Genomic DNA, 55,348 nt, shown 5'->3' with positions numbered 1-55,348 from the left:
CGGAGGTCGCCGTCACCAACTTCGTCTCCAGCATGGACGTCGGCGCGCAGGCGTCGAAGTTGTTGGACTGCGTGGCCAACGGACCGGGCTACGCGAACGCCACGCCCACCCTGGGCCCGACGAAGACGTCGTCGCTCACGGTCGACGGCGTGAAGGCCGCCCGCGTGGACGCCGACATCGCGATCGCCGACCCCGCACGCAACGTCAAGGGCGACTCCGTGGTCATCATCGCGGTCGACACGAAGCCGGTCACCATCTTCATGGGCGCGACACCCATCGGCGACGCGGCCTCGGCGGGCATCATCAACAAAGTCGTTGGGGCGCTGAAGGTAAAGAAGTAGGTCAGGAACTAACGGGCCCCGCCGGCGCCGACACGTGGGTGGCCTCGGAGCGCCCGCGTAACACGGTGGAATAGCACTCGGCCCAGTGCGCGCGCTCGGCGTCGTCGGCCCGGTCGATGGCCGCCGCCGAACACAGGATTCGCCGCTCGGCGGTTTTGGCAAGGTCGGCCAGCCGCGCCGCCTCATTGACCGCGTCGCCGATCACCGTGTATTCGTAACGGTTTTCGGCGCCGACGTTGCCGGCGAAGACGCGGCCCGCCGAAACGCCGATGCCGAAATCGACGACGGGTAGCCGGCGCAGCTGGCTGGCCAACGCGCGCGCCGTCGCCAGTGCCGCCGACGCAGGTTGCGCCGTGCGCAACGGGGCACCGAAGACGGCCAATGCGGCGTCGCCGGCAAATTTGTTGATCAACCCGTTGTGTTCGTCGACCGCGTCGACCACGATCTGGAAGAAGTCGTTGAGCACCTCGGCGACCTCTTGCGGGGGGCGGCTTTCCGCGAGCTGCGTGGAGCCGACCAGGTCGATGAAGAGGACCCCCGCCTCGACCACGTTGCCGGACAGCGACGCACCCTCTTGAATGGCGCGATGTGCGACGTCGGTTCCGACGTGGCGCCCGAACAGGTCCCGCAGCCGATCCCGCTCGGCCAGCCCGGCGACCATTCGGTTGAATCCCGTTTGCAGGCGCCCGATTTGGGATCGCTCGTAGGCGCCCACCTTGGTTTCCATGCGGCCGTGTTCGACCTCCGCCATCGCGTCGACGACCTCGCTGAGGGGATCGGAAATGGAGCGCGACGTCAGAATCATCGTCGGCAAACCGAGCAGCACCGCCGCCAGTGACACCACCAGGACGGGCACGTCCAGCGAGGCGGACTTCTGGATCAGCCACCCGTACGAGCGAAGGACGACCAGGGCCGCGATCACCCCGATCGGCAGCGCGCTGCACAAGAACCACAGCAACACCAGGCGCGCGAACACGCTTGGCACCACCATCCGCGGCTCGCGGCCGAGCGTGGCGGCACCCATGATGGGTCGCAAAGTGCGTTGCGCGAACAGCATCCCCATGCCGGCGGCCGCCGGCGCACCCAGCAGCACACCGAGAACGATGGGCAGCATCACCTCGGGCCCCCCGGCCAGATTCATCGCCGCGAAGATCACCCCCGCCCCGGCCCAGGCGAGCAGGAGGATCGCCGACTGGCGGCCGGGGATCCTCATCGCCGCTTCCCGTTGCGCGTCGGTCGGTTCGTCCCCGGCGGCATACCACCGCAGCGTGGGAGCCAGGTTGCGGACACCGGCCACCACGACGCCGACGACGCCCACCGCGATCAGCGCCAGCACCAGCGCCGTGTTCCGCTGCGCGATGTCGACGTCGGCCGCCGCGGACGTGTGTCCGCGCAGCGGGATCAGGATGGCGGCGGCATCGACGACGGCCACGACGTACGCGAGCATGAGGTCGATCGCGTACTGGATCGCCAACCTGCGAGCGGATTTTCGCTGCCCCGCCGCTGGAGCCCGAAGCCAGCCCAGCCTGAACACCCTATAAAAATAGCCGCGCGCCCACCCAAACCCTGCTAGGCGCCGTTGTTCGGCCCGCCCGAGTTCTGGTCCGGGATGTCGGTGATCGGGAAGTTCGGCATCGGCTTGGGTGAGGACGTGTTGGGCAGGGCCGGGATCTCGCCGGGCGGAATGTCGCGCAATTGGTTGGCCGGTGGCCCGTTTTCGCGGCCGCCGTACGTGCTGCCCGGCGCCCGCGGCCCCAGCAGTTCGCTGACCGTCACCAAGCGGTAGCCGTTGGCCTTGAGCACCGGGATGAACTGGTACACCAGGTCGACGGTGCTCGAGTAGGTGTCATGGAATAACACCACCGAGCCGGGCTTGATGTACGTCATCAGCATGTACCGCGTCGCGGCCGTGTTGGAGTCGTTGATCCAGTCGAAAGGGATGACGTCCCAGAGTATTTCGGCCAGCCCGAACTTTCCCGCGGTCGCCCGCACCGCGTCGTTGGACAGCCCGCCGGCCGGACGCCACAGCGACGGGGCCCGGCCCGTCGCGGCGGTGATCGCGTCGTTGCTGCGGGAGAACTGGCCCGCGATGTCCGCGGGCGGGATGGTGGTCATGTTGGGGTGTTCCCAGGTGTGGTTGCCGAACTCCATGCCGGCGTCGGCGACGCGCTTGGCGCCCGCCGGGTTGGCGGCGACCTTGTTGCCGATCAGGAAGAACGTGGCCTTGGCGTCGGCGTCCTTCAGGATTTGCAGCAGCCGGTCGGTGTATGGCCCCGGCCCGTCGTCGAACGTGAACGCGACGCACTTGACGACCGAACAGCTGAGGTTGTCGGCCCGCGTCACGTGACCGGTGAGGGAGCCGATCACCAGCACCGCGGCGGCCGCCACGACGCCCAAAACGGTCCGCCAATAGCGCCAGGCCTGGCTGTCGGGTCGTTTCGGCACGTGGAAAGCCTACCCGGGGTCGGGTGTGCGGCCGCCGCGTTGACCGTGTAACCAGGGCTTTCAGTGTCGCACCAGGGCGAGATTTGCGCGGATTTCCCGCCCTGAAGTGACAGCGAAAGCCAAGGATTCACACTCAGTGCGGTCCGGCGATCTCCTCGAGCATCTCGGTGACCAGCGCGGCGATCGGCGAGCGCTCGCTGCGCAGCAGCGTGATGTGGGCGAACAGGGGATGCCCCTTGAGCTTCTCGATCACCGCCGCGACCCCGTCGTGGCGGCCGACGCGCAGGTTGTCGCGCTGGGCGATGTCGTGGGTCAGCACCACCCGCGATCCCGTGCCCAACCGGGACAGCACGGTCAGCAGCACGTTGCGCTCCAGCGACTGCGCCTCGTCGACGATCACGAACGAGTCGTGCAACGAGCGGCCCCGGATGTGGGTCAGCGGCAGCACCTCGAGCATGCCCCGGGACAGCACCTCCTCGAGCACCGCCGGGCTGGCCAGGCCCTCGAGGGTGTCGAAGACGGCCTGCGCCCACGGGCCCATCTTTTCGCTCTCGCTGCCGGGCAGGTAACCCAGCTCCTGGCCGCCGACCGCATACAGCGGACGGAACACCACCACCTTGCGGTGGGTGCGCCGTTCGAGCACCGCCTCGAGGCCCGCGCACAGCGCCAGCGCCGATTTGCCGGTGCCGGCCTTGCCCCCCAGCGACACGATGCCCACCGACTCGTCCAGCAGCAGGTCCAGCGCCACGCGCTGCTCGGCGGAACGCCCGCGCAGCCCGAACACCTCGCGGTCGCCGCGAACCAACTGGACGCGTTTTGCCGCGTTGACCCGCCCGAGCGCGTGAGAGCTGCCGCCCAACAGCCGAATCCCGGTGTGGCAGGGCAGGTCTCTGGCTTCGACCAGATCGATCTCACCGTCGGCGTAGAGCGCGTCGATGTCGTCGGTGCCGGTCTCGATCTCCTGCATCCCTGACCAACCGGAGACGATGACGTCCTGCGCGTGGTACTCGTCGGCGGCCAGGCCTACCGCGGCGGCCTTCACCCGCAGCGGAATGTCCTTGCTGACCAACGTAACTCGCTTGCCCTCGGCGGCGAGGTTGGCGGCGCAGCTCAGGATCCGCGAGTCGTTGCTGTCGGTGCGAAAGCCGGCGGGCAGCACCGACGGGTCGGTGTGATTCAGTTCGACGTGAAGCGTGCCGCCTTGTGTCCCAACGGAAATCGGCTGATCCAGCCGTCCGTGCTCGAGCCGAAGATCATCGAACAGGCGCAACGCCTGACGGGCGAACCAGCCCAGTTCGTGGTGGTGGCGTTTGGCCTCCAACTCGCTGATCACCACCAGCGGCACCACCACCTCGTGTTCGGCGAACCGGCTGCACGCCCACGGGTCGGACAGCAGCACGGAGGTGTCGAGCACATAGGTCCGGAGATCGGTCACGAAGCGCTCCTCGAGCGGGTAAGCCCGCGCGGACCCGCACAGGCATGTCGGCGGGAGCCGCAGCACCAGGACCGGGGCCGGTCCTGCCCTTCTCGTGACGGGAGGTGCCGCCCTGGCAGCAGATCTTGTCGCTGGCCATCGGGAACGACGCTACTCTCGTGGCCGCTTCGGCGCCGCGCAGGCGCGCCGAGACCGACACGGGGACACCAAAAACCGGCCGCGGGCCGCGGCCGGTTCGGGTGAAGTTTGGGCCTACCTGACCTTAACCAACGCAGAACTGCTTCAGCGCGGGTTCGCCCGCCACGCCCCATTCGGTGATGCGGTCGGAGATCGCCTGCCGTAGGTCCTGCGGGGTGAAGATGCCCGCGTCCGCGACGTTGCGCACCTTGTCCGCGTAGGCGTCGATGTCGGCGCCCACCGTCTGCAGGTCGGCCGCCCGCGCGGCGATCGCGGCGATGGTCTCGTCGCGGGTGTAGGAGAGGCAGTGCGCGACGAGGCTGGCGAACATGTGCTCGTGGCGCTCTTCGTCCCTGCGGATCCGGTCGATGAGGCCGGCCAGGACGGGCTCCTCGATCGCGGCCGCCAGGTTGCGGCAGTAGACCGCGTGCGTGCGCTCGGTGAGCGCCATGTAGACGAGGGTTTCGACCTGCGAGTAGGTGTCGCCGCGGTAGCCCTTCATCACGTACTGGACGCGGGCCTCCTCGTTGGCGGTCGGGTCGACCTCCCGGGTCACCACCAGGTATTCGCGCAGCGCGATGGCGTGCAGGTGCTCCTCGGCGGTCCACCGGCCCAGCCAGCGGCCCCACCACTCCTCGAGGATGAAGTGCTCGACGAGCTCGCGGTGGTGTGCGGCGAGGTTGTCCTTGAGCAGCAGCAGGATCTCGCAGGCGTCGGTGATGGTCCTCGGCAGGGTGGTCTGAGACGGATCCCAGTCGCGTCCGCCCAGGAACGCGAAGTTCTCGCCCTGCTCGAAGGGCACGTAGTCGTGGGCGAACCAGAGGTCCTCGGTGTTGAGGTGGTGGTCCATGAGCCGCTCGACCACGGGCTCGAGTTCGAGGGTCAGCGTGTTAGGAACAGGTTTCTGTGCCATGCGGTTACTGTAACTTCTAGGAACAGGTTCTGTGAAATTGTTGGGGCGTGTCGCGGCCGAATGGTGACTTTGGTCCCTAACCCGCTCAGCGGTCGACGAGCGTCCAGTTCTCCAGGCCCTCGTAGAGGGGGAAATCCCTGGCCAGGCGCGTCACCCGTTGCCGCAGCGCCGAGACGTCCGCGGCAGTCCCGGCCGCCAGCGCGGTGGCGATGATGTCGGCGACCTCGGTGAATTCGGCGTCCCCGAAACCGCGGGTGGCCAGCGCCGGCGTGCCCACCCGCAGCCCCGACGTCACCATCGGGGGCCGCGGGTCGTTCGGGACCGCGTTGCGGTTGACGGTGATGCCGATCTCGTGCAGCAGGTCCTCGGCGGCCTTGCCGTCGAGCGGCGAGTCGCGCAGGTCGACCAGCACCAGGTGCACGTCGGTGCCGCCGCTGACCACCGAGACGCCGGCCTTGGCGACGTCGGCCGCCAGCAGCCGGTCGGCGACGATGCGCGCCCCGGACAGCGTGCGCTGCTGGCGGTCGGCGAACTCGGGCGTGGTGGCGATCTTGAGCGCGACCGCCTTGCCCGCGACGACGTGCATCAGCGGCCCGCCCTGCTGGCCGGGGAACACCGCCGAGTTGATCGCCTTGGCGTACTCCTGCTTGCCCAGGATCATGCCGGAACGGGCACCGCCCAGCGTCTTGTGCACGGTCGTGGACACCACGTCCGCATGCGGCACCGGCGTCGGGTGCAGGCCCGCGGCGACGAGCCCGGCGAAGTGCGCCATGTCCACCCACAGCTTGGCGTCGACCTCGTCGGCGACCGACCGGAACGCGGCGAAGTCGAGGATCCGCGGGTACGCCGACCAGCCGGCGATGATGACCTTGGGGCGGAACTCGAGCGCCCGGGCCCGCACGACGTCCATGTCGACCAGATGCGTCTTCGGGTCCACGCCGTAGAAGCCGGCCTCGTACAGCTTTCCGGAGAAGTTCAGCTTCATCCCGTGGGTGAGGTGGCCGCCGTTGGCGAGGTCCAGCCCGAGCAGGTGTTCCCCGGGTGACATCAGGGCGTGCAGCACGGCGGCGTTGGCCTGCGCGCCGGAATGCGGCTGGACGTTGGCGAACTCGGCGCCGAACAACGCCTTGGCCCGGTCGCGGGCGATGTTCTCCACGACATCGACGTGCTCGCATCCGCCGTAGTAGCGCCGACCGGGCAGTCCCTCGGCGTACTTGTTGGTCAGGACGCTGCCCTGGGCCTGCAGCACCGAGCGGGGCACGAAGTTCTCGGAGGCGATCATCTCCAGCGTGTCGCGTTGCCGGTGCAGTTCCTTGTCCAGCAACTCGGCGATGTCGGGGTCGACCTCGGCGAGCGGGGCCGACATCACAGAAGAGGCGGTACGGGCGTCGGGTGCGGCAGTCACGGCCGCCAGTCTATCCGCGGCGCTTTTCGCCAGCCCAGCCGTCGGGCGCGCGTTTGCCCCTGCCACACTTGAGCACTATGCCGCGGCCTAGCGAGCCGAGCCCTTATGTGGAGTTCGACCGAAAACAGTGGCGTGCGCTTCGCATGTCGACGCCGCTGGCCCTCACCGAAGAGGAACTGGTCGGGCTGCGCGGTCTCGGTGAGCAGATCGACCTGCTGGAGGTCGAAGAGGTCTACCTGCCGCTGGCCCGGTTGATCCACCTTCAGGTCGCCGCGCGCCAGCGGCTGTTCGCCGCCACCGCGGAGTTCCTCGGGGAACCGCAACAGAATCCGGACCGGCCGGTGCCGTTCGTCATCGGCGTGGCGGGCAGCGTGGCCGTCGGCAAATCGACGACGGCCCGCGTGCTGCAGGCGCTGCTGGCCCGCTGGGATCCCCACCCCCGGGTGGACCTGGTGACCACCGACGGCTTCCTATACCCGAATGCCGAGCTTGATCGGCGAAACCTGATGCACCGCAAGGGCTTTCCGGAAAGCTACAACCGCCGGGCGCTGATGCGATTCGTGACGTCGGTCAAATCCGGCGCGGACTACGCGTGCGCGCCGGTGTATTCGCACCTGAAGTACGACATCATCCCGGGGGCCAAGCACGTCGTCCGCCACCCCGACATCCTGATCCTCGAGGGCCTCAACGTGCTGCAGACCGGTCCGACCCTGATGGTGTCGGACCTGTTCGACTTCTCGCTCTACGTGGATGCCCGGATCGAGGACATCGAGCAGTGGTACGTGTCGCGGTTCCTGTCGCTGCGCACCACGGCGTTCGCCGACCCGGAGTCACACTTCCACCACTATTCGGCGCTGAACGACACCAAGGCGGTCGCCGCCGCCCGCGAGATCTGGCGGTCGATCAACCGGCCGAACCTGGTCGAGAACATCCTGCCGACCCGGCCCCGCGCCACCCTGGTGCTGCGCAAGGACGCCGACCACTCCATCAATCGGCTGCGCCTGCGCAAGCTGTAGCGCGGGTGCCGGGCCGGAGGCGCGGACAAGTTAGGCCGCGAGGCGACGCACTCCCAGGTACTGCAGACCGGCGAACGCCGCGGTGTAGACGCCGGTGGCCAGCGTCGCGGCCACCCCGGTTGCGGTCAACATGGGCACTGCCTCGGCGGCCACGATCGCGGCCAGCGTGAAGACGACGTTGGCCACGATGATGCCGTTCCCGACGCGGCGCAGGTCCGGCGCCGCGGCGAGGCTGAACACGACGAGGCCGGCGAGCACGAAGAACGCGCCCATTGCGTACTCCTGGCCGGACGTGAGCCCGGTCAGCGACGAGATCGGGTCGGCGAAGAACGCGACGGCCAAGCCGCACAGCCCCGTCAACGTGGCGTCGGCGCGCATGGCGAAACGCAGCAGCGAGTCGGTCGAGTCGTACAGGGGGCGGGTTGGGAGACCAGAAACGGCGGTCATGTGATTACTCCTAGCGATGGCGGAGGGGGTCGATCTGGTTTGAGCGTGCCGCCAGAGCACTGCCATATCGATGCGTGGCGCTGCCAACTGCTGCCACGGATACAAAGACCAGGTGTTTCTTCGGGCTATTCCCGGTTGTCCTAAATTGCCCGGCCTTCGACAACGCTGAACGGCGATGCCGTTTCGACCACCCGCGTCATTTCGAAGCCGGCCCGGCTCAGCAGTTGGCCGTATTCGGCGGCGGTGCGCTCCCGGGCGTCGAGCGCCATCAGCATTTCCAGGTCCAGCCAGTTGCCCAGGTATTCACGATTGTGCTTGGGAATGATGAGCTCGACGAGCAGGACGTTCTTGCCGGCGCCCGCCGCGGCGCGCACGTTGCGAAGGATGTGCACGGCGTCCTCGTCGGGCCAGTCGTGAATCACGTTCTTGAGGATGTAGGCGTCGCCGCCGTCGGGTACCGAGTCGAAAAACGATCCTTCGACAATCCGGACGCGGTCGTCGACGCCATGCTCGGAGAGGGTGGCCGGGGCCCCCGCCACGACCTCGGGCCGGTCGAAGAGGATCCCGCGGGCCCGTGGAGCGGCGCCGAGGATGGCGGCCAGTAGCCGGCCGTGCCCACCGCCGACGTCGGCGATGGTGGCGAAGCGGCCGAAGTCGTAGCCGGCGATCAACGGTGCGATGGCAAGTTCGGATCCACTGGTCATCGCCTGATTGAAAATTTCGCCGAGTTCGGGCTCGCCGGCCAGGTATTCGAACGTGGGCTTGCCGCGCAGGTCGGGGATGACGGCCCGGCCGGTGCGGATCGCGTCGGTGAAGTGGCTCCAGTGCTCGCGGTGCTGGGGCGAACCCAGCCAGCGGGCCCACCCGGCGACCGATACCTCCGCATCCCGGCGAAGCGCGTCGGCGAGCGGGGTGAGGTCGTAGCGGCCGTCGCGACGTTGCCGAAAGATGCCGCGCGCGATGAGCGCCCGCAGCAGTCGGCGCAGGGCGTCGGCGTCGGCGCCGACGGCTGTGGCGAGATCGTCGGCCGACAAGGGTCCTTTGGCGAGCGCGTCGGCGATGCCGAGATCGGCGGCCGCGGTGATGGCCTGGGCGGCCCACCCGTCGACGACCATCTCCATCACCGAGATCGGCGCCGGGACCAGGCGTCGATGCAGTTGAGCGATTCGATGTCGGACGAGCTCTATGGCCCGCACGACCCTGACAGGCGGAACCTTCGACGCCATCTGACTTCCTCCCTGGCTTTCAGACCTCTGTCCGCCTATTCGACGCCGCGGGCGGTAAGGACGGATTTTCGTGCCCCCGGCGCCGCGACACACAAGCGGCTGGGGCCGCGACTAGTCGCTGGGGACCGGCACCCGCCCGCGCAGATCCGCGGCGATGAGCCGGGCGGCGGCGTTTTGCCAGTTGTGCAGAGAACGCTGCGGTACCTCGGTGACCAGCCACTGCCAGGCCTGCCGGGCGGTGGGATCCAGGCCGGCCGCGGTGGCGTTCTGCGCGTATGCGCGCACCCCGACGACGTACGGGAAGTAGAGCGAGTTGTAGTAGCGCCACTCCTCGGTGGTTCCGAAATCGCCCGCGTCGCGGGGTTTGAGCCGGGCGATGCCGTCGGCCAGAACGGCCTTGAGCTCGTTGGCCCGCTCCACCGGGTGATCGGGGGCACCGCGTGCGGCCAGTCGCTCGTCGATCACGGGCAGCGCGGTCAGCGGGCTGGCGACGAGCTTGGTCAGGTCGGCGTAGTGGCCCAGCGCGCGGCGGGTGAGCCGGGCGAAGGTGTCGTCATCGATGTGCTGGAGCTCCTTGCGGGGATCGGCCGAACGCAGCGGCAGCGCCGCCCCGGTGTGGCGCAACGCTGCCCGGTCGGCGCGCAGCGTGGGTGACCTGGAGAACGCAAGCCGGTCCAGCATGCCGGCCAGCGGGTCGGCCAGCACCTGCACCGCGATCGCGATCGCGAGCGTGGTGAACAGCAGCACCGTCAGCACGGTCTGCGCGGTGGCCTCCCCGCGGGTCAGCGCCAAGCCGATCAGCGCCTGGCCGCCGAACAGCACCGCGACCGCCATCGAACCGGCGAACGAGCGCAGCATGTCGGCGCGCAGCGCCTGGCCCTCGTCGAAGGCGTCCCACAGCGCCACCGCCACCCCGAGCGTCAGGACGTCGCACCCCGTCGACGCCAGGGCCAGCCAGCTCGGCACGATGCCCAGCGGGATGATCAGGATGGCGTTGGCCAGCGCGAAAAACAGCGTCGCGACCACGACGACGCCGACGACCGAGGTGGGCTGGGCGGGCCGCCGAACCGCGACGATCATCGCCCCCAGCGTGGACGTCGAGATCACCGCCATCATCAGCAGGTGCCCCGGCCGCAGCGGCCCTTCGACGCTGCCGGCCAGCGCCGCGCCGAGCAGGTTCAGCGCGCCCACACCGCCGACGAGCAGGATCTCCCCGGTGCGCGCCCGCCAGCGGTCGCCCGGCCGGGACAGCTCGACGAGCACCGCGAACCACGCCACGCTGGGCACGGCGGCCAGATAGATCTCGAGCCGGCTGAGCAGCGCGAGGTGGCCCACGCCGGCCGTGCGCACCGCGTCCAGCGCGACCACCAGCGCGAAACCGCACAGCCCGATCGCCGCCAGCGCGAGCACCGGCTTGCGCGGATCGCGGGCCAGCAGATACAACCCCAGCCACCCGCTCAGCGTGAACACCACCGCCGACAGCGCAGCCATGCATCCAGTGTGGCACGGGTTACTTCCCGTACCTCCGATGCCGTTGGCTGTAGTCACGCAGCGCGCGCAGGAAATCGACGCGGCGGAACGCGGGCCAGTGCGCCTCGGTGAACCACATCTCCGAATAGGCGCTCTGCCAGAGCAAAAACCCCGACAGCCGCTGTTCCCCCGAGGTGCGGATCACCAGGTCGGGGTCGGGTTGCCCTGAGGTGTAAAGGTTTTCGGAGATGCCATCAACGGTCACCGCGTCGATAAGCTCCTCGGCGGTGGCTCCGTTGGCGAGCTCCTTGTTCAGCAGCGCCCGCACCGCGTCGACGATCTCCCGGCGCCCGCCGTAGCCGACGGCGACGTTGACGTGGAACGGCGCGACGGCCGGCGTCGACTCCACCGCGTCGCGCAGCCGGCGGGCCTGGTCCTCGCCGATCAGCCCGAGGTCCCCGACCGTGCGCACGCTCCAGTGATTGGCCGGGGCGCAGATCTCCTCGACCACGTCGGTGATGATCTCGATGAGGCCGGCCAGCTCGTCGGGATCGCGTTGCAGGTTTTCGGTGGACAGCAGGTACACGGTCGTCATCTCGATGCCGGCCTCTTGGCACCAGCGCAGCATCTCGGCGATCTTGGCCGCACCCATCCGGTAGCCGTAGCTGACATCGTCGTAACCGGCGTTGCGCGCCCAGCGCCGGTTCCCGTCGCACAGCACCGCGATGTGGCGGGGAAGTTCGGATTTGGTGGCCGCCAGACCCTGCCTCAGCCGCAGCTCGTAGACGCGGTACAACGGCTCCTTGAGCCGCGGCGGGATGATCTCCACGAAGCTCCACCCTACTGTGAGCGACACCAAATTCCGGTTTGGATTTGCGCAAGCCCACCGCACGTCCAACACCGGGTCGTGATCATTCGCGGTTACTGTTGGTCCTAATGAGCAGCAAAACCAGCACGCCCACCAACCCGGAGCCCGAGGCGATCGCGCCTGGCAATCCCGTCGAACAGCTCGTCGAGGGTGCCGCCGGGGCCGTTTCCAAGCCCCGCATGCGCGGCTGGATTCACTTCTACTCCGCATGGCTGGCGGTCGTCTGCGGCGCGAGCCTGGTGTCGGTGTCGTGGGCGGTGGCATCCACCCGGGCCGGGCTGACGACGTTCGCCTACGCCCTGGCCACCGTGGCCATGTTCGCGGTCAGCGCCACCTACCACCGCGTCAACTGGAAATCCGGCAAGAGCCGCAACCTGATGAAGCGGCTCGACCATTCGATGATCTTCCTGTTCATCGCCGGCAGCTACACACCGTTCGCGATGCTGGCGATGCCGCCCGCCGACGGGCGAACCGTGTTGTGGATCGTGTGGGGCGGGGCGCTGGCCGGCATCGTGCTGAAGGTGTGCTGGCCGACGGCGCCGCGCTGGGTGGGCGTGCCGCTGTACCTGCTGCTGGGCTGGGTGGCGGTCTGGTACGCGCCGACGATCATCCACGTCGCCGGGGTGGCCGCGATGGTGCTCCTCGCCGTCGGTGGCGCGTTCTACAGCATCGGCGGCCTGCTCTACGGGCTGCGCTGGCCCGACCCGTGGCCGAAGACGTTCGGCTACCACGAGTTCTTCCACGCCTTCACCGCGATCGCGGCGATCCTGCACTACATCGCCATGTGGTTCGCGGTCTTCTACGTCGGCAACCCGGCCTGACGGCCCGCGCTAAAGCTGCGTGACGTCGGCAGCCGACCAGTAGGCCTTCATCGCGGTGACCTTGCCGCGGTCGTCGAACACCATGACGTCGATCGGCTCGATCACCATCCGGTGCTCCCCCGCGGTGACGGTCAGGCGGAACTGGAACGCCGCCTCGTTGCCGGCCACCCGCAGTGACACCAACTCGCATTCGCGCTGCACGTCGTTGACCGCGGAGTAGAAGCCGTGGATCGCCTGGCGGCCGATGTGCACCTCGCCCCCGACCGGATCTTCGACGGTCGCGTCGTCGGCGTACAACTCCACCAGGTCGTCGGCGCTGCCCTTGGCGACGAGCTCGATGTAACGGTTGACGGTGTCCGCGATCGCGTGGACCCGGTCCGAGGCGTTTGGCATGGGACGCAGGGTAGCCTCCCGGCTACCCTGCCGAAACATCCAGGGCCGCCGCCAGTTCGGCCGCCCCGGTCACCGGCAGGTCGCAGAGCCGGCCACGGCACACGTACGCCGCGTCGGCGCCGCCGACCCGGTCCCGGCCGACCAGCAGCGGCGACGTATCCCGCTCGCCGCCCACCACGATCGCCCCGCCGGGCGCCAGCCGGCGCGCCTCGGCCAGCAGCGGGGACCGCGACGGGTCGCAGGCGACCGCGATCTGCAGCGGCCCGCGGACCGCGGCTTCGGCAACGGCCAGCCAGTGCCCGGCCGACCGCGGCGCGCGCTCCAGCAGCAGCGAATGCGCGGCGAGGGCGTCACCCGCGGCCCGCAGGTACCGGTCCGCACGTTCGCCGTCGACGAGGTGCGCCGCGGTCAGCAACGCTTCGGTGATCGACGACGCGCCCGACGGCGTGGCGCCGTCCAGCGGATCGGCCGGCCGCAGCACCAACCGCTCGGCGTCGTCGGCGGTGTCGAACCAGCGGCCCGGCTGCCCAGGGTCGGCGAAGTGGCGCAGCGCCGTGTCAAGCAGGTCGCTCGCCGTCGTCAGCCACGACTCCTCGGCCGTCAGCTGGTACAGCGCGAGCAGGCCGGTGGCCAGCATCGCGTGATCCTCCAGGATGCCGGGGCTGTCGCCGACCACCCCGCCCAGGCTGGCGCGCCGCAACCGACCGTCGACGACGTGCAGGCCCAGCAACGAAAGCGCGCAACGCCGTGCGGCAGCGGCCAATTCGGGTTCGTCCAGCGCCACGCTTGCCTCGGCCAGCGCGGTGATCGCCAGGCCGTTCCACGACGTGACGACCTTGTCGTCGCGACCGGGCTGCGCCCGGGTGAGCCGCGCGGCCAGCAGCGCGGCGCGGACCCGTTCGGCCCGCCGCGGGTCGTCCGGGTCCGCGGGCAACTGCAGCACCGAGCTGCCGTGTTCGAAGGTGCCGGACGGGGTGACCGCGAAAACCTCTGCCGCCCAAGGGCCGTCGTCGGCGCCGAGAGCCTCGGTCAGCTGCGCCGGCGTCCATACATACGTGGAACCCTCGCGGCCGTCGGCGTCGGCGTCCAGCGACGAGACGAACATGTCACCGTCGGTCAGCTCGCCGAGCAGGAACCCCGCGGTCTGGGCGGCGACCCGGCGCGCCAGCGGGTCGCCGGTGCGCCGCGCCCAATGCGCGTACGCGCGCAGCAGCAACGCGTTGTCGTACAGCATCTTCTCGAAATGCGGTACCACCCAGGCGTTGTCGACGCTGTAGCGGGCGAAGCCGCCGGCGAGTTGGTCGTAGATGCCGCCGCGGGCCATCGCGTTGGCCGTGCGCGCGACCGCCTCCAACGCCGCCGGCGACGCGGTGCGTTCGTGATTGCGCAGCAGCGCCTCGAGAATCGCCGACGGCGGGAACTTGGGGGCGCCCCCGAACCCGCCATGGACCAAATCCTGGTCGCCGAGCACGGAGGCGACGGCGTGGTCGCACAGCTGCGGCGCGACGTCCGGGCCACCACCGGGCAGGCCGCCGGCCATCTTGCGCAACTCATCGGCGATGTGGTCCGAGGCCTCCTCGACCTCGCCGCGACGGTCCCGCCAGGTGGCCGATACGGCCGAAAGAAGTTGCAGGAAACCGTCTTTGGGGTAGTACGTGCCGCAGAAGAAGGGTCGGCCGTCCGGCGTCAGGAAACACGTCATCGGCCATCCGCCGTGCCCGGTGAGCGCGACGGTGGCGTTCATGTACACCGCGTCGATGTCGGGCCGCTCCTCGCGATCGACCTTGATGCAGACGAATCCCGCGTTCATCACCGCGGCCACCTCGTCGTCCTCGAACGATTCGTGGGCCATGACATGACACCAGTGGCAGGCGGCGTAGCCGATGGAGAGCAGAATCGGCACGTCGCGCGCCGCCGCGTCCGCCAGCGCCTGCGGCGTCCACTGCTGCCAATGCACCGGGTTGTCGGCGTGCTGGCGCAGATACGGGCTGGTGGCCAGGCCGAGGGTGTTGGTTGCGGCGGATTCAGCCGGGCTCATCACCGGGTCCTGGGGCCCGTGTCGGCCCGTTCGCCGGGCCGGACTCCTCGCCGACCGTGTCGGTGCCCTCGTCGGCGGCCTGATCGGGCTCGGGGTGCTCCGGGTCGAATGTCTTCGGAACCTTTTTCAGCTGCCGGCTCATCGACCGCAACAGGAACAGCGTCGAGATCACCAGCAGCACGACCACGAGCAGCCCGACCGGGCTGGCCTTGCCGAAGTCAGGCCCATGGTTGTGCGGGCCGTCGGCGATCACCCGGAGGAGATGGTGCGTCACCCGTCGTCCTCGATTCCGGCGAACAGGTGGTCCTCGGGCAGCTTGACCGGCACACGCGAGCGGGCCAGCTCGAATTCCTCGGTCGGCCAGAGCCGCTGCTGCCATTCGATGGGAGCGGCGAAGAATTCGGCGTTCGGGTCGATCTGGGTGGCGTGCGCGCGCAGGGCGTCGTCGCGCTGGCTGAAATACGCCGAGCACTCGACCCGCGTCGTCACCCGGGACTCGAACGGGTCGTGCTCGGGATCCCAGTGCTTGAGCCACTTTTGGAACGGGCCCTCCTGGCCGCGCTTGACGAATTCGTCGTGCAGCAGCTGCATCCGTGCCCGCAGGAAGCCGTGGTTGTAATACAGCTTGGACACCGCCCACGGCTCGCCCGCGTCCGGGAAGCGGGCGTAGTCGGCGGCGGCCTCGAACGCGCCGACCGAAACCTGGTGGCAGCGAATGTGGTCGGGGTGCGGGTAGCCGCCGTTCTCGTCGTAGGTGGTCATCACGTGGGGGCGGAACTCGCGGACCACGCGCACCAGCGCTTCGACGGATTCCTCCAGCGGCGCCAGCGCGAAGCAGCCCTCGGGCAGCGGGGGCGCCGGATCGCCCTGGGGCAGGCCGGAGTCGACGAAGCCCAGCCAGGTGTGCTCCACGCCGAGGATCTCCGCCGCCTTCGCCATCTCGTCACGGCGGATTTCGGCCATGTGCTCCAGCACGTCGGGCAGGTCCATCGCCGGGTTGAGAATCTCGCCGCGCTCGCCCCCGGTCAGCGTGACCACCAAAACCCGGTGACCCTCGTCGGCGTAGCGGGCCAGGGTGGCCGCACCCTTGCTCGACTCGTCGTCGGGGTGGGCGTGCACCGCCATCAACCGCAGTTCGCTCACGTGCCCCCTTCTCCGAGTCGGTTCGCAGGTCGCCCCTGAAGGGCTAGAAGTGCTAGAAGCGACCTTATAATTCCAGTTCCGATCGTTGCATCCCGCCGGCCGGCGGCCGGCAGCCCAACAACCCAGGCATACCCAGGCATGACCGAAACCTCCCTTCCGCGCCCCGAGGCCCGCTACGGCCGGTCGCGACTGTCGCGCGTGTCCCGCCGCCGGGTGGCCATCGGTCTGGCCGTGCTGGTCGTCGCCGTGGGCGTCGTCGTCGCCGTCGTCGGCTACCAGCGGCTGGGGACCAGCGACGTCGCGGGCTCGCTGGCCGGCTACCAGGTGATCGACGACGAGACGGCGTCGGTAACGATCAGCGTGACGCGATCCGACCCGTCGCGCCCGGTTGATTGCATCGTGCGGGTCCGGGCCAAGGACGGCAGCGAGACCGGCAGACGCGAGGTGCTGGTGCCGCCGTCCGACCAGGCCACCGTTCAGGTGACGACGACGCTGAAATCGGTCCGGCCGCCGGTGATGGCCGACATCTACGGCTGCGGGGCCGATGTGCCCGGCTACCTGCGTCCGGCCTGACCGCGCGATCAAGACCAGCGGAGAATATTGAGTCATCATCTGTTTGCGCGGTGGTAACATGGATGAATGCACGGTTCCCGTAGGGACCGTGTATTGCTGCATTAAAGGCCGTCGGAAGAACGGAGCGGCGGTAGGCGGGGCGGGACCCGGATACCCCCGGCAGCGGGGTGCAAAAACTTGCGCGAATACGCGAAACGAGAAAGAAATACGAGGACGACGAGATGACGGATACTCAGGTGACCTGGTTGACCCAGGAGTCACATGACCGACTCAAGGCCGAGCTCGACCAGTTGATCGCGAATCGTCCGGTCATCGCCGCGGAAATCAACGACCGCCGCGAAGAGGGTGACCTGCGCGAGAACGGCGGCTACCACGCCGCCCGCGAAGAGCAGGGTCAGCAGGAGGCCCGCATCCGCCAATTGCAGGATCTGCTCAACAACGCCAAGGTCGGCGAGGCGCCCAAGCAGTCCGGCGTCGCGCTGCCCGGCTCGGTGGTCAAGGTCTACTACAACGGCGACAAGTCCGACAGCGAGACGTTCTTGATCGCCACCCGCCAGGAGGGCGTCAACGACGGCAAGCTCGAGGTGTACTCGCCCAACTCACCGCTGGGCGGCGCCCTGATCGACGCCAAGGTCGGCGAGACCCGCAGCTACACGGTGCCCAACGGCAACACCGTCGAGGTCACCCTGGTCAGCGCGGAGCCCTACCACTCCTGATTTCCTCTGACGGTGTTCGCCGGGCCCTGCCCGGCCACCAGACACAGAATCGCGTCCAGCGCGCCTTGCACGTGCGATTCTGTGTCTGGTGGCGGTAGCTAAGCCAGCGCCTGCTCGAGGTCGGCCAGCAGGTCGGCGACGTCCTCGATGCCGACCGAAAGCCGCACCAGGTCGTCGGGCACTTCCAGTTGCGAACCGGCGGTCGACGCGTGCGTCATCGCGCTGGGCAGCTCGATCAGCGACTCCACCCCACCCAGCGACTCGGCCAGGATGAACACCTCGGTTCGCGCACAGAGCTCCTCGGCGGCCCGCCGGCCCCCGCGCATGCGCACCGAGACCATGCCGCCGAAGCCGCGCATCTGGCGCGCGGCGATTTCGTGGCCGGCGTGGCTGGGCAGGCCCGGATACAGCACCGCACTCACGGCAGGATGTCCGGCGAGGAATTCCGCTACCGCGCAAGCGTTTTCGCTGTGCCGCTGCATCCGCAGCACCAGGGTCTTCAGGCCGCGCATCGTCAGGTAGGCGTCGAACGGGCCGGGCACCGCGCCGGCCCCGTTCTGCAGGAATGCGAACGCGTCGTCCAGCTCCTGATCGTTGGTGATCAGCGCGCCGCCCACCACGTCGGAGTGCCCGCCGATGTATTTCGTCGTCGAGTGCAACACCACGTCGGCGCCCAACGTCAACGGCTGCTGCAGCGCCGGCGACGCGAAGGTGTTGTCCACCAACACCTTTGCCGAGTGTTGCCGGCCCAGTTCCGCGATCCCGGCGATGTCGGCGATGGTCAGCAACGGGTTGGTTGGCGTTTCGACCCAGATCAGCCGGGTCCGCGCGGTGATCGCGCCCGCGACGGCGTCCAGGTCGGACAGCGCCACCGGCGTGTACTGGACGTTCCACTTGGTGAACACCTTGTCGATCAGCCGGAAGGTGCCGCCGTAGGCGTCGTTGGGGATGACGACGTGGTCGCCCGGCCGCAGCGTCGCGCGCAGGGCGCAGTCGGTGGCGGCCATCCCGGAGGCGAACGCGCGCGCGAAGGCGGCCTCCTCGACCGCCGCCAGCGAGGCCTCGAGCGCCGCCCGGGTCGGGTTGCCGGTGCGCGCGTACTCGAATCCGCCGCGCAGGCCGCCGACACCGTCCTGGGCGAACGTGCTGCTGGCGTAGATCGGGGCGTTCACCGCCCCGGTTGCCGGATCGGGGCGGTAGCCGGCGTGGATCGCCTTGGTGGCCAATCCGTTGAACTTGTGGTCTCCGCTACGGTCCTCGCTCATCGCCGATCAGCCTAGTGACGCCACCGCGCCATCGTCCCGCCGACCGAAGGCCGCCCGGATTCAGGCCGCGGCGCCCTCTTCGATCGGCAGGCACACCGTCGTCATGATCTTGTCCGCCAACGTTTGCCGCTTGGCGTCCCACAGCGGGAAGAGGTAGCCGATGTAGCAGATGATCTGGTCGACGAAGTGCGCGATCTGGCGCACCACCGACATCCCGAACCCGATCGGCTGGCCGGTGACCTCGCTGACCACCTTGAACTTCATCACCGACTTGCCAATGCTCGAGCCCGTGGTGCCCTGGCGGTAGCCGTAGTTCCAGACCAGGTAGGCCACCGCGGCCAGCCACGCCAACCAGAACGCCATCGTGCCGATGGCGCTGGGCTGGTTCACGCAGTACTGGTTGACGCTGTACTGGGTGATGTCGCTGACGCACGACTGTTGCGTGGTGAGCGCCTGAATGATCGCGCCGATGCCCACCAGGACGCCGGCCGGGATGTTGTCGATGAGGAACGCCAGCACCCGGGTGACCCACGGCGTGTAGGACTCCGTCGGCAGCGCGCGGATCGCCGGTCCGGGCGGGGGCGGCGCGTATCCGCCCGACGATGGGGGCGGCGGCGGGTAGGAACCGCCCGGCGGGGGCGGCGGAGGGGGTTCTTGGCCGCCGGCCCCAGGGGGCGGCTGATAGGACTCGCCGGGCGACGGTTGATCGGACATGGGCAACCCTCCACTGCGTTGGCTGAACCAGGCCGAATTACAGTACCTGCCGGGCCCGCGGAGCGGTATAAGCGAGATTTTCGGCTTCCACGCGCGGCCCGCCCCGCTAACGCCGGACCGTCGTTGCGCGGGGCGGCTCGGACAAGAATCCCAACAGGTCGTACCGGGTGATCACGCCCACCGGTTTGCCCTTCTCCACCACCATCAACGCGTCCCAGTCGCGCAGCGCCTTGCCCGCCGCGCTGACCAGCTCACCGGCGCCGATCATCGGCAGCGGCGGGCTCATGTGCAGCGCGACGGCGTCGGCCAGCTTGGCCCGGCCCTCGAAAACGGCGGACAGGAGCTCGCGCTCGGAAACGCTGCCCGCGACCTCCCCCGCCATGACGGGCGGCTCGGCGCCGACCACGGGCATCTGCGACACCCCGTACTCGCGCAGGATGCCGATGGCGTCGCGCACCGTCTCGGACGGATGGGTGTGCACCAGGTCGGGTAGCTCGCCGGATTTGCGCCGCAGCACATCGCCGACGGTGAACTCCTCGGTGGACCCGTCGAGGCGCCCGCGCAGGAACCCGTACGACGACATCCAGGCATCGTTGAAGATCTTCGCCATGTAGCCCCGCCCGCCGTCGGGCAGTAGGACCACCACCAGCGCGTCGGGTCCGGCCTCCTCGGCCACCTTGAGCGCGGCGACCACCGCCATCCCGCACGACCCGCCGACCAGCATCGCCTCCTCGCGGGCCAGCCGCCGGGTCATGTTGAACGAGTCGGAGTCCGACACCGCGATGATCTGGTCCGGCACCGTGCGGTCATAGGCGTCCGGCCAGAAGTCCTCGCCGACGCCCTCCACCAGGTAGGGCCGACCGGTGCCGCCCGAGTACACCGAGCCCTCCGGGTCGGCGCCGATGACCTTGACCCGCCCGCCGGACACCTCCTTGAGGTAGCGGCCCGCGCCGGTGATCGTCCCGCCGGTGCCGATGCCGGCGACGAAATGGGTGATCTTGCCGTCGGTGTCGGCCCAAATCTCCGGGCCGGTGGTCGCGTAGTGACTGGCCGGTCCCTCCGGGTTGGCGTACTGGTCGGGCTTCCAGGCCCCTTCGATTTCGCGGGTCAGCCGGTCGGAGACGCTGTAGTAGCTGTCCGGGTGGTCGGGCGGCACCGCCGTCGGGCACACGACCACCTCCGCGCCGTAGGCGAGCAGCACGTTGCGCTTGTCCTCGCCGACCTTGTCGGGGCAGACGAACACGCACTTGTACCCGCGCCGCTGGGCGACCAGCGCCAGGCCGACGCCGGTGTTGCCCGACGTGGGTTCGACGATGGTCCCCCCGGGCTTGAGCTGCCCGCTGGCCTCGGCGGCATCGATCATCTTCACCGCGATCCGGTCCTTCGAGCTACCGCCCGGGTTGAGGTATTCGACTTTGGCCGCCACGGTGCCGGCGCCGTCGGGAACGACGGAGTTCAGCCGAACCAGCGGCGTTCCCCCGATGAGGTCACTGATGTGCTGCGCGATCCGCATGCGTTCATCGTCTCAGGCGCTTTCGCGCGGCGCACACTCGCTAGCCGGTGGCCTCGCGGATGTAGTCGCCGATCTGGCGCAGCGAACGAATCGCCTCCGGAACCAGCGGCGCGGCCAGCTGGAAGTCGTGGACCTGGCCGGGCCAGACCCTCACCTCGGCCGGAACGCCGACCGCCGCCAACCGCGACGCCGCCAGCTGCGCGTCGTGGAGCAACACCTCGGATCCGGAAACGTGGATGAGCGTCCGCGGCAGGCCCGGCTTGATGTGCTCCAACGGCTCGTAAATCTCTTCCGGTTTGCCGTCGACGATGTTCTTTTCGGCGGCGCTAGCAACCAACGCGACTAGCGCGTCGAACGCGTTCGCGGGGAACATCGCGTCGCTCTTGATGTTGGGGTGCGCCTGCTTGCATTCCTTTGCTAGCTGCAGCAGTGGCGAGATCGCCACCAGGGCCGCCGGCATGTCCGAATCCAGGTGCGCCTCCTCCTGCAAGCGTTGCGCCAGGGCGAGCGCGAGGTACCCGCCCGCCGAGTCACCGGCCAGCACGATCTGGTCCGGCTCGAAGCCGCGCTCGCGCAACCATTGGTAGGCGTCGTGACAGTCGTCCAGGGCCATCCCGACCGAGTGCTTGGGCAACAGCCGGTAGTTGACGACCAGCACCGGCGAGTCAGCAAACTTCGACAGCGTCTCGACCAGCCGGCCGTGGGAGTTTGCTCCGCAGGTCAAAAACGCGCCGCCGTGCAAGTAGACGATCACCCGGCGGGTGCCGTCCGCGGGCAACACTCCGGGGGCGCGCACGAGCTGCGCGGAAGCATTGGGCAAGTTCACCGTCTCGCGGACGGTGGCGGAAACCGGGAGCAGGACCCGGGCCGCGACGTCGATCAGACCCCACGGCCACGGCAGGTTGGGAACGTGGCTGCCGACGGCCAGCACCGGCCGGATCGTCAGCCGGGACGCGACGTTGGCTACCCGCGCAGCGACGCTGGGACCGGACTCGAGTACCTCGACCGGTGCGCCGTCGCTGATGGCAAATCTGCGTGCCTCAACTCTACGTCGCTTGAGGACCTCATGTGGCCGAACGGTATTCCGGGGGAAACCGGATACCTTGCTAGGTGCGGTCATGCTCAACACTTCCTACGCCGTTGTAGTCCGATACAGCATGTGACGAGGCGGCCAAGCGTCCGGTTCAGCCCGCTTTCCAGGGCGTTCAGCCAACCCTTGAAACTTAGCTTGACAGCCTTTGCTGGGTAGAACGTTTGAAGAATCTGATTTGATACCACATTTGATTCACAACGTGACCACATTGTTCACAAGCCGCCCGCGCAAACCCCGAAGCGGATCTAAACTGATTTCGTGACCATCCGGGTGCCGCGTCGTTCGACAATCGCCCTGGCCACAGCCGGTGCGCTCGCCTCGACGGGTACGGCCTATCTGGGCGCACGCAACCTGCTGGTCGGCCAGGCGGCGCACACGCGCACCATCATCCCGAAGGCCTGGGACATCCCACCGCGCGCCGACGGCGTGTACGGCCCCGGCGGCGGGCCCGTGCAGCGGTGGCAGCGCGGCATGCCCGTGGACGTGCACCTGATGATCTTCGGCGACTCCACGGCCACCGGGTACGGCTGCATGAGCGCCGAGGAAGTGCCCGGCGTGCTGATCGCGCGCGGGCTGGCCGAGCGGGCGGGCAAGGCCGTCCGGCTGAGCACCAAGGCCATCGTCGGAGCCACGTCGAAGGGCGTCGCCGGTCAGGTCGACGCGATGTTCGTGGCCGGCCCGCCGCCGGACGTGGCCGTGATGATGCTGGGGGCCAACGACGTCACGGCCCTCAACGGCATCAGCCAATCGGCGCAACGGCTGGCCCTGACCGTGCGCAAGCTGCGCTCCCGCGGTGCGGTGGTGATCGTGGGCACCTGCCCCGATCTAGGGGTCGTAACCGCGATCCCGCAACCGCTTCGCTCGCTGGCGCACGCGCGGACTACGCAGCTGGCCCGCGCGCAGACGGCCGCCGTCCGCGGCGCCGGCGGCGTCCCGGTCGCGATGGCCCAGCTGCTGGCGCCCCGATTCCGGACCCAGCGCGAGGAGATGTTCTCCGCCGACGGGTTCCACCCCTCACCCACCGCGTACGCGCTGGCCGCCGAGGCGCTGCTGGTCGCGGTGTGCGACGCGCTGGGGATCGAGGTCGAGAGCCCGACGCCGGAAGTTCCCGTCGCCGCCTTCGCACCGAGGCTCGACGAGTCCCCCGCGCGGTTGACCCTCGTGTCGCGGCTGTGGCGGCGCCCAGGGACCGCATCCCCCGCCCCGTCTGAGTCCCAGCCGGTCGGCACCGACTAGATTTGTTCTAGCCCGTCGGGGTGCCCAGACACCCGCTTGTGATGCAAGCCGCACCGGCGGAAGGGATTTGAAGGGAAAAGCCATGCCTGAAGCCGTCATCGTCTCAGCCGCTCGCTCACCGATCGGCCGCGCCATGAAGGGATCGCTGGTGTCCATGCGGCCCGACGACCTGGCCACCCAGATGGTGCGCGCCGCGCTCGACAAGGTGCCCGCGCTCAACCCGCACCAGATCGACGACCTCATCCTGGGCTGCGGCCTGCCGGGCGGCGAATCCGGCTTCAACATGGCGCGCGTCGTCGCCGTCGAGCTGGGCTATGACTTCCTGCCGGGGACCACGGTCAACCGGTACTGCTCGTCGTCGCTGCAGACCACGCGGATGGCGTTCCACGCGATCAAGGCGGGCGAGGGTGACGCGTTCATCTCGGCGGGCGTGGAGACGGTGTCGCGGTTCGCCAAGGGCAACTCCGACTCGTGGCCCGACACCAAGAACCCGCTGTTCGACGAGGCCCAGGAGCGTACGTCGGCCGCCGCTGCGGGCGCCGACGAATGGCACGACCCCCGCGCCGACGGGAACCTGCCCGACGTCTACATCGCGATGGGTCAGACCGCCGAGAACGTCGCCATCCTCACCGGCATCAGCCGCGAGGAGCAGGACCGCTGGGGGGTGCGCAGCCAGAACCGCGCCGAGGAGGCCATCAAGAGCGGCTTCTTCGAGCGGGAGATCAGCCCGGTGACCCTGCCCGACGGCACCACCGTCACCACCGACGACGGCCCGCGCGCCGGCACCACCTACGAGAAGGTCAGCGAGCTCAAGCCGGTGTTCCGGCCCAACGGCACGGTGACCGCCGGCAACGCGTGTCCCCTGAACGACGGCGCGGCCGCACTGATCATCACCAGCGACACCAAGGCCAAGGAACTGGGCCTGACGCCGCTGGCCCGCATCGTGTCCACCGGGGTCAGCGGCCTCTCGCCGGAGATCATGGGCCTCGGGCCGATCGAGGCATGCAAGAAGGCGTTGGCTCGCGCCGGGATGTCGATCGGCGACATCGACCTTTACGAGATCAACGAGGCCTTCGCGGTGCAGGTGCTGGGCTCGGCACGCGAGCTGGGCATGGACGAGGACAAGCTGAACGTGTCCGGTGGGGCGATCGCCCTGGGCCACCCGTTCGGCATGACCGGCGCGCGCATCGCCACCACGCTGCTCAACAACCTGCAGACCCACGACAAGACGCTGGGCCTGGAAACCATGTGTGTCGGCGGCGGCCAGGGCATGGCGATGGTGATCGAGCGGCTGAGCTAGCCGCGCCGAACCCCATCCGCGACGGCGCGCAACTTGTCCGGGTTGGCCACGTTGTGGATGGTGACGATGCGCCCGTCTGCGTCCAGTTCGACTGTGAGCGTGGCGATCACGCGGCCCGCGGCCGAGAAGACGATACCCGGCCCGCCGTTGACGTCGACGACTTCGGCTGTCATGTCGGCGATCTCGACGCCTTCGTAGGGGCGCTTGGTGACCCCGGCGAGCCATGCGGCGACCTTGGCCATGCCCTCGACCGGGCGCAGCGCCTGGCGCACCTTTCCGCCGCCGTCCGTCCATAGCGTGACGTCGGGGGCGAGCAGTTGCATGAGATCGTTGATGTCTCCGCCGGTCGCCGCGGCGAAGAAGCGTTCGGTGACCGCGCGTTTCTTGCCGCGGTCGGCCTCGAACCTGGGCCGGCGCGCCTGCACGTGATTGCGGGCGCGGTGGCCCGCTTGACGCACGGCCGCCTCCGAACGCTCTACGGCCGAAGCGATTTCGGCGTAACTGAAGTCGAACACCTCCTTCAGGACGAACACCGCGCGCTCCAGTGGGCTCAGCGTCTCGAGCACGACGAGCATCGCCATCGACACCGATTCGGCGGCCGCGACATCCTCGGCCGTGTCCTCGCTCGTGAGGATCGGCTCGGGAAGCCACGGCCCGACGTAGGTCTCCCGCTGACGCCGGGTCGAACGCAGTCGTTCCATCGACAGATTCGACACGATGCGGGACAGGTACGCCTTGGGGTCGGCGACCTGACCTCGATCGGCCGCCGACCACTTCAGCCACGCATCCTGAACGACGTCTTCGGCGTCAGCCGCCGACCCCAGGATCCGATAGGCGATGGCGAACAACAGCTTCCGATGTTCGACGAACGTGTGCTCGTCGGTGCTCATCGGGTGAAGCCCCCACCGCGCCGCCACGTCATGGCGCCCAGCGCGGGCAGCAACTTGAGCAATCGGTAGGTCGTCCAGGGGCTGGAGCTCACCGTTTCCTTGTACGCGACCGCCCACCGACCGGCCAGATAGAGCCGCGCCGGGCTGTCGTCGGGATGGGTGAACTGGATGACGGCGTCGCGGCGCCCCAGGCTCACCGGCTGGTGGACATAGCCGAAGCGGAACCGCTTGGGCTGCTTGCCCTTCAGCTCTCGCACGATGTTGCCGGCGGCGTGCACACCGGTCGGGATGCCACTCTGGCAGGTGCCATGCACCAGGCCATATCCTTGCCGAACCGCCGCGGCGTCGCCGACGACATACACGTTGGGGTGTGACACCGAGCGCAGCGCCTCATCGGTGATGATTCGGCCGCGCTCGTCGACGCTCAGGCCAGCGGCGGCCGCCAGTGGCGATACCCGCACGCCCGTGGTCCACAGCACCGCGCGCGTTGACGACTTCGCCGTCAGCCAGCGCGACGCCGTCGGGCATCACCTTGACGATCTCAACGCCCGAACGCATCCGCACGCCCAACCGGGCCAACCCGGAATTCAGGCGGGCCCGCGCCTTGGGGCCCATCGTCGATCCGGGCGTGCCCCGGCTGAGCAGGACGACGTCGAGTTCGGGATGCCGTTCGGCGATCTCGGCCGCCGATTCGATTCCGGTCAGGCCGCCGCCGGCGACCACCACCGTGCCGGCGCCAAGCCGATCCAGCTGTTGCGCCAGCAGCCCGGCGTCGTGGGCGGTGTTGAGCGTGTAGGCGAATTCGTCGACGCCGGGCACGACATCGGTGTCGGCGACGCTGCCAAGCGCGTACACCAGGGTGTCGTAGCCGATCGTGCGCTCGTCGTCGAGACGGACGGCCCGCGCGTCGGCGTCGACGCCGGTGACCCATCCCTGGACGAACTCGACGTCGGTACCGGCGAGCAGGTCCGGGATCTCAAGGTCGGCCAGCCGCTGGCCCGAAGCCGCCTGGTGCAGCCGCAACCGCTCGGTGAATCGGGCCTGCGGGTTGACCAGGGTGACGCGCACGTCGTCGCGGCCCTTGACCCGACCCGCCAAGCGGGTGGTGGCCGCCATGCCGGCGTAGCCGGCGCCGATGATCACGATGTGCTTCATGATGCTGCCTTTCGCGAGCGAATGGGTGCTGACAACCAGCAGACGCATCCAGCGGTCGCGGATGTGACATCGCGCCGCCGCGAGTGTGAAGCGTGAGCGTTGAGCGTGAAGCCTGGGCGGCGACACGCCGGGCGCCTCCGCCACAGCTACACACACAAAACCGTGAGCGCGCACTCATCGCGCGTCAACAACTAAAAACCGGCACGCCTGAGGGCGTGCCGGTTTTCGTCGGGCTCGTGGCTAGTCGTTCTGCAGGTAGCTGAGCAGGCGCAGGATCTCGAGGTACAGCCAGACCAGCGTCACGGTCAGGCCCAGCGCGATGCCCCACGCCGCCTTCTCCGGCGCGCCCGCCCGGATCATCTGGTCGGCCGCGTCGAAGTCGATCAGGAAGCTGAACGCCGCGATGCCGATCATCACCAGCGAGAAGATGATCGCGATCGGCCCGCCGCTGCGCAGGCCCAGGCCCGTGCCGCCGCCGACGTGGAACATCGCCAGCACGAAGTTGCCGAGCATCAGGAACAGCGCACCGAAGAGGGCGGCGACCACCATCCGGGTGAACTTGGGCGTGACGCGAATGGCGCCAGTCTTGTAGACGACGAGCATCCCGAAGAACACGCCGAGGGTGCCGAGAACGGCCTCCCCGATCAGCGCGCCGGCGTTGGCGTTGGAGACCTGGAAGTTGGCGAAGACGAACGACACGGCGCCGAGGAACAGGCCCTCGAGGACCGCGTAGCTGAGGACGATCGCCGGGTTGTCCTGCTTGCGACCGAAGGTCGCGATCAGCACCAACCCCAGGCCGCCCAGCGCGCCGATCAGCGTCAGCGGCATCGCCAGCGCCAGGTTCGAGGTCACCAGGAAGTAGGACACGATCGCCGCGCCCGTCAGCACGGCCAGCGTGATGCCGGTCTTGGTGACGACGTCGTCGATAGTCAGCGGGCGGGAGGCCCTGGTGTCCTGGTAGGGGGCCGCGTAGGGGTCGGCCTGGTAATAGCCCGGGGCCGCGCCCGTGCCGAATTGCGCGTATCCGCCGCTCTGCTTGGGCAGCGAACGAAATACCGGGTTACTTGTCTCCCGCACCGTCGGATCCTCTCTCAATGGCTATGGGTTCGAGCTGTGCGAACAACTGCTCAACGACCGGCGGGGCGCCCGGGTTCCCGACCGACCTGCTGTTTTCTCGGCGTATCCGGCTACTGAAACTCGTTGTGGTGTTGTCGTCCGGTCAAACATAACCCTTACCCGCGAGGATCGCTGCGGTCGTGACGTTCTAGATTGCTGGTCGAGACCGGGCGGCGATTGGAAGGCATAGGGGCGTTGACTGGGGAAACCGACGAATCCGATGAGGTCCTGACCCGAGTCGAAGGCGGCGTCGGGTTGATCACGCTCAACCGGCCCAAGGCGATCAACTCGCTGAATCACCCGATGGTGAACGCCCTGAGCGCCGTGCTGACCCGGTGGGAAAACGACGACGCGGTGCGGGCGGTGGTGCTGTCCGGGGCCGGCGAGCGCGGATTGTGCGCCGGCGGCGACGTCGTGGCCGTCTACGAAAGCGCGCGCAAGGACGGCGTCGAGGTCCGGAAGTTCTGGCGCGACGAGTATCTGCTCGACGGCCAGATCGGGCGGTTCGCCAAGCCGTACGTGTCGTTGATGGACGGCATCGTGATGGGTGGCGGCGTGGGGGTCAGCGCGCACGGCAGCGTCCGCGTGGTGACCGAAACCTCAAAGGTGGCAATGCCGGAGGTGGGCATCGGGTTCGTTCCCGACGTCGGCGGGGCGTTTCTGTTGTCCCGGGCGCCGGGTGCGCTGGGACTGCACGCCGCGCTGACCGGGGCGCCGTTCTCCGGAGCCGACGCCATCGCAATGGGATTCGCCGACCACTACGTCCCGCACGACGAACTGGACGCGTTCACCAAGGCGATCGTCGACGACGGCGTCAATAGCGCTTTGGCCGCGCACGCGGTCGAACCGCCGCCGAGCGAGCTTGCCGCGCAACGCGATTGGATCGACCGGTGCTTCGCCGGCGACACGGTCGAAGACATCGTCGCCGCCCTGCGTGGTCATGGCGCCGGGCCGGCGAACGAGGCCGCCGATCTGATCGCCACCCGCTCCCCCATCGCGGTGTCGGTGGCCCTGGAGGCGGTGCGCCGCGCCGCCAAACTGGACTCCCTGGAAGAGGTTCTGGTCCAGGACTATCGGGTGTCGTGCGCGTCGGCGGGCTCGCACGACCTGGTGGAGGGCATCCGCGCGCAGATCATCGACAAGGATCGCAATCCGAAGTGGTCGCCGGCGACGCTGGCCGAGGTCAACGCGGCCGATGTGGAGGCGTATTTCGCCCCGGTCGACGACGACTTGAAATTCTAGAAAGGCGGTTAGCGTGACAGACAAGTACGAGACCATCCTCGTCGAGCGCGATCAGCGGGTCGGGATCATCACGCTGAACCGACCGCAGGCACTCAACGCGCTCAACAGCCAGGTGATGATCGAAGTCACCAGCGCGGCAACCGAATTGGACGACGATCCCGGCATCGGTGCGATCATCATCACCGGTTCGGCCAAGGCGTTCGCGGCCGGTGCCGACATCAAGGAAATGGCCGCCCTGACCTTCGCCGACGCGTTCGGCGGCGACTTCTTCGCCACCTGGGGCAAACTCGCCGCCGTCCGCACCCCCACCATCGCCGCGGTGGCCGGACACGCGCTGGGCGGCGGCTGCGAGCTCGCGATGATGTGCGATCTGCTCATCGCCGCCGACACGGCGAAGTTCGGCCAGCCGGAGATCAAACTCGGTGTGCTGCCGGGCATGGGCGGTTCGCAGCGCCTGACCCGCGCCATCGGCAAGGCCAAGGCCATGGACCTCATCCTGACCGGGCGGACCATCGACGCGGCCGAAGCCGAACGGAGCGGCCTGGTTTCGCGGGTGGTGCCGGCCGACGACCTGCTGACCGAGGCCAAGGCCGTCGCCACCACCATTTCGCAGATGTCGCGCTCGGCGGCGCGCATGGCCAAGGAGGCCGTGAACCGCGCCTTCGAATCCACCCTGTCCGAGGGTCTTCTCTACGAGCGCAGGCTGTTTCATTCGACGTTCGCCACCGAGGACCAGTCCGAGGGAATGGCCGCATTCATCGAGAAGCGGCCACCCAACTTCACCCACCGATAGGACGCTTCGATGAGCGACCCGGGTCCCGCGACGACCGCCCCCAACGAGGAAGCCGACCGCGAAGCGGGACCCGGTAAGCCTCGCAAACCACGCTGGCGCGAAAAACCTTGGTGGGTGCGCCATTACACGTTTATGGGCACCGCGGTCGGCCTGATCTTCATCTGGTTCTCGATGACGCCATCGCTGCTGCCGCGCGGCGCGCTGTTCCAGGGACTGGTCAGCGGCATCTCCGGCGCGATCGGCTACGGGTTCGGGGTTTTCGGCGTATGGCTGGTCCGCTTCATGCGCACCAAGAACTACAGCCCGCCCGCGCCACGCTGGGCGTGGATGGTGCTGATCCCGGTCGGCGCGGCCGGCATGGTGGTGATGGCGATGCGGTTCCACGTCTGGCAAGACCGCGTGCGCGACCTGATGGGCGTGCAGCACCTGAAGTGGTACGACTACCCGGTGGCCGCCGGCCTGTCACTGGTCGTGCTCTTCACGTTTGTCGAAATCGGCCAGTTCATCCGATGGCTGGTCCGATTTCTGGTGGAACAGCTGGATCGCGTTGCGCCGTTTCGCCTTTCGGTGACAATCGTCATTGTCGTGCTGGTTGCGCTGACCATCACCCTGCTCAACGGGGTCGTGCTCAAGTTCGCCATGCGCACCATGAACAACACCTTCGCCTCGGCCAACAACGAGATGAGTCCCGACACCGCCGCCCCGAAAACGCCGCTGCGGTCCGGCGGCCCGCAGTCGCTGGTGTCGTGGGAGTCGCTGGGCCATCAGGGCCGCATCTTCGTGCAAGCCGGCCCGACCGTTGCCGAACTCACCGCGTTCAACGGGATTCCGGCCGCCGAACCGATCCGAGCCTACGCCGGGCTGAACTCCGCCGACGGCATCACGGCGACCGCGGATCTGGCGGCGCGTGAGTTGCAGCGCACCGGCGGGCTGCAACGCGCCGTGGTCGCGGTCGGGACCACCACCGGCACCGGTTGGATCAACGAGGCCGAAGCGGATGCGCTCGAGTACATGTACAACGGCAACACCGCGATCGTGAGCATGCAGTATTCCTTCTTGCCGAGCTGGCTTTCGTTCCTGGTGGACAAGGAGAACGCCCGGCACGCCGGCCAGGCGCTGTTCGAGGCGGTCGACCGGCTGATTCGGCAAATGCCCGAGGCGCAGCGCCCCAAGCTCGTCGTGTTCGGCGAGAGCCTGGGATCGTTCGGCGGCGAGGCGCCGTTCATGAGCCTCAACAATGTCCTGGCGCGCACCGATGGCGCGCTGTTCAGTGGACCGACGTTCCAGAACACCATCTGGACCGATTTGACCTCCACCCGCGACCGCGGTTCGCCGGAGTGGCTGCCGATCTACAACGACGGCAGAAACGTCCGATTCGTCGCCCGCCCAAGCGATTTGGCACGCCCCAACACACCGTGGGACCACCCTAGGGTGGTTTATCTGCAGCACGCCTCCGATCCGATCGCCTGGTGGACCCCCGACCTGCTGTTCGCCAAACCGGACTGGCTGCGGGAAAAGCGCGGGTATGACGTTCTGCCCGAAACCTATTGGATTCCGGTGGTGACGTTTCTCCAGGTGACCGCGGACATGGCGGTGGCCGTCGACGTGCCGGCAGGACATGGTCACCACTACGTCGCCGATGCGGCCGACGGCTGGTCCGCAGTGCTGTCGCCGCCCGGTTGGACCGACGAAAAGACCGCCAAGCTGCGGCCGCTGCTCCACTCCGACGCCACCTCTACCGGGTAGCTAGAGCCAGCGGCGAACGGTCCTGGCCGCGTTGGCCAGCCCCGGGCCCGCGCCGTCCGACTCACCGATCAGCTGGTCCAGCACACCGGAACCGGCCAGTGCGTGGTAGCCGCCGATGACGTCGGTGGCGCGGTGCAGGCCGATGTCCAGCAGCGCGGCCGCCGCCAGGCTGGACGTGTATCCCTCGGAGCACACGATCACCCATTCGACGTCGTCGCCGACGGCCTCCGGCAACCGGGCGTCGCTGGTCGGGTCGCAGCGCCACTCCAGCACATTGCGTTCGATCACCAGCGCGCCGGGCACCTCGCCCTCGCGGAATCGCTGGGCCTGCGGCCGGATGTCGACCAGCACCGCCCCGCGCCGCAGCGCCTCGGGCACCTCGACGGCGCGAAGGCGCCGAAACCGGCGCCGGGCCGATCTCAGGACAACGTCGATGCGGCTCATCAGGGTCCTTCCGGTTGGTCGGTCAGTTCGGTGCGCTGGCGGCGCAGCCTGTTTCGGTCGGAGACCTCGTAGTACGACATCGCCGTCAGCGGCGGCGAGTAGGCGTGCACGCTCAAGGTCGGCTGCGCCCGGAAGGCCGTCACCGGCTCCGGGACGGGCCGGGGCGCCCACACCACGTCGTGCACCCAGCCCAGCGGGAAGCCGGCCTGATCACCGGCGTCGAGCCGGCGTCGCCGCAAACCCCGCCCGTCCCAACGGAATTCGTTGAGCGATCCGGACACCACGGTCAGCGCGCCCAGCGACCCACCGTGGTCGTGCAGCTCGGTGGGATGGCCGGGGACCCAGCTGATCAGCCAGACGTCCAGCTCGTCGTCGCCGTGGATGCGGGTGAACCAACGCCTGGACTGCGGTATCCCGCCCTTGGGCAGCAGGTGGTCGCAGCGCCCGCTGAGCACCCGATCGGCGGCTCGGTCGGTGGCCTGCAGCAGGTCGGGCACCCGCAGCCGGGTGGGTCCCGAAGACGGCGGAGAGACGGTCAGGGGGCGAAGCGCACCGGAGGCGACGGCACGCGTCGCAACGGGAACAGACATTGAGGAGCTCCAGGGTGAACGGATCGGGCAAGCGGCGGCGGGTCAGGGCCGACAACACTCGCAAAATCCGAAGCGCTCCATCACGGCCGCAAGTGTTGCATAGATTGAGACCGTGCGCTGGTGCGGTCGTTCCCTCGGGCAGCGGGGTGCGGTTCTCGTCGCGGCGCTTTTGCTGGCGGTCACGGGCTGCTCGCAGACCGCACCCAACGGCGGGGTCGCCGTGCCATCGGCACGGCCGTCGGGCATCCCGCGCGGTGCCACCTCGGTGCCCCCGGGCGCGGTTGGCGTCTCCCCGGGCGGGGTGACGACCAGGGTCGATGTCCCCGCGGATTCGACCGAAGAGGAGTATTTCCAGGCCTGCCACGCCGCGAAGGTCTGGATGGAGGCGCAGCCCAGGACGGGTGGGTCGCTGTTCGAGCCGTACCTGGGGATGATCCAGGCGTCGCAATCGGGCACGGCCGGCACCTGGAACGCCCGATGGACCGACCTGACCCCGGCCCGGCAGGCGGCCGTGATCACCGCCGCGCGCGCCGCCGCCAACGACGAATGCGGGTAGCGTTCGCCCCCGCGCCAATTGTGATCATGGGTACAAAAAGTGCCTCCCCGGCCGCCCGAGGCGGCTTCGGCCGAGCAAAATGAACGCATGCCCGGCGGACGTGGCGGAACGGTGGCGCGTCGATCTTCACCGACCCGGGTGGCGCTGGCCCTGGGCAGCGGGGGCGCCCGCGGCTACGCCCACATCGGGGTGATCGAGGCGCTGCGGGCGCGCGGTTACGAGATCGCCGGGATCGCCGGCTCGTCGATGGGCGCGATGGTCGGCGGCCTGGAGGCGGCCGGACGCCTCGACGAGTTCGCCGACTGGGCGAAGTCCCTGACGCAGCGCACCATCCTGCGGCTGCTGGACCCCGCCATCAGCGCGGCCGGGGTGTTGCGGGCGGAGAAGATCCTGGACGCAGTGCGCGACATCCTCGGCACGGTGTCCATCGAGCAACTGCCGATCCCCTACACCGCGGTCGCCACCGACCTGCTGGCCGGCAAGTCGGTGTGGTTCCAGCGCGGTCCCCTCGACGACGCGATCCGGGCGTCCATCGCGATTCCGGGGGTGATCGCCCCGTACGCGCTCGACGGGCGGCTGCTCGCCGACGGCGGCATCCTCGATCCGCTGCCGATGGCGCCCATCGCCGCGGTGAACGCCGACCTGACCATCGCGGTCAGCCTCAGCGGCAGCGAGGCCGTCGGCGGCCGCGAGGCGGAGCCGGGGGCCACCGCCGAGTGGTTGAACCGCATGGTGCGCAGCACGTCGGCGCTGCTGGACACCGCGGCGGCCCGGTCCCTGCTGGACCGGCCCACCGCGCGGGCCGTCCTGAGCAGGTTCGGCGCATCGGACAACTGGTCCGACGACCCGGACGCGGACGAGGCCGGGCCCGAGGACATCGCCGAGGTTCCCGGGGTGCCCAAGCTGGGCAGCTTCGAGGTGATGAACCGGACGATCGACATCGCCCAGTCCGCGCTGGCCAGGCACACGCTGGCGGCCTACCCGCCCGATGTGCTGATCGAGGTGCCACGGTCGACCTGTCGGGGCCTGGAGTTTCACCGGGCGGCCGAAGTGATCGAGGTGGGCCGCGCCCTGGCCGACTCGGCCCTGGACGCCTTCGAAACCGATCCGGAGCAGACGGAGACGCCGGCGCTCGAGGGTTGATCAGGCGCCGAGGAAGCGCGCGACGGCCGCCGCCTCGCGGCGGCCCTGTTGGCGCCCGGCCACGGCGGAGTCGATGCGGCAGCGCGGGTCCAGCGGGTTGGGCCCGAAGGCCGCCAGCGAGTCGTCGTCGGCGAACACCGCGTGCGTCGCCCCGGGGAACGCCGCGATCTCGGCGGCCGGCCCGTCGCCGAATGGCGCCGGCGCGTCGCGCCCCGAGGGAATCAGCACCACCGCGGCGTCGCAATCGCCGGCCACACCCAGGTTGATCGAGCTGCCGACGCCGCCGTCCATATAGCGCCGGCCCCCGATGGTCACCGGCGGCCACGCCCCCGGCACCGCGCAACTGGCCGCCACCGCGTCGACGAGCCCGACGCCCGAGTCGCGGTCGAAGACAACGAGTTCGCCGGTGGCGACGTCGATGGCGGTGATCCGCAGCACCCGGTCCGGCCAGTCGTGTGACGGCAGGCGCTGGGCGATCACGCGGCGCCGGACGGCCTCGGGCACGGTCTGGGTCGCCAGCGCCACGGCCCCGATCCGGCGCAACTGCTGGCGGGTCTTGTCCTGCGCGTCGTCGTAGGGCCGGCCCAGCGCGGTCAGGAAGACCTCTGTGATGTCGTCGATGTCGACGCCGGAATCGATCTCGGCCGACGACTCGGCGACCTGCCGATCGAACAGCGCCTCGAGCGGGCACCCGCTGCCGAGCTGCGCGGCGACCGCCGAACCCGCCGAGGTCCCCACCAGCACGTCCGACTCCAGCAACAGCCGGGCGGCCGCCGGCGACTCGTCGGCGATGCCGCGCAGGACCCCTGTCTCCCAAGCGATTCCGGCTATTCCGCCGCCGGCGAGCACGAGCGCGCGTCTGGTCGTCACGCGGACGCACCGGTGTGCTGGGCGCGCTGAACCGACTCGCTGAGATCCTCTCGGCGCAACTGATGGCTCGGCGGGTCGGGCAGCACCAAATCCCTAGTGACACGCAACCCGGCGTCGACGTGGACCAGCTCGCCGGGCGCGATCAGGCTCCAGCGCGGGTCCTCGTCCATCCGCTCGGTGGCGAACACCACCGACGACCGCGTGCACAGATGCTGGGACCGCGCGCGGATTCGGTGTGTGCGCAAGTCGAATTCGGGCGCTCCCGCCTCGTGCTGCCGGTCCAAGAGGTAGAGCTCGTGGGTGTCGGGGTAGCGCAGCGCCCACATGTCGGTGGCCGTGCTCAGCAGGACGTTGACCGCGTAGATCGGCGCGTTGCCCGCGAGCCACCGCACGGCGTCGACGAGGCCCGCCGTCTCGTCGCCGTCCCGGCCGCGGATCGAACCGGTGATCAACGCGAACACCCGCTCGGAATCGGTCTCGCCCTGGACCAGGCCGTCGCTGCCGAGTTCGCGGAGCCGTTCGTCGATGCCGTCCAGCCCCTCGACGACGCCGTTGTGCGCGAAGATCCGGCCGTCCTGCAGAAACGGGTGGGTGTTGCGGACGTCGAGCGAACCCGTTGTGGCGTAACGGACGTGCGCTACGAAGGTGGTGCCGGTCAGTTCGTGCGCCTCGGTGGCGAATTGGGTGTCCTGCCAGGCCGCGATCGGCTCCTTGTGCAGCTGCGGCCGGCCGTGCGCGTCAAACACACCCAGGCCGGTGCCGTCCGGGTTCTTCCGGCTCTGCGCGGACAGGCTGTCCGGAGCGTTCAACAGCCAGAAGGTCGCGGTGCAAACGTCCGTCCCGGCGTGCAAGCCAAAAAGTCGGCACATGGGGTCGACGGTACCGAAGGCGCTCGGGGAGTCAGCCCGTCAGCATCGCCGAGAGGTCCCGCAGGGCTTGGCGCGCATAGCCCTTCCAGATTCGGCCGAACAGCGGCAGGGCCCACGATGTCAGCGGTGACCTCGGATAGATGTCCCAGCGCCAGGTGATCTGGGTCCCGCCCGCCGCCGGGGCGAAGATCCATTCGCCCACAACATGATCGACCAGCAGCGCCATGGGACCCCGGATCTCGGTCAACCGGTACCCGAACGACCGGGGCGGCTCGACACTGATCAGCTCCTCGCGCATGCTGGCGCCGCCGGCCAGGTGCACGACGCGGGTCTGGCCCGCGGCGTCCCATCCGCCGGTCTGCTCGCGCACCTCCCGGACGGGCGGAATCGGGCCGTGTCGGCGCTTGAAAAGGTCGGGAAGCGGCGCGGGCAGCGTGCGCCCGAAGGCCTCCTCGGCGGGGACGGGTACGACCAGGGATTCGTCGACGACGAGCGATTGTGGCACTGGCATAACGCCTTTCATTCAGCGCGCCCCTCACCTTCTCACTCGCGAGCAGACGCAGAATCGCACTGTCGGATGCGAAATTACGCGATTTTGCGTCTGCTCGCGCACGAGAGGCGGCCACTCAGTCGCGCGCCTCGACCACCCAATAGCCGTGCTCGGCGTATCGCGCCCGGATGGCCTTCTTGTCGTACTTGCCGACGCTGGTGCGCGGAATCTCCTCGACGAACGTCCACCGCTCGGGCAGCCACCACCGGGCGACCTTGTCGGCGAGGAACTTTCGCAGGTCCTCGGCGCTCACCGACGAGTGCTTGGCCACCACGACCGCGAGAGGCCGCTCCTGCCACCGCTCGTCGGGGACGCCGACAACCGCGGCCTCGAGCACCTGCGGGTGCCCGATCAGGCAGTTCTCCAGTTCGACTGACGAGATCCATTCGCCGCCGGACTTGATCACGTCTTTGGCCCGGTCGGTCAGCGTGACGAAGCCGCGCTCGTCGATGCGGCCCACGTCGCCAGTGCGCAACCAGCCGGAGTCGAACTTGGAGTCGTCGTGGCCCAGGTAGTAGGAGCCGGTGATCCACGGGCCCCGGACCTCCACCTCACCGACGGCGGCGCCGTCGTTGGGCAGCACCGCGCCCTCGTCGTCGACGATGCGCATCTCCACCCCGCAAACCGGTTGGCCCTGGGTCGCGCGGAACGCCCAGTGCTGGTCCTCGGGGCTTCCAGGCGGCGGCCAGGCCATGGTGGCCATCGGCGACGTTTCGGTCATGCCCCACAGCTGGCGGATCTGGACGCCGTGTTTCTCCTCGAAGGTGCGCATCAGCGACACCGGGACGGCCGAGCCGCCGCACACCACCAGGCGCAGCGAGGACATGTCGTGTTCGGGCTCGTCCTCCAGGCGATGCAGGACGTCGTTCCAGATGGTGGGCACGGCGCCGGCGACCGTGGGCCGCTGGGTTTCGACCATGGCGATCAGCGAGCGGGCGTCGAGGTGGCAGTCGGGGAGCACCAGGTCGGCGCCCGCCATCAGCGCCGAGTAGGGCAGCCCCCAGGCGTTCGCGTGAAACATCGGCACGATCGGCAGCACGCTGTCGACCGCCCCCACGCCGATCCCGTTGGTGGTGCACCCTCCCATGGCGTGCAGGAAGCTCGAACGATGGCTGTAGACAACGCCTTTCGGGTTGCCCGTGGTGCCGCTGGTGTAACACATCGCGGCCGCGGACGTCTCGGCGATGTCGGGCCAGTCGAAGTCGGGGGACTCGGCGTCGATCAGTTCGGCGTACCGCAGCACGGTCTTGCCGGACGCCTCCAGCGCAGCCGTGTCGCCGTCGCCGACCACGATCACCGCCTGCACGGACTTGAGCTCCCCCAGGACCGGCGCGAGCAGTTTGGAAAGTGACGCGTCGACCAGCACGACGTGGTCCTCGGCCTCGTTCGCCACGAAGGCGATCTGCTCGGGGAACAGGCGGATGTTGAGGGTGTGCAGGACGGCGCCCATCGACGGCACCGCGAGGTAGGTCGCCAGGTGCTCGGCGTTGTTCCACATGAATGTCGCGACGCGCTGGTCCCCGGTGACCCCGAGGCGCCGCAGCGCGTTCGCCAGCCGGGCCGCCTGTTGACCCAGCTCGCGGTAGGTGGTCCGGCGGTAGCCGTCGCCCGTGGCGGTGGTGACCGTGCGTTCTCCGTGGATACCGCAGCCGTGCCGCATGATCGCGGCGATCGTCAGCGGATAGTCCTGCATCGTGCTGTCCATCGCGTACCGCCTTACCCTCGACGCGGCACCGCCTCGTGTGCGGTCGGGCGAATGCTATCGCCGCACACCGCCGGTAGAAAACGGGTTACCCCGACAACGCGCGTTTTACGGCTACGGCTAGGCGAATACCGGTTCGGCAGGCAGCAGCTCGGGCGCGGCCCAATCGGCCGCCGACCCCGTCGCGGCCTCGACGCCCAGCGCGACGACCGAGGCGACCGGCGCCACCGTGACCATGCCGGCGTAGTCGGCGATGTAGAGGTACCGTGCGTCGGCGCTTTCGACCACGCACGACGGCTGGTTCGCCACCCCGATGGTGCCGACGACGTCGTGGGTGAGCGTGCTCAGCACCGTGACGCCCTGGTCGCTGACCAGGTAGGCGCGATCGCCGTCGCCGCTGAGGGTCAGGCCGGTGAGGATGCCGCTGATCTCGCTGATCTTGCTGGTGCCGGTGATCTTGGCGGTGCGGGTATCGACGACGTCGATCACGGCGCCCAACTCGGGGGCGCAGCTGGCCACGTAGGCGATCGCGCCGTCGGGGCTGAGCGCGACGTCGCGGATGGATAGGCCGATCCCGACGGTGTGCAGGACGCGGGACCCGGTCGGAGTGTGCGCGTCGATCATGACGAGCTGTCCGCCGCCGGGGCTGTTGGTGGCGACGTAGAGGCGGCTGCCGTCCGCGCTGGACCGGACGCATTCCGTGGTGGTTCCGGGCCGGTTCGGCAGGGCGATCTCCTCGGTTCGGCCGGTCCTGGTGTCCAGGACGGCGACATCGGGGCCGGCGGCGCCGTGGCGGCCGGCGTAGACGTAGTCGCCGTCGGGGCTGACCACCAGGTCGGTCACGCTGAACGCCAGCGGGTACGTGTCGGTGACGGCGCCGGTCGGCAGGTCGACGACCCCGATCGAGTCGTACGCCGGTGTCACGGTGCTGACGTATGCGCGGTTGGGGTCGCGGCGGCCGACGGCGACCGCGAAGGGCTCGGGCAGGCCGGCGACGGTCTGCACGACGCGGCAGGTGTCGGTGTCGATGACCGAGACGCTGTCGTAGCCGTGGTTGGCCACCATCAGTCGGGTGCCGTCCGGGCTGGCGACGATGCCGCTGATCGGGCCTTGACGCACCGCGATCCGCGCGACGATGGGAAATCCGGCCGCCGCGCCCAACTCGATGGCCCGGCCCTCGCCGGTGTCCTTCCGGTGGTTCACGTCGCGCATGCTGGCACCGCCTTCGCTCCTGGTACGTCCGCGGACGGCACAGCGATCGAACCCGCCGTGTCCACCTGCGGCCCTGGATAAGCCGCGTTACAGCACCCAGAGATAGTTGCTTTTAACAAATTTTACTGACGAATTTCGGCGCAAAAATATTTCTCGACGATGCCTGTGATCCACGTCACCCGAATAAACGCGAGTGCGGCATGGCCGAGGCTAATCAATTAAGCGGCGGTGATCCGAGGGCCATGCGAATATGCCTTGATAGACGGCGGTTTTCGCTCATGCAGCGAACCATCTGGACGGGTGGACAGCCGTCCATAAATAAGGGAAACCTTAATATTTATCGATTGAAGAGGTGAATGTCACATCTTCCCGCTTGGGCGCGCCACTGGCCCAAAACAATTAGAGCGCGTCGTGGTCGCGTTCACCGGTCCGGATGCGAATAACCTTCTCCACCGGTGAAACCCACACCTTGCCGTCGCCGATCTTCCCGCTGCGCGCCGCGCCGATGATCGCCTCTACGACCCGGTCGGCGAACGCCTCGTCGACGAGAACCTCGACGCGTACCTTCGGAACGAACTCGACCGCGTACTCGGCGCCGCGGTACACCTCGGTGTGGCCCCGCTGCCGGCCATACCCCTGGACCTCTGTCACGGTCAGACCCAGCACCCCCACGGCCTCCACGGCATGCCTGACGTCGTCGAGCGTGAAGGGCTTGACGATCCCGGTGACCAGCTTCATGGCTTCACCACTCAATCGTCGGCGGGTTCCGCGGACGGCTCGGTTCGCGCGGCCACCAACGGCTCGACGCGCCGGCCCGTCACGAGACCCTCGTCGGGGTAGGCCTCCTCGTCGTGCACGCCGACGTCGCCGCTTTCCAGGACGTCATCGGGTAGCCGCAACTTCATGAAGAGGCCGAGGACTTTGAGGATGACGAACGTGACGATCGCGTCCCAGACGATGACTGTGGCGGCGGCGCCGGCCTGGATCAAAATCTGTTTGGGGTGGTGACCCCACAGCCAACCGGAGAACGTGACGTCGGATCCCGCACTGCCGCCCAGGTATTCGACGATCTTCGGGTCGGCGAGAACCCCGACGAGTAACCCGCCGGACAGGCCCGCCACCCCGTGGGTGTGGAAGACGCCGAGCGTGTCGTCGACCCTTTTGAACAGTCGGGTCCTGCCGAGCCAGTTCCAGGACATCCAGACCAGGGACGACGCGACGACGCCGATGATCATCGCGCCGAAGCTGTTGACGAAGCCGGCCGCCGGGGTGATGGCGACCAGCCCGGTGATCATGCCGTTGATCGCGCCGAGGAACGTCGGCTTGCGCTGCCTGCTCGCGAAGATGTCCCACAGCACCCAGGTGAGCAGCGCGACGGCGGTGGTGAGGTTCGTGTTGAGCACCGCCAGCGACGCGTCGGCACCGGAGAAGTACGGGTCACCGCCGTTGAACCCGTTCCAGCCCAGCCACAGGACACCGGCGCCGACCGCTGCCAGCGGAAGGTTGTTCGGCACGGCGCGTTCCCGGTCGCGCGCCAGCCTCGGACCGATCACCGCGGCAGCGACGAAGCCCGTGGTCCCGGCGGCCAGGTGAATCACGTATCCACCGCTGTAGTCCAGGGCTCCCGCCTGCGCCCACCAGCCGCCGCCCCACAACAGGAACGCGTTGACCGAGTACGCGATCGTCGACCACAGCGGCACGAAGATGAGCCACACCTTGAAGCTCATCCGGCCGATGACGCTTCCGAGGAACAGCAGCGGAGTGATGGCGGCGAAGACGAACTGGAAGTACGCCAGCGTGGTCTGCGAGAAGCGGAATTTCGGCATGGCGCCGTCCAACAGCGGGATGACGGCTTGTTCCTGGTTGTTGCTGCTCAGGATCGTGTGGGGGATTCCCACCGCGGCCCTCAGGATGCCCGGGCCGAGCTTGAGCGGCTCGCCGAAACCCATCTTGAAGCCCCACAGCACCCACACGACCAGCACCAGCGAGAATCCGGTGAACGCCATCAACATGGTGTTGACGGCCCACTTCTTCTGCACGATGCCGCCGTACAACACGGCGATGCCTGGGATGCTCATCAGGCCGACAAGGGTCGCGGCCACCAATTGCCAGGCGTTGTCTCCGGGGTTCAGCCAATCGGGATAGGGCAACATGGTTCAGACACACCCCAATTCGAGCCGGCGGGCTATAATCAGCTGCGGTGCGAAATGACGCCGTAGACGGGTGAAGCCTTTGCCCGGATTGTTTCGGCCGTGTGTGCAACGGTTTAAATCCTGATTTCATCTGTTCCCGGAGCCGGGCCGTTCAACGCCAACGCCGCGGCCGTCGCGACACGGCTCGCGACGTGGTGTTAGCGATGCCTCGGGAATTGCCTTGGGCATGAAGAAATTTCGGACCCACCGAGTGCGGCTCGCCGAACCAGTTGTGCCGCAATATCGTCGGAGTCGTCCAAGCCGGTCCTTGTGGTCAGCCGAACTGGGTCTGCGGCCGGGGCAGGGCCGCGCCGTCGACGGTGATGTCGACCTTCTCGTTGTAAAAGGCCACCAGGCCGGCGATCTGGCCCACCGCCGCCAGCGGATAGTGATACGTCCAGGCCAGGTCCGGATGCGCGGTGTCACCCACCCGCACCGACCAGTATCCCGACGTCACGCCCTTGTACGGGCACAGCGTCTGTGTGGGGCTGGGTTCCAGAAGTTCGAACGCGATGTCGGTCGGATCGATGTAATACCTTGTGGGCAGGCCGGTTTCAAACAGCAGCACCGGGGACCGGGTGTCCGCCAGCACGGTTCCCTCGAGCTCGACGCGGACGTGCCGGTGCGAGCGCAGCGCGTCGACCCGCGAATACGGATTGCGGGGGTGGCCGTAGATCGGCTCGTCTTCCTCGAACCACCGCAAGGGATCCCACTCGAATCGCACGGTGCCCGCGACGGGGCCGTCGCCGTCCGCGTCGAACACCCGCGCCGCCGAGGGATAGGTCTGGCCGCCGCCGACCAGCGAGTGCAGCCGTGACGGGCCGAGCTGCACCTTCTGCGGGTGGTCCTCGTCGCGCAGGAACTCCGCGCGGACGTCGGCCAGCGGCACGTAATAGGCCGGGTAGTAGGGCACTTCCCAGACGTAGCGCGCCGCGGTGGTGTCGAAGACCAGGTCGGGGCCGAGGTAGCCGCGGACCCGGCGCGGCGCGGGCTCGATGCGGCCGCGGGTGGCGGCCATCTGCGGGTAGTCGCGCTCGGCGCTCACGGCTGGTCCTTCGAGGCCAGTCCGGCCGGCGCGTTGGCGATCGCCTTGTGGATGGCGCCGGCGAGCGCCAGGGCGCTCTCCTCGGTGAGTTCGAGCGCGACGCGCGCGGACGGCCCCAGCTCCGGGTTGATCACGTCGATGTTGACCGTGTGGCCGTAGGGCGCGTGCACCGGGTGGTCGACGTACACCGTGGCGCGGGTGGCGCCGAACCAGCCGGTCTTGCCTTTGCCGCTGCCGTCGATCCGCACGTGTTCGGTGAGGTATGTGCACATGTGTTGGGACGCCTAGCCTTTCAGGTGGGTGGCGAAGAATTCGTCGATGCGCCGCCAGCCGTCGACTGCCGCCTCCGGCCGGTGCGCCGGCCGGTCCACGGAGAAGAATGAATGGCCCGCGCCGTCGTAGGAGTGGAACTCGTGCGGCTTGTCGAATTTGGTCAGCTCGGCGTCCAGGGCGGCAACGGCGGGCGGCGCCGGGAACCTGTCGTCGGCCCCGAACAGCCCCAGCATCGGGCAGCTCAGCTTCGGCGCCAGGTGCAGGATCGGCTGCATGGCCTTGGGCATGCCCTCCGGTAGGTCCTCGACGATGAACGCGCCGTAGCAGTCCACCGCCGCGTCGAACGGCAGCGAGCACGCCGCCAGAAACGCGTGCCGCCCGCCCGAGCAGTGCCCGATGACGCCGAACTTCCCGTTGGCGCCGGGCAGCGAACGCAGGTGTTCGACGGCGCCGGCGACGTCACCGACCAGCCGTTCGTCGGGCACTCCACCGGCGGCCCGCACCGTCGCCGCGGCGTCGTCGGGAGCGGCGCCCGGAGCCTCGCGCGAATACAGGTTGGGGACGACGGCGTGATAGCCGCTGACGGCGAGCCGCCGCACGAACTCCTTGGTTTCCCGGTCGTAGCCCGGCATGTGGTGGATCCACACGATTCCGCCGCGCGGTCCCCCGGCAAGCGGCGACGCGCGGTAGGCCTCGATCTCGTCGCCGCCGTGGCCGGTGATGGTGATGGTTTCCGCGCGGATGGCGTCCGGGCTGGGTGCGTTCATCGCAACTCCTTCAAGGCTCGCTCCGACGGAACCAACGTAGCCGAAGCGCGCCATGGAGGAGCCTGCCCCGTCCTGACGTCGGCGTCCTCAATCGCTTCCCGGAGATGCGGTCGCCAGGCCATGCGACACGGCCGCCTCGATGAGACGTCGATCGTATGCGCACAAGGCCGTCAGGCTGCGTCGGTGGGCGTGAGCTGTGGCCAGGTGTATCGCGTCGAGCGTGCGCAGCTCGGTGGGGGGGACGATCGGCGCTGCCGCAGAGATCGCGTCAGTTAGCACCAAGGTATCGATCGTTGAGGCGACACTTCGCGCTCTGGCCACAGCAGCGGGCCCAACCTGCGCGGCCGCGCGGATGAGCTCGATGTGACCGATCGCGCTTGTAGCAAGGTCTTCGTCCGGACGAGCGTTCAGCCACTCAATTAGGCCTTCCGATTCCTTCTCAGCGGCAACTAGTTTGACGATTGCCGAGGTGTCGAGGTAGATCATCGGTCGGCTCGTTGCTCGTCCAGCATCGAACTGAGCGAGTGACCTTCAATCAGATCGGCCATGCCGAAGGGGACTCGTGCCGCGGTAGCGGGGATTAATTGGCCTTCAGCGATGAGCTTGCCGCGGGCCTGCTCGGCCGGTGTGAGTGGAACCAGGCGTGCCACCGGCCTACCCCGGTCCGTGATTTGAATGGTTAACCCCGCCTTCGCTTTCGCTACCCACGCGCTGGCGTTTTGGCGTAGCTCGCGAATTCCGATGACTTCCACTCGGCCAATGTAGCACTTAATGTGCTACACGACGCTTGGGGGCGGCATACGGTCAGGAGGTGGAACCCGGGATGGCCAGGTAGGCAGCACACTCCACCCGCCGGATAACCGCTCCTTACCCGACCTTGATGGGCACCGTGACGGACTCCGTCGCGGCGGGCAGCCTGGTGGTGTCGACCACCAGGATCTCGCCGCTGTCCTGAGTGCCGTTGGGCAGCATCTTGGGCCTGAGTTGAAACGGCGGGGTGGCGGCCGGCCCACCGACTAGCCCGGCGATCCCAAAGTCGCTGTCGTTGGCCAGGATCAGCGTGTTACCGCCATCCCGGCTGATGAGACCCTCGACGTGGTCGTGCCCGAAGAAATCCCCGTTCGGGGACAGCGAACGCACCAGGCCCCCGAGATCGAGCTTGAGCGTCTTGGTGGGGAGGGTGATTCCCGCGGCCTTGAGTTTGCCGGTGGCCGCCGCGTCGGTGCTCACCCCGACGAACGTCTCGATCGGGACGCCGTCGATCAGCAGGCCGCCGCCGTCGGCCCGATAGGTCGCTCCCGGCACCGTCGAACGCGGTCCGACGTCGGTGGCCCCGGAGATGTCGGCCGCGTAGACCTTCTTGTTGCCGTCGGGCTGCGGCCGGTCGTCACGTTCGTCGACCAGAAACGTCGTCGCGCTGACGGCGGTGAGCTCCGACACCGCGACCTTCGTGTGCTGCGGATCGGCCAGCGGATACAGGTACTCGTGCACGTCGCCGCGGTTGGCGAGGTTGATGGTCACGATGCGGGTGATCGGAACGGATCTGGCCGAACCGGCCAGGCCCGGCGTGTTGAGGGCCGACTGCATGATGCCCACCAGGGTGCCACCATCGGGCGTGATGGTCAGCCCCTCCATCCCCTGATTCGGGCCGCGCAGCGCCAGCTCGCCGGGCAGCGTGCCGTCATACGGCGAAAGGCGTTCCAGCTCTTTGCCGTTGGCGTCGAAGTGGACGACGAACGGGCCGTACTCGTCGGACACCCAGAACGTGCCGTCGGGCATGGCGACCAGGCCTTCGCTGTCCAGGCCGTGATCCGATGGCGGCAACCGATTGCCGTTGAGATCGACGAGTGACTCGCCGGTGGACGCTCGCGGGTCGATGACGCCGACGAGCGGCGCGCCGTCCTTTCCGGTCAGCGTGATGATCTGCTCCAGCGACGCGACACCGTCGCGGAGTTTGAGCTTGGCGATCTGGGGATGGAAAGTCGGTATGGGAAGCACCTTTTCGCCGGTGGTGCGCCCGTCGACGTTCGGGCCGCGATCGGACAGGCCGTAGATTTCGTCGGCGCTGCCGGGCACCGCGGCGATCGCGGAGCCGTGCGCGTTGGCCTGCACGGCGACCTCGCCGACGATGAGCAGCGGCGTTTCGTCCTCGGCATACAGCCGCACGGCGTGGCTGACGGTGACCGGAAGCTGATCGGTCCCGGTGAACCCGGCGTCCGGCGTGTAAATCATCGCCCCGTACGCGCCGTAGGCGATGGTGCCGTGCGCGGGCTTGCCGAACGCCACCGGTGTGACGCCGCTGGTGGCGGTCAGCAGCTGACCCGGGGCGATGGTCAGGACCGTCCCGGCGGGGGTGGTCAGTTCCTTGAGCGGCGGCACCGACAGCGGGGGCGGGGGGTCCGACGCGCAGGCCGCCACAGTGAGCAACACCATGCCAGCGGCCAGCCACGCACGCGACGCCGTCCGGCGAATGGATGCCATGAAGCCGATTTTGGCGCGTCTAGCGCCGCTTATCGCGCACTTTGTAGGTAGAAGGCCACGACTTTCGCGATTCGTCGCCGGTCAGGGGGGTTCCCATCCCCCCGACCTTGACGTTGTAGGCCTCCTTGCCGGGGCCGACCTCGCGGTTGGCGTGTTCCTGGGCCAGGTAGTACAGCTCGTCGATGGTGGCTTCGTCGTAGGCGACGAACGAGGTCTCCCGTGCGACGTCGTCGATTCCCGCCAGCATCCGGTCGGCCAGCACCCGCGACGCCAGCGCCGCCAGTCCCAGCAGCGCGAACGGGATGATCCAGTAGCCGACGTACGACAACGGGGCCGGGTCCTGCAGGCCGGCGTTGCGGTCGACGATCGGCGGGATCGCCGACGACACCGTCATGCCGGCGAACGCGGCGATCCAGATCCCGGACAGCACCCGCACCAGCCGGCCGAACAGCTCTGTCTTGACGACGTCAGCGGGCTGTTCGGCGGCGGCGAACTGCAACACGAACGACCGGCCGGCCAGCACGCCAACGAGCGCAACCGCGAGGATCCCGGCGTTGCTCAACGGCAGCAGCCACCGCTGACCAAACGCGGCACCGAGCGCAAGGGTCAGAATCGTCAGCACCAAAAACGTTGTGACCGTGCCGATCTGGAATGGTTTGCCGCCGGGGGCGCCGACCGCGAAGGCCGCGACCGCGATCGCCAGCGCGACCAGCGCGGCGGCGGCGAACGGGACGTTGCCGACCAGCACCCAGTAAACGACCCACGGCGCAAAACCAGAGAGCATGCCCACGAGGGGCTAGTTTATGAGTGCCGATTTCGGGTGGCGTCGGCGGCAAGGCCGGGCAGGGCCGGGCGCCGCTACGCCCGGCACAGGATTTCGCCGTGTGGGATGGACAGCCAACCGTCCGGGGCCGCCGCCCACTCCCGCCACGCCCCCGCAATCTCCTCGAGTTGGGCGGGCGTCGCCAGCGCCAGGTGCAACAGCTCGCGGGCCACACCGGAGTTAAGGATCCGGTCTGCCCACATCCCGCCCCACCAGTCGCGGGTCGCGGGCGTCGCGTAGCACCAGACGCTGCCCGTCGGTGTGATGTCGTCGAAGCCGGCCGCCAACGCCCACGACAGCAGCCGGCGGCCCGCATCCGGTTCGCCGCGGTTGGCGCGGGCCGCCCGTCGATACAGATCCCGCCAAAGATCGAGCGCGGGAAGCTCTGGGAACCAGGCGAACCCCGCGTAGTCGGTGTCGCGTGCCGCGACGAGTCCGCCCGGCCGGCAGACCCGGCGCATCTCCCGCAGCGCCCGCACCGGATCGGGGACGTGCTGCAGCACCTGGTGCGCGTGGACCACGTCGAACGCGTTGTCGGGGAAATCGAGCCGGTGCACGTCGGCGCGGGCGAACGTGACGTTGGACAGGTTGCGCCGAACGATCTCGGCGCGGGCCATGTCGAGAACGTCAGCGAACAGGTCGACGGCAAGCACCGTTCCGGGCGCCACCAGCTCGGCCAGGTCGGCGGTGATCGTCCCGGGCCCGCAGCCGATGTCGAGCACCGACGAACCCGGCTTCAGATGGGGCAGCAGATAGCCCGCGCAGTCCACCGCGGTGCGCTCCTGCTGACCACTCGGCACAGGACCCCGCTGCCCGTGGGGTTTGATTACCGGACTTTCGTCGTCCATTGTGCGTCCCTTGCTCTGGCGCGTCCTCAGCATGAGAGCCTATGCGCGAGCGAGGCTCGGCGACGCCCTGGTTAATTCGGAGGGGCCGCGATTGCGCGCTTTCGCTATTGTTCTCTTCGTATTTGTGCTGCTTCGGAACCCGCGCATTACTGGCGGCCTGACTAACGCCAAGAAAGAAAAGGAATCCAATGCCCTCACCTCGCTTGCTGGCCGCATTGGCCCTCCCCATCATGGCCGCCGCTGCCCTGCTTGGTAGCGCTGCGACCGCGGGTGCCACCACCCCCCAAGACGACGCGTACCTCGCGCAGCTGCACGCCGTCGGCCTCTCCTGGCCGCCGCAGACGGAAGAGGCGCTGATCGGTGAGGCGCACCTGATCTGCTACGACCTCACGTGGGGTTGGACGCCCCAACAAATCGCCGACGACGTCCACGCCCACTTGAACGCGAGGGGCGTGACGCTGTTGGATGTCGGAACCATGGTCAACGCCGCACACTCGACCTATTGCCCGGGGAATGTGTGCGACGCCCCCACTCTTTGCACCGGGATTTGACCCGTCCCCCGCATATCATCGGGATGCCGACACCACGGGACGCGAAGCCTCAACCTTCTCGGGGACCGTTTTGCGACAGCGAAGTGCGTCTTTCTGGTTCGACGTGCGACTCCGATGAGGCGTGTCGTTCGTGGTTCGACAGCGACGTCATCCGTGGATAGAGGATCGCCGGACCGAGCCATCGAGTAACGAAGCGGCGCAGTGCGATTCCGTCGCGCCGCTCCTGCCCGGGATCGGTCAGGAGGGATTGCACGGTGCGCAGCGTCATTTCGGCAAGCTCACGGAGCGCGGTGGCGTCGAAGCCGTCGGTATATTCCGTGCTCAGACGACAAATGGCGGAGGGTGGTCATACGTTCTCTTCCACAACGTCCGAACTTGCAGGCGACCATTTGGACTCGCCGCTCAATTGGTAGTCGGCGTTAGCCCCTTGACGGTGAGTTGTCGGCGGTGGTGGTCATAGTGCCGGCCCGGGTAGCGGTACACATCGGCCAGCGTCATCGACTCGTGAAAGTACGGGTCCCAGCGCGTCGGGAAATACATGGCCCGGCGAAGGGCAGTTTCGTGCTGGGCGGCGAGTGTGCGTTGTAGCGCGTCGATGACGCGATCCATCTTCGCTCCCATACGTGTGCGGTTGTAAACGAGCGCCGCGAGGCACGTTCCGAAGTAATTGATCCGATGAAATAGCGGTGTCGCCGCGTTGAGCATCCGAGCGAACCCACGGCTGAACGGTCGTGGTGATCGGCCAAGTATCGCGACCAGCACAAGCAGTCGTTGCACAACCATGTAGCCGAACACCATGTGGAACAAGAGTTGCTCGTTGGTCCACCGTGTCCCGGACGTTCGCTCGGACCACTCCTCGGTCCCGACCACCTGGAGCACGCGACGAAAATCGGCTCGCGCGCGTTCCAGATCGTTGGCGATGGCCGCGGTGTCACTGGTCGGTCCCGGCATGGCTCGCCTCAATAGGTAATTGCTTCTCAGCAGCAGGCCGTGCCGGTGGCAGCCACGTAGGACGCGTCAGCGGCATTGTCGCCGCTGCAAGAGCAACCGCCCGTTTCCTCGGCAGCGAGCGGCTCGGGGCTGCTGCCGAAGGTTTCCGAATCCGACAAGACGGTGTAGACCTCCCACCTCTCCCCGGCGGGCCCGGTGACCCAGGCCTTGTCCTGCGTGGCGTAGCAACACGTGGTGCCGATTTCCTCCTCGGGCAGCATCCCGCCGCTCGCGAGTCGCGCGATTTCTTCGTGCACCTTCTCGGCCGTTTCCACTTCGACGCCGAGGTGGTTGAGAGTGCCGCCGTGGCCGGGATTTTCCAGCAACACCAGTTTCAGCGGGGGTTCGGCGATCGCGAAGTTGGCGTAGCCGGGTTTGACCTTGGCCGGTTCGGTGTCGAACAGCTTGGAGTAGAACGCGATTGCCTCGTCAAGGTCGTCGACGTTGAGGGCCAGCTGCACGCGAGACATGGTGGTTCCTTCCTTCGGTGCGAATTATGAAGTTGTGGCGTTGGGCAGGAGCTCGGCGACCAGCGACGCGACGCGCTCGGCGATGTCGTCGCGGATCGCCCTGACGGCGGCCAGGGGTTGGCCGGCCGGGTCGGCAAGTTTCCAGTCGCGGTAGGACACCCCCGGAAAGTAGGGGCAGGCGTCGCCGCAACCCATGGTGATCACGACGTCGCTGGTCTGTACCGCAACGCCGGTGAGGACTTTGGGCGTGGCGGCCGTGACGTCGACGCCGAGTTCGGCCATCGCTGCGACGACGACCGGGTTGATCCGATCGGCGGGTTCTGTTCCAGCGGAGCGAACTTCGATGCGATCGCCCGCCGCGCGGCTCAGCAGGGCGGCGGCCATCTGCGAGCGTCCGGCGTTGTGGACGCAGACGAACAACACACTGGGCTTATCGGCCATCGGCCCCCGCCCCTCCGAGCGGCTCCGTGCGGAACAGCCGGGAGCGCATCGCCAGGGAAACATAGACGAGCCCAACCAGCACGGGCACTTCGATCAGCGGTCCGACCACCCCGGCCAGGGCTTGGCCCGATGCCGCACCGTAGGTGGCGATCGCCACCGCGATGGCCAGTTCGAAATTGTTGCCTGCGGCGGTGAACGCCAGGGTGGCGGTGCGCGCGTAGCCCAGCCGCAACACGTAGCCGAGGGCGTACCCGCCGGCCCACATGATCGCGAAGTAGGCCAGCAGCGGCACGGCGATGCGGGCGACATCCCATGGTCGGGAGGCGATTTGGTGGCCCTGCAAGGCGAACAGAATGACGATGGTGAACAGCAAGCCATACAGGGCCCACGGACCGACGCGCGGCAGGAACGTCGTCTCGTACCAGTGGCGGCCCTTGGCCCGTTCACCCAGTCGGCGCGACAGGTATCCGGCCAGCAGCGGGATGCCCAGGAAGATGAGCACGGATTTCGCGATCTGCCAAGGGGACACGGCGATGCCGGTTTGCGGCAGGCCGAGCCAGCCCGGCAGCACCGACAGATAGAACCAGCCCAGCGCGGCGAACATGACAACTTGGAACAACGAGTTCAGCGCCACCAGCACCGCCGCGGCCTCGCGGTCCCCGCACGCCAGGTCGTTCCAGATGATGACCATGGCGATGCAGCGCGCCAACCCCACGATGATCAGGCCGGTGCGGTAGGCGGGCAGATCCGCGAGCAGCAGCCACGCCAGCGTGAACATCACCGCCGGACCGATCAGCCAGTTGAGCACCAGCGAGGACACCATCAGCTTGCGGTCCGCGGTGACCTCGTCGAGCCGGTCGTAGCGGACTTTGGCAAGCACCGGATACATCATAACCAGCAGGCCCACCGCGATCGGCAGCGAAATACCTTGAACCGCAACGGCACTGAGTGCCGACCCGAGGCCGGGAATGAGTCGGCCCAGCAGGAGACCCGCGGCCATCGCAACGCCGATCCACACCGGAAGGAGCCGATCCAGCGTCGAAAGCCGGGTCGCTACCGCCTCCGGGGCCGACACCGGTGTCGGAGTCCCGGTCACGACCGACATCCCGGTTTGGCCGTCACGGCTTCGTCGTCGACGTGCAGGGCCGAAGAAAGCTGCCGCAACGCCGAGGGAATCACCCAGTAGTAGACCCAGGTGCCCCGCCGCTCGCAGCCCAACAGCCCGGCCGAGCGCAGCAGTTTGAGGTGATGAGAAATCGTCGGCTGGGAGACGTCGAAGGTCGCCGAGATCTCGCACACGCACGCCTCCCCGCCGGGGTGGCTGGCGATCAGGCTCAGCAGCCGCAGGCGCACCGGGTCGCCGAGCGCCTTGAACATCGCCGCCAACTCCGCAGCCTGTGACTCGCCGAGGGCGGCCACGCTCAGCGAAGGGCAACATCCCGCCTCGGCCTGATTTGACATCCTTCTATATAAGCATGCATCGAATCAGGGCGCAACCGTGGCCTGCCGGCGATCGCGTCAGGAGTCGTTCAGCCTCGAATCAGCCTTCGCGCCGCTGTCGCCAACGGCGACGGCGCGATCTTCCACATCGCGTCATCGGCGGGATCCCAGGCGTATCGCGGAGTGAGACCGTCGAGCAAACCGCGCAGCGCGGGAAGCTGCAGCTCGTCCGCGGACCACCGGTAGAGCGCGTCAAGCCTCGGCTGGATGACGCCGATGTCCAATAGGTGGCCGAACCCAAGCTCGGCCGCGACGTAGTTCTCCACGTCGTCGCCGAGCGGATAGCGGTCGGGCAGCACCCGACTTAGCGACAGGAAGATGCCGGTCATTCCGACGCGCGGATCACCCAGCGGGCGGCCCAGCGGCGCAAGCCAACCCAGCGCCAATCGGGGGGCGGACACCAGCGCGTGGGCGAACAACACGCGGAGCAGAACGACATTGAGAAAGAACCGTTCGACGCGGCGTTCAGCGGCCGCCAGTGGCATGTTCGCCAAATAGCCCGCGACGATGCTGGTGTTGTGGGCGCGATACCAACTGCGCGCGGTCGGTCGCCGGATGAACTCCAGATGCGCGGCCACGCCGGGGCCAGAGGGCTGCCCCGCGTAACCGAAGGCGAGCGCCCGGGCTTCGGCGGCGTCGCGCAGGAGTCCCTCGTTCATCGCCCGCCACCACGGGCTTCCGGGGGACGGGTCCGTCGGGGGGTTCAACAGGCCCCGCCGAAGTTGCCATCGCATGAATGCCGACGCCGCTCGCCGGTAGGGGAGGTACCCGCGGTCGACGGCCGCTGGGACTCTGTACGTCCGACGCAACAGCGCCAGCCGTCCCATCGGATCATCAAGGACCGACTCGACCGCCGAACGAGCGCGAGCAGCAGCGGTTTCAGCTTGCATATCCCGCCCCTTGCATACCCTCCTCGATTTCGCCTCCGACGGCTCGCGACTGCCCACCGGACCGGTATGGTGCCCCCAGTCGGACTCGAACCGACACTGGGCGGATTTTAAGTCCGCTGCCTCTGCCAATTGGGCTATGGGGGCCCGGCGGCGAATCTAGCGCGCGGAGCCGCACAACGGGGCGTCGCGACCCACCAAAAATCGGCCGAATTAGCGAGATGCGCCCCGGCCCCGCTTGGCCTACGATGCGCGCGCCGCCCGCCAAATGGTGCCGTGCCGGCACATCCCAGATGACAACGCTATGTCACCCGACAGGACCTTGTTAAAACTGCGCGCGTCGGCGTTAAGAAGCCGTAAACGGCCGTCACCCTAGCCTTTTCCGTCGGGAATGTGGAGTCGTGGCTGGCTAATCTTACGCCCACGCACAGGAGCCATTACGTGAACACACAGGTCGACCCTCCGGCTGGGGGGTCGGCAAGTTCCCTTGACACTAGGAGCAGTAGATGTCGTTTCTGACAACAATTCCTGAAGAGTTGCTGGCCGCGGCAGCACAGCTAGCAGGGATCGGCACTTCACTGACGGCCCAGAACGCGGGCGCCGCGGCGCCGACCACTGCCATCGCTCCGGCCGCCGCCGACCCGGTCTCGGCCCTGCAAGCGGGAATCTTCTCGACGTACGGCACGTACTACCAGCAGCTCGCGGCCGAAGCCCAGGCGATGCAACAGCAGTTCGTGCAGACCCTCGGCCTCAGCTCCGGCACCTACACCGCCACCGAGGCCGCCAACGCAAGTGCAGCCACTCCATGGGACGGCATCTCGACCTTCGAGCAAAACCTCGCCACCTTCCTCGGCGGCCCGCTCTACAGCTCGGGTGGAAACCCGCTCAGCCTGTCGGGTAACTCCGCCAACTTCGTCAGCTTCGAGAGCGGCAACTGGGCCTCGGCCATGTCCACCTGCCTCGGCATGGCCGGCGGTGGTCTGCTGGATACTTCTGCCAGCAGCGCGGCCGGTGACGCAGCCGGTGCGGGTGCCGCGGCGGCCGGGGCCGCGGATGTGAACGCGGTGGCGCCGGCCGGGGGCCTCGGCGGCGCAGGCGCCATGACCGCGATGCCGGTCGCAAGCGCCGGCCAGGCGACCATGGTCGGCAAATTGTCGGTGCCGCCAAGCTGGGCCGGCTCGTTTACCCCCGGTGCGGCGCCCGCGACGGCGGTCCAGACCGTGGGCTGGACCGGCGCAGCGCCGCAGGCCGGGACCGGGACCATCGTGCCGGGAATGCCCGGCATGGGTGCGGCCGCCCGCAACAGCGCCGGATTCGGTGCGCCTCGCTACGGCGTCAAGCCCATCGTGATGCCGAAGCCGACGGCCGTCTAGTAGCGCCACGCACACTCGCAAGCAAACGGACTTCCAACAAAAGAAACGGGATACAGAAAAATGGTTCTCGATTTTGCAGCTTTGCCCCCTGAGATCAACTCTGCTCTGATGTACTCCGGCGCCGGTTCCGGACCGCTCATGGCCGCAGCGACGGCTTGGAGCAACCTGGCCGCCGAGCTGAGCACCACCGCGACCTCGTGGGATTCGATCATCGGGACGTTGACCGGCGAGCAGTGGACGGGCGCCGGGTCGGCAGCGGCTGCGGCCGCGGCCCAGCCGTACATTTCCTGGCTGACCACGACCGCCGCGGCGGCGGAGCAAGCGGGCGCTCAGGCTTCGACGGCGGCGGCCGCCTACGAGGCGGCCTTTGCGGGAACGGTGCCCCCGCCGGTGATCGCGGCGAACCGCGCGCAGCTGGCCGCGCTGGTGGCGACCAACTTCCTGGGCATCAACACGCCCGCGATCATGGCCACCGAGGCAATGTACGCCGAGATGTGGGTCCAAGACGCGCTCACGATGTACACCTATTCGGCGGCGGCAGCAGCGTCTTCGGTCCTTCAGCCGCTGGCGCCGGCGTCACCGACCGCCAGTCCGGCCGCGGCTGCCACCCAAGGTGCCGCAGTGTCCACCGCCTTGGCGTCGGCCCAAAGCAACAGCGCGGCGACCGGGCTGGGCGGCCTGTTGGCAAACTTCGGCACCGAGTCCTTCGGTACCGAGATATGGAACGCATTCTCGACCGCTTTCCCCGGACCGGCGGCGGTGCTGAACTCGGCGGACGGCCTATTCGGCACGCTGTTCAACTTCAACGGTGTTCAGCAGTTCGGTGTGACCGCGGCCTGGTTCGTCGGCACCGCCATCCCGACGGCGGTGTCGTACGGGCACACAATTGGCGCAATTCCGGGCGTGCCCTGGTCGACCGTCGACGCCGTGGCGCCGGCGGCCGGGGCCGCCTCCGTGGCGGAAGGCACCCTGGCGAACAGCGTGGGAGCGGGCATGGCGGAAGCGTCCTCTGTCGGCGGCCTGTCGGTACCGGCCAGCTGGTCTTCGGCCGCCCCGGCGACGTTGGCTTCGTCGACGGCTCCCCTGGAGGGCTCCGGTTGGACCGCGGCCGCCGACGCCGAGCCCGTTGCGGCGATGCCCGGCATGCCCGGCATGGCGGGGGCGGCCAAGGGTGCCGCCGCGTACGGCTCCGGCCCGCGCTACGGCTTCAAGCCGATCGTCATGCCCAAGCAGGTTGTCGTCTGACGCGAGAAATAGAAACAGAAAACAGGGAGTACCGCT

General features: G+C 68.4%; 55 protein-coding genes, 1 tRNA gene and 3 pseudogenes (1 of these 59 cut by a window edge). 15 read left to right on the top strand and 44 right to left on the bottom strand.

Features of this window, described 5'->3' with window-relative positions; all coding sequences use genetic code 11:
• Positions 1–341: the final stretch of a hypothetical protein gene (locus AC5Y2S_RS28440; protein WP_499959916.1), read on the top strand. It extends 691 nt beyond the left edge of the window; only the last 341 of its 1,032 coding nucleotides appear in the window; the start codon falls outside the window, past its left edge; the stop codon is at positions 339–341.
• A 1-nt stretch (position 342) separates the two neighbouring features.
• On the opposite strand, the gene AC5Y2S_RS28435 is transcribed toward AC5Y2S_RS28440, so the two are convergent.
• The 5 genes from AC5Y2S_RS28435 to glyA all read right to left on the bottom strand — a co-directional run bounded on the left by AC5Y2S_RS28435 (position 343) and on the right by glyA (position 6,677).
• Entirely contained in the window at positions 343–1,788 is a 1,446-nt protein-coding gene (locus AC5Y2S_RS28435; RefSeq protein WP_499959947.1) for an adenylate/guanylate cyclase domain-containing protein, read from the bottom strand.
• A gap of 122 nt (positions 1,789–1,910) precedes the next feature.
• A complete protein-coding gene (locus AC5Y2S_RS28430) occupies positions 1,911–2,786 on the bottom strand; it encodes a polysaccharide deacetylase family protein (protein WP_499959915.1) in 876 nt (291 codons plus the stop codon).
• A 133-nt stretch (positions 2,787–2,919) separates the two neighbouring features.
• Positions 2,920–4,221: an RNA 5'-3' helicase PhoH2 gene (gene phoH2, locus AC5Y2S_RS28425; RefSeq protein WP_066941045.1), complete on the bottom strand. Its 1,302-nt coding sequence runs from the start codon at positions 4,219–4,221 to the stop codon at positions 2,920–2,922.
• A gap of 262 nt (positions 4,222–4,483) precedes the next feature.
• Complete coding sequence (locus tag AC5Y2S_RS28420; RefSeq protein ID WP_499959913.1) at positions 4,484–5,311, bottom strand: acyl-ACP desaturase; 828 nt, start codon at positions 5,309–5,311, stop codon at positions 4,484–4,486.
• Between the two features lie 85 nt (positions 5,312–5,396).
• Positions 5,397–6,677, bottom strand: a complete 1,281-nt coding sequence (gene glyA / locus AC5Y2S_RS28415; RefSeq protein WP_499959946.1) for a serine hydroxymethyltransferase — start codon at positions 6,675–6,677, stop codon at positions 5,397–5,399.
• 116 nt (positions 6,678–6,793) lie between these two features.
• On the opposite strand from glyA, the gene coaA reads away from it, so the two are divergent.
• Positions 6,794–7,732 carry a type I pantothenate kinase gene (gene coaA / locus AC5Y2S_RS28410; protein ID WP_499883016.1) on the top strand — a complete coding sequence of 313 codons (939 nt, stop codon included), beginning with the start codon at positions 6,794–6,796 and terminating at the stop codon, positions 7,730–7,732.
• Between the two features lie 30 nt (positions 7,733–7,762).
• On the opposite strand, the gene AC5Y2S_RS28405 is transcribed toward coaA, so the two are convergent.
• From AC5Y2S_RS28405 to AC5Y2S_RS28390, 4 genes are all read right to left on the bottom strand, one after another.
• Positions 7,763–8,179 (bottom strand): hypothetical protein, encoded by a 417-nt coding sequence (locus AC5Y2S_RS28405; RefSeq protein ID WP_499959911.1) that lies wholly within the window; start codon positions 8,177–8,179, stop codon positions 7,763–7,765.
• A 140-nt stretch (positions 8,180–8,319) separates the two neighbouring features.
• A complete protein-coding gene (locus AC5Y2S_RS28400) occupies positions 8,320–9,405 on the bottom strand; it encodes a methyltransferase (RefSeq protein WP_499959909.1) in 1,086 nt (361 codons plus the stop codon).
• 111 nt (positions 9,406–9,516) lie between these two features.
• Positions 9,517–10,896: a hypothetical protein gene (locus AC5Y2S_RS28395; protein WP_499959907.1), complete on the bottom strand. Its 1,380-nt coding sequence runs from the start codon at positions 10,894–10,896 to the stop codon at positions 9,517–9,519.
• 19 nt (positions 10,897–10,915) lie between these two features.
• On the bottom strand, positions 10,916–11,704 hold the full coding sequence (locus tag AC5Y2S_RS28390; protein WP_499959944.1) for a (2Z,6E)-farnesyl diphosphate synthase: 789 nt from the start codon (positions 11,702–11,704) through the stop codon (positions 10,916–10,918).
• 107 nt (positions 11,705–11,811) lie between these two features.
• On the opposite strand from AC5Y2S_RS28390, the gene trhA reads away from it, so the two are divergent.
• Positions 11,812–12,564 (top strand): PAQR family membrane homeostasis protein TrhA, encoded by a 753-nt coding sequence (trhA, locus tag AC5Y2S_RS28385; RefSeq protein ID WP_499959905.1) that lies wholly within the window; start codon positions 11,812–11,814, stop codon positions 12,562–12,564.
• Positions 12,565–12,573: 9 nt separating this feature from the next.
• On the opposite strand, the gene AC5Y2S_RS28380 is transcribed toward trhA, so the two are convergent.
• From AC5Y2S_RS28380 to mca, 4 genes are read right to left on the bottom strand one after another with little or no spacing between them, the layout of a single operon-like run.
• The gene (locus AC5Y2S_RS28380) at positions 12,574–12,957 is read right to left on the bottom strand and encodes a nuclear transport factor 2 family protein (RefSeq protein WP_499959903.1); all 384 of its coding nucleotides are present in this window, start codon (positions 12,955–12,957) and stop codon (positions 12,574–12,576) included.
• A 22-nt stretch (positions 12,958–12,979) separates the two neighbouring features.
• The gene (locus AC5Y2S_RS28375) at positions 12,980–14,995 is read right to left on the bottom strand and encodes a thioredoxin domain-containing protein (protein ID WP_499959902.1); all 2,016 of its coding nucleotides are present in this window, start codon (positions 14,993–14,995) and stop codon (positions 12,980–12,982) included.
• Entirely contained in the window at positions 14,982–15,269 is a 288-nt protein-coding gene (locus AC5Y2S_RS28370) for a hypothetical protein (RefSeq protein WP_499959900.1), read from the bottom strand. Before AC5Y2S_RS28370 ends, AC5Y2S_RS28375 begins: the two co-directional genes overlap by 14 nt.
• Positions 15,266–16,138: a mycothiol conjugate amidase Mca gene (mca, locus tag AC5Y2S_RS28365; protein WP_499959899.1), complete on the bottom strand. Its 873-nt coding sequence runs from the start codon at positions 16,136–16,138 to the stop codon at positions 15,266–15,268. Before mca ends, AC5Y2S_RS28370 begins: the two co-directional genes overlap by 4 nt.
• 138 nt (positions 16,139–16,276) lie before the next feature.
• On the opposite strand from mca, the gene AC5Y2S_RS28360 reads away from it, so the two are divergent.
• Both AC5Y2S_RS28360 and greA read left to right on the top strand, forming a co-directional pair.
• Positions 16,277–16,711 carry a DUF4307 domain-containing protein gene (locus tag AC5Y2S_RS28360; RefSeq protein ID WP_499959897.1) on the top strand — a complete coding sequence of 145 codons (435 nt, stop codon included), beginning with the start codon at positions 16,277–16,279 and terminating at the stop codon, positions 16,709–16,711.
• A gap of 221 nt (positions 16,712–16,932) precedes the next feature.
• The gene (greA, locus tag AC5Y2S_RS28355) at positions 16,933–17,427 is read left to right on the top strand and encodes a transcription elongation factor GreA (protein ID WP_067011431.1); all 495 of its coding nucleotides are present in this window, start codon (positions 16,933–16,935) and stop codon (positions 17,425–17,427) included.
• 98 nt (positions 17,428–17,525) lie between these two features.
• Here the strand turns inward: greA and AC5Y2S_RS28350 are convergent, their stop codons facing one another.
• The 4 genes from AC5Y2S_RS28350 to AC5Y2S_RS28335 form a co-directional block, all read right to left on the bottom strand.
• Positions 17,526–18,692 carry a cystathionine gamma-synthase gene (locus tag AC5Y2S_RS28350; RefSeq protein WP_499959896.1) on the bottom strand — a complete coding sequence of 389 codons (1,167 nt, stop codon included), beginning with the start codon at positions 18,690–18,692 and terminating at the stop codon, positions 17,526–17,528.
• A gap of 60 nt (positions 18,693–18,752) precedes the next feature.
• Positions 18,753–19,406, bottom strand: coding sequence for an RDD family protein (locus AC5Y2S_RS28345; RefSeq protein ID WP_499959894.1), 654 nt, complete (start codon positions 19,404–19,406; stop codon positions 18,753–18,755).
• 106 nt (positions 19,407–19,512) lie between these two features.
• On the bottom strand, positions 19,513–20,919 hold the full coding sequence (locus AC5Y2S_RS28340) for a cystathionine beta-synthase (RefSeq protein WP_499959893.1): 1,407 nt from the start codon (positions 20,917–20,919) through the stop codon (positions 19,513–19,515).
• A gap of 40 nt (positions 20,920–20,959) precedes the next feature.
• Complete coding sequence (locus AC5Y2S_RS28335; protein WP_499959892.1) at positions 20,960–22,039, bottom strand: alpha/beta hydrolase; 1,080 nt, start codon at positions 22,037–22,039, stop codon at positions 20,960–20,962.
• Positions 22,040–22,282: 243 nt separating this feature from the next.
• Between AC5Y2S_RS28335 and AC5Y2S_RS28330 the strand changes: the two genes are divergently transcribed.
• Positions 22,283–23,248, top strand: coding sequence for an SGNH/GDSL hydrolase family protein (locus AC5Y2S_RS28330; RefSeq protein WP_499959942.1), 966 nt, complete (start codon positions 22,283–22,285; stop codon positions 23,246–23,248).
• A gap of 82 nt (positions 23,249–23,330) precedes the next feature.
• Positions 23,331–24,548, top strand: coding sequence for an acetyl-CoA C-acetyltransferase (locus AC5Y2S_RS28325; protein ID WP_499959890.1), 1,218 nt, complete (start codon positions 23,331–23,333; stop codon positions 24,546–24,548).
• Here the strand turns inward: AC5Y2S_RS28325 and AC5Y2S_RS28320 are convergent.
• The 3 genes and pseudogenes from AC5Y2S_RS28320 to AC5Y2S_RS28310 form a co-directional block, all read right to left on the bottom strand.
• Positions 24,545–25,438, bottom strand: a complete 894-nt coding sequence (locus AC5Y2S_RS28320) for an RNA polymerase sigma-70 factor (RefSeq protein ID WP_499959888.1) — start codon at positions 25,436–25,438, stop codon at positions 24,545–24,547. The two genes, AC5Y2S_RS28325 and AC5Y2S_RS28320, sit on opposite strands and share 4 nt — an antisense overlap.
• A pseudogene (locus AC5Y2S_RS28315) lies at positions 25,435–26,554 on the bottom strand (NAD(P)/FAD-dependent oxidoreductase). Before AC5Y2S_RS28315 ends, AC5Y2S_RS28320 begins: the two are co-directional and overlap by 4 nt.
• A gap of 279 nt (positions 26,555–26,833) precedes the next feature.
• Positions 26,834–27,670: a Bax inhibitor-1/YccA family protein gene (locus tag AC5Y2S_RS28310; protein ID WP_499903311.1), complete on the bottom strand. Its 837-nt coding sequence runs from the start codon at positions 27,668–27,670 to the stop codon at positions 26,834–26,836.
• Positions 27,671–27,904: 234 nt separating this feature from the next.
• Here AC5Y2S_RS28310 and AC5Y2S_RS28305 point away from each other — a divergent pair, with 234 nt between their 5' ends.
• The 3 genes from AC5Y2S_RS28305 to AC5Y2S_RS28295 are packed head-to-tail and all read left to right on the top strand — an operon-like array spanning position 27,905 to position 31,490.
• Entirely contained in the window at positions 27,905–28,951 is a 1,047-nt protein-coding gene (locus AC5Y2S_RS28305; protein ID WP_499959885.1) for an enoyl-CoA hydratase/isomerase family protein, read from the top strand.
• A 13-nt stretch (positions 28,952–28,964) separates the two neighbouring features.
• On the top strand, positions 28,965–29,744 hold the full coding sequence (locus tag AC5Y2S_RS28300) for an enoyl-CoA hydratase (protein ID WP_499959884.1): 780 nt from the start codon (positions 28,965–28,967) through the stop codon (positions 29,742–29,744).
• Positions 29,745–29,753: 9 nt separating this feature from the next.
• Positions 29,754–31,490 carry an alpha/beta hydrolase gene (locus AC5Y2S_RS28295; protein WP_499959882.1) on the top strand — a complete coding sequence of 579 codons (1,737 nt, stop codon included), beginning with the start codon at positions 29,754–29,756 and terminating at the stop codon, positions 31,488–31,490.
• Here AC5Y2S_RS28295 and AC5Y2S_RS28290 read toward each other — a convergent pair whose 3' ends face one another.
• Both AC5Y2S_RS28290 and AC5Y2S_RS28285 read right to left on the bottom strand, forming a co-directional pair.
• Positions 31,491–31,934 (bottom strand): rhodanese-like domain-containing protein, encoded by a 444-nt coding sequence (locus AC5Y2S_RS28290; RefSeq protein WP_499959881.1) that lies wholly within the window; start codon positions 31,932–31,934, stop codon positions 31,491–31,493.
• The gene (locus AC5Y2S_RS28285; protein WP_499959880.1) at positions 31,934–32,524 is read right to left on the bottom strand and encodes a cupin domain-containing protein; all 591 of its coding nucleotides are present in this window, start codon (positions 32,522–32,524) and stop codon (positions 31,934–31,936) included. The genes AC5Y2S_RS28290 and AC5Y2S_RS28285 overlap by 1 nt, the downstream gene beginning before the upstream one ends.
• Positions 32,525–32,636: 112 nt before the next feature.
• Here AC5Y2S_RS28285 and AC5Y2S_RS28280 point away from each other — a divergent pair, with 112 nt between their 5' ends.
• Positions 32,637–33,080 (top strand): lipoprotein LpqV, encoded by a 444-nt coding sequence (locus AC5Y2S_RS28280; RefSeq protein ID WP_499959879.1) that lies wholly within the window; start codon positions 32,637–32,639, stop codon positions 33,078–33,080.
• A gap of 87 nt (positions 33,081–33,167) precedes the next feature.
• Positions 33,168–34,223, top strand: a complete 1,056-nt coding sequence (locus AC5Y2S_RS28275) for a patatin-like phospholipase family protein (RefSeq protein WP_499959878.1) — start codon at positions 33,168–33,170, stop codon at positions 34,221–34,223.
• Here AC5Y2S_RS28275 and AC5Y2S_RS28270 read toward each other — a convergent pair whose 3' ends face one another.
• From AC5Y2S_RS28270 to AC5Y2S_RS28200, 15 genes are all read right to left on the bottom strand, one after another.
• The gene (locus tag AC5Y2S_RS28270) at positions 34,224–35,093 is read right to left on the bottom strand and encodes a patatin-like phospholipase family protein (protein ID WP_499959876.1); all 870 of its coding nucleotides are present in this window, start codon (positions 35,091–35,093) and stop codon (positions 34,224–34,226) included.
• Positions 35,090–35,962, bottom strand: coding sequence for a class II glutamine amidotransferase (locus AC5Y2S_RS28265; RefSeq protein WP_499959875.1), 873 nt, complete (start codon positions 35,960–35,962; stop codon positions 35,090–35,092). Before AC5Y2S_RS28265 ends, AC5Y2S_RS28270 begins: the two co-directional genes overlap by 4 nt.
• Before the next feature lie 31 nt (positions 35,963–35,993).
• Positions 35,994–36,467, bottom strand: coding sequence for an SRPBCC family protein (locus AC5Y2S_RS28260; RefSeq protein WP_499959873.1), 474 nt, complete (start codon positions 36,465–36,467; stop codon positions 35,994–35,996).
• 121 nt (positions 36,468–36,588) lie between these two features.
• Entirely contained in the window at positions 36,589–38,217 is a 1,629-nt protein-coding gene (locus AC5Y2S_RS28255; RefSeq protein WP_499959871.1) for a long-chain fatty acid--CoA ligase, read from the bottom strand.
• Between the two features lie 117 nt (positions 38,218–38,334).
• Complete coding sequence (locus AC5Y2S_RS28250; protein WP_499959870.1) at positions 38,335–39,426, bottom strand: YncE family protein; 1,092 nt, start codon at positions 39,424–39,426, stop codon at positions 38,335–38,337.
• 399 nt (positions 39,427–39,825) lie between these two features.
• On the bottom strand, positions 39,826–40,164 hold the full coding sequence (locus AC5Y2S_RS28245) for a P-II family nitrogen regulator (RefSeq protein ID WP_499959868.1): 339 nt from the start codon (positions 40,162–40,164) through the stop codon (positions 39,826–39,828).
• An 11-nt stretch (positions 40,165–40,175) separates the two neighbouring features.
• Positions 40,176–41,579 (bottom strand): ammonium transporter, encoded by a 1,404-nt coding sequence (locus tag AC5Y2S_RS28240; protein ID WP_499959867.1) that lies wholly within the window; start codon positions 41,577–41,579, stop codon positions 40,176–40,178.
• A gap of 313 nt (positions 41,580–41,892) precedes the next feature.
• Positions 41,893–42,636, bottom strand: a complete 744-nt coding sequence (locus tag AC5Y2S_RS28235) for a DUF427 domain-containing protein (protein ID WP_499959940.1) — start codon at positions 42,634–42,636, stop codon at positions 41,893–41,895.
• A gap of 23 nt (positions 42,637–42,659) precedes the next feature.
• The gene (locus AC5Y2S_RS28230; RefSeq protein ID WP_499959865.1) at positions 42,660–42,935 is read right to left on the bottom strand and encodes a DUF6295 family protein; all 276 of its coding nucleotides are present in this window, start codon (positions 42,933–42,935) and stop codon (positions 42,660–42,662) included.
• Between the two features lie 12 nt (positions 42,936–42,947).
• Positions 42,948–43,703: a dienelactone hydrolase family protein gene (locus AC5Y2S_RS28225; RefSeq protein WP_499959864.1), complete on the bottom strand. Its 756-nt coding sequence runs from the start codon at positions 43,701–43,703 to the stop codon at positions 42,948–42,950.
• An 87-nt stretch (positions 43,704–43,790) separates the two neighbouring features.
• Positions 43,791–44,189 (bottom strand): type II toxin-antitoxin system VapC family toxin, encoded by a 399-nt coding sequence (locus AC5Y2S_RS28220; protein WP_499959862.1) that lies wholly within the window; start codon positions 44,187–44,189, stop codon positions 43,791–43,793.
• Complete coding sequence (locus AC5Y2S_RS28215; RefSeq protein ID WP_499959860.1) at positions 44,186–44,455, bottom strand: type II toxin-antitoxin system Phd/YefM family antitoxin; 270 nt, start codon at positions 44,453–44,455, stop codon at positions 44,186–44,188. Before AC5Y2S_RS28215 ends, AC5Y2S_RS28220 begins: the two co-directional genes overlap by 4 nt.
• Positions 44,456–44,570: 115 nt before the next feature.
• The gene (locus AC5Y2S_RS28210) at positions 44,571–46,184 is read right to left on the bottom strand and encodes an esterase-like activity of phytase family protein (RefSeq protein WP_499959859.1); all 1,614 of its coding nucleotides are present in this window, start codon (positions 46,182–46,184) and stop codon (positions 44,571–44,573) included.
• A 19-nt stretch (positions 46,185–46,203) separates the two neighbouring features.
• The gene (locus AC5Y2S_RS28205) at positions 46,204–46,974 is read right to left on the bottom strand and encodes a hypothetical protein (RefSeq protein ID WP_499959858.1); all 771 of its coding nucleotides are present in this window, start codon (positions 46,972–46,974) and stop codon (positions 46,204–46,206) included.
• A 68-nt stretch (positions 46,975–47,042) separates the two neighbouring features.
• Positions 47,043–47,855: a class I SAM-dependent methyltransferase gene (locus tag AC5Y2S_RS28200; RefSeq protein WP_499959855.1), complete on the bottom strand. Its 813-nt coding sequence runs from the start codon at positions 47,853–47,855 to the stop codon at positions 47,043–47,045.
• Between the two features lie 188 nt (positions 47,856–48,043).
• Between AC5Y2S_RS28200 and AC5Y2S_RS28195 the strand changes: the two genes are divergently transcribed.
• Positions 48,044–48,406, top strand: coding sequence for a DUF732 domain-containing protein (locus AC5Y2S_RS28195; RefSeq protein WP_499959854.1), 363 nt, complete (start codon positions 48,044–48,046; stop codon positions 48,404–48,406).
• A gap of 49 nt (positions 48,407–48,455) precedes the next feature.
• Here AC5Y2S_RS28195 and AC5Y2S_RS28190 read toward each other — a convergent pair.
• The 7 genes and pseudogenes from AC5Y2S_RS28190 to AC5Y2S_RS28160 form a co-directional block, all read right to left on the bottom strand.
• Positions 48,456–48,710 (bottom strand): annotated as a pseudogene (locus tag AC5Y2S_RS28190) (hypothetical protein); the annotation flags it as partial.
• Positions 48,711–48,808: 98 nt separating this feature from the next.
• Complete coding sequence (locus tag AC5Y2S_RS28185) at positions 48,809–49,357, bottom strand: DinB family protein (protein ID WP_499959853.1); 549 nt, start codon at positions 49,355–49,357, stop codon at positions 48,809–48,811.
• Positions 49,358–49,383: 26 nt separating this feature from the next.
• Complete coding sequence (locus AC5Y2S_RS28180; protein ID WP_499959851.1) at positions 49,384–49,866, bottom strand: ArsI/CadI family heavy metal resistance metalloenzyme; 483 nt, start codon at positions 49,864–49,866, stop codon at positions 49,384–49,386.
• Between the two features lie 24 nt (positions 49,867–49,890).
• Positions 49,891–51,412 (bottom strand): annotated as a pseudogene (gene arsB / locus AC5Y2S_RS28175) (ACR3 family arsenite efflux transporter).
• On the bottom strand, positions 51,400–51,768 hold the full coding sequence (locus AC5Y2S_RS28170; RefSeq protein ID WP_499959850.1) for an ArsR/SmtB family transcription factor: 369 nt from the start codon (positions 51,766–51,768) through the stop codon (positions 51,400–51,402). The pseudogene arsB and the gene AC5Y2S_RS28170 overlap by 13 nt, the downstream one beginning before the upstream one ends.
• Positions 51,769–51,836: 68 nt before the next feature.
• The gene (locus tag AC5Y2S_RS28165) at positions 51,837–52,466 is read right to left on the bottom strand and encodes a hypothetical protein (protein ID WP_499903339.1); all 630 of its coding nucleotides are present in this window, start codon (positions 52,464–52,466) and stop codon (positions 51,837–51,839) included.
• A 298-nt stretch (positions 52,467–52,764) separates the two neighbouring features.
• A tRNA-Leu gene (locus AC5Y2S_RS28160) sits at positions 52,765–52,841 on the bottom strand.
• Between the two features lie 359 nt (positions 52,842–53,200).
• Between AC5Y2S_RS28160 and AC5Y2S_RS28155 the strand changes: the two genes are divergently transcribed.
• Positions 53,201–54,067, top strand: a complete 867-nt coding sequence (locus AC5Y2S_RS28155; RefSeq protein WP_499959847.1) for a PE/PPE C-terminal domain-containing protein — start codon at positions 53,201–53,203, stop codon at positions 54,065–54,067.
• A 60-nt stretch (positions 54,068–54,127) separates the two neighbouring features.
• Complete coding sequence (locus AC5Y2S_RS28150) at positions 54,128–55,312, top strand: PPE family protein (RefSeq protein ID WP_499959846.1); 1,185 nt, start codon at positions 54,128–54,130, stop codon at positions 55,310–55,312.
• The last annotated feature ends 36 nt before the right edge of the window (positions 55,313–55,348 follow it).

It is taken from the genome of Mycobacterium sp. NGS69, from assembly GCF_059812165.1.
This window is presented reverse-complemented; position numbering and strand designations above follow the sequence as displayed.

Excerpts from the sequence above, each read along its gene's own strand:
- AC5Y2S_RS28435 (WP_499959947.1), bottom strand. The coding sequence starts at position 1,788 with ATGCTCGCGTACGTCGTGGCCGTCGTCGATGCCGCCGCCATCCTGATC.
- AC5Y2S_RS28245 (WP_499959868.1), bottom strand. The coding sequence starts at position 40,164 with ATGAAGCTGGTCACCGGGATCGTCAAGCCCTTCACGCTCGACGACGTC.
- AC5Y2S_RS28325 (WP_499959890.1), top strand. The coding sequence starts at position 23,331 with ATGCCTGAAGCCGTCATCGTCTCAGCCGCTCGCTCACCGATCGGCCGC.
- AC5Y2S_RS28220 (WP_499959862.1), bottom strand. The coding sequence starts at position 44,189 with ATGATCTACCTCGACACCTCGGCAATCGTCAAACTAGTTGCCGCTGAG.
- AC5Y2S_RS28180 (WP_499959851.1), bottom strand. The coding sequence starts at position 49,866 with ATGTCTCGCGTGCAGCTGGCCCTCAACGTCGACGACCTTGACGAGGCA.
- AC5Y2S_RS28250 (WP_499959870.1), bottom strand. The coding sequence starts at position 39,426 with ATGCGCGACGTGAACCACCGGAAGGACACCGGCGAGGGCCGGGCCATC.
- AC5Y2S_RS28255 (WP_499959871.1), bottom strand. The coding sequence starts at position 38,217 with ATGGACAGCACGATGCAGGACTATCCGCTGACGATCGCCGCGATCATG.
- AC5Y2S_RS28395 (WP_499959907.1), bottom strand. The coding sequence starts at position 10,896 with ATGGCTGCGCTGTCGGCGGTGGTGTTCACGCTGAGCGGGTGGCTGGGG.
- trhA (WP_499959905.1), top strand. The coding sequence starts at position 11,812 with ATGAGCAGCAAAACCAGCACGCCCACCAACCCGGAGCCCGAGGCGATC.
- AC5Y2S_RS28210 (WP_499959859.1), bottom strand. The coding sequence starts at position 46,184 with ATGGCATCCATTCGCCGGACGGCGTCGCGTGCGTGGCTGGCCGCTGGC.
- AC5Y2S_RS28240 (WP_499959867.1), bottom strand. The coding sequence starts at position 41,579 with ATGTTGCCCTATCCCGATTGGCTGAACCCCGGAGACAACGCCTGGCAA.
- AC5Y2S_RS28375 (WP_499959902.1), bottom strand. The coding sequence starts at position 14,995 with ATGAGCCCGGCTGAATCCGCCGCAACCAACACCCTCGGCCTGGCCACC.
- AC5Y2S_RS28420 (WP_499959913.1), bottom strand. The coding sequence starts at position 5,311 with ATGGCACAGAAACCTGTTCCTAACACGCTGACCCTCGAACTCGAGCCC.
- AC5Y2S_RS28285 (WP_499959880.1), bottom strand. The coding sequence starts at position 32,524 with ATGTCTGTTCCCGTTGCGACGCGTGCCGTCGCCTCCGGTGCGCTTCGC.
- AC5Y2S_RS28185 (WP_499959853.1), bottom strand. The coding sequence starts at position 49,357 with ATGCCGGGACCGACCAGTGACACCGCGGCCATCGCCAACGATCTGGAA.
- AC5Y2S_RS28350 (WP_499959896.1), bottom strand. The coding sequence starts at position 18,692 with ATGAGCGAGGACCGTAGCGGAGACCACAAGTTCAACGGATTGGCCACC.
- glyA (WP_499959946.1), bottom strand. The coding sequence starts at position 6,677 with ATGTCGGCCCCGCTCGCCGAGGTCGACCCCGACATCGCCGAGTTGCTG.
- AC5Y2S_RS28155 (WP_499959847.1), top strand. The coding sequence starts at position 53,201 with ATGTCGTTTCTGACAACAATTCCTGAAGAGTTGCTGGCCGCGGCAGCA.
- AC5Y2S_RS28340 (WP_499959893.1), bottom strand. The coding sequence starts at position 20,919 with ATGCGGATCGCGCAGCACATCAGTGACCTCATCGGGGGAACGCCGCTG.
- AC5Y2S_RS28195 (WP_499959854.1), top strand. The coding sequence starts at position 48,044 with ATGCCCTCACCTCGCTTGCTGGCCGCATTGGCCCTCCCCATCATGGCC.
- AC5Y2S_RS28380 (WP_499959903.1), bottom strand. The coding sequence starts at position 12,957 with ATGCCAAACGCCTCGGACCGGGTCCACGCGATCGCGGACACCGTCAAC.
- coaA (WP_499883016.1), top strand. The coding sequence starts at position 6,794 with ATGCCGCGGCCTAGCGAGCCGAGCCCTTATGTGGAGTTCGACCGAAAA.
- AC5Y2S_RS28360 (WP_499959897.1), top strand. The coding sequence starts at position 16,277 with ATGACCGAAACCTCCCTTCCGCGCCCCGAGGCCCGCTACGGCCGGTCG.
- AC5Y2S_RS28150 (WP_499959846.1), top strand. The coding sequence starts at position 54,128 with ATGGTTCTCGATTTTGCAGCTTTGCCCCCTGAGATCAACTCTGCTCTG.
- AC5Y2S_RS28295 (WP_499959882.1), top strand. The coding sequence starts at position 29,754 with ATGAGCGACCCGGGTCCCGCGACGACCGCCCCCAACGAGGAAGCCGAC.
- AC5Y2S_RS28345 (WP_499959894.1), bottom strand. The coding sequence starts at position 19,406 with ATGTCCGATCAACCGTCGCCCGGCGAGTCCTATCAGCCGCCCCCTGGG.
- AC5Y2S_RS28230 (WP_499959865.1), bottom strand. The coding sequence starts at position 42,935 with ATGTGCACATACCTCACCGAACACGTGCGGATCGACGGCAGCGGCAAA.
- AC5Y2S_RS28335 (WP_499959892.1), bottom strand. The coding sequence starts at position 22,039 with ATGACCGCACCTAGCAAGGTATCCGGTTTCCCCCGGAATACCGTTCGG.
- AC5Y2S_RS28200 (WP_499959855.1), bottom strand. The coding sequence starts at position 47,855 with ATGGACGACGAAAGTCCGGTAATCAAACCCCACGGGCAGCGGGGTCCT.
- AC5Y2S_RS28275 (WP_499959878.1), top strand. The coding sequence starts at position 33,168 with ATGCCCGGCGGACGTGGCGGAACGGTGGCGCGTCGATCTTCACCGACC.
- AC5Y2S_RS28265 (WP_499959875.1), bottom strand. The coding sequence starts at position 35,962 with ATGTGCCGACTTTTTGGCTTGCACGCCGGGACGGACGTTTGCACCGCG.
- AC5Y2S_RS28290 (WP_499959881.1), bottom strand. The coding sequence starts at position 31,934 with ATGAGCCGCATCGACGTTGTCCTGAGATCGGCCCGGCGCCGGTTTCGG.
- AC5Y2S_RS28225 (WP_499959864.1), bottom strand. The coding sequence starts at position 43,703 with ATGAACGCACCCAGCCCGGACGCCATCCGCGCGGAAACCATCACCATC.
- AC5Y2S_RS28400 (WP_499959909.1), bottom strand. The coding sequence starts at position 9,405 with ATGGCGTCGAAGGTTCCGCCTGTCAGGGTCGTGCGGGCCATAGAGCTC.
- AC5Y2S_RS28235 (WP_499959940.1), bottom strand. The coding sequence starts at position 42,636 with ATGGCCGCCACCCGCGGCCGCATCGAGCCCGCGCCGCGCCGGGTCCGC.
- AC5Y2S_RS28165 (WP_499903339.1), bottom strand. The coding sequence starts at position 52,466 with ATGAACGAGGGACTCCTGCGCGACGCCGCCGAAGCCCGGGCGCTCGCC.
- greA (WP_067011431.1), top strand. The coding sequence starts at position 16,933 with ATGACGGATACTCAGGTGACCTGGTTGACCCAGGAGTCACATGACCGA.
- AC5Y2S_RS28320 (WP_499959888.1), bottom strand. The coding sequence starts at position 25,438 with ATGAGCACCGACGAGCACACGTTCGTCGAACATCGGAAGCTGTTGTTC.
- AC5Y2S_RS28170 (WP_499959850.1), bottom strand. The coding sequence starts at position 51,768 with ATGTCAAATCAGGCCGAGGCGGGATGTTGCCCTTCGCTGAGCGTGGCC.
- AC5Y2S_RS28405 (WP_499959911.1), bottom strand. The coding sequence starts at position 8,179 with ATGACCGCCGTTTCTGGTCTCCCAACCCGCCCCCTGTACGACTCGACC.